Below are 57671 nucleotides of genomic sequence, written 5' to 3'. Positions count from 1 at the left end.
TGTTTATTTTATTATAGCAGAAAGAGGGTGGAATGGATACGGGGAGATACGGGGTGCGAGTCGCGAGGCTCTGCCTTTCATCCAGACAAAGAAAAGTGTCCAGGCGATGGGATAACGGCCAGGTGTCGTTCTCATTTTTCAGCACAGCCGGACATCCGTAAGAGAAGTCTTTTGCGCTAGAAAGGCTCCAGTCAACTGTAACTAGAGTCTCCGTAGGACGACTTTTTCTGCTTAGGTAAGCGGCTCCGCCTCTTTGCTTCTCCAAAACCTGAAAAGGTGCTGTGCCCAAAAGCACGCTATCTTCCCAAGAGCCGAAGCTCCACACGCCACCTCTCCCTCAAAAAGACGAAGCGCTTTTTGCACACACCACCATCCTAAGAGGCGAAGCCATTCACCTAAGCAAAGAAAAGCTGTCCTGCGGCCACTGCCCTATCCGCTTTGATCAAACAATCCTAAATCAGACGCCGGATCTCATCGGTGACCGGCTGTTCCCTCCAACGTTCGCGATTCCTGGCCGTACTCGCCAGCGCCTGGACGTTTTTTCCTGTCTGGATGAACAGCGCAGCCTCGCAGCTCGCCACTCACCAAAAAAGATGAAGCGCTTTTTGCACACACCACCACACCAAGAGGCGAAGCTGTTCACCTAAGCAGAAAAAACAGTCCTGCGGCCACTGCACGGCCAACTTTGATCAAACAATCCTAAATCAGACGCCGGATCTCATCGGTGACCGGCTGTTCCCTCCAACGTCCGCGATTCCTGGCCGTACTCGCCAGCGCCTGGACGTTTTTTCCTGTCTGGATGAACGGCGCAGCCTCGCAGCTCTCCACTCACCAAAAAAGATGAAGCGCTTTTTGCGCACACCACCACCCCAAGAGGCGAAGCTGTTCACCTAAGCAGAAAAAACAGTCCTGCGGCCACTGCACGGCCAACTTTGATCAAACAATCCTAAATCAGACGCCGGATCTCATCGGTGACCGGCTGTTCCCTCCAACACCCGCGATTCCTGGCCGTACTCGCCAGCGCCTGGACGTTTTTTCCTGTCTGGATGAACGGCGCAGCCTCGCAGCTCTCCACTCACCAAAAAAGATGAAGCGCTTTTTGCGCACACCACCACCCCAAGAGGCGAAGCTGTTCACCTAAGCAGAAAAAACAGTCCTGCGGCCACTGCACGGCCAACTTTGATCAAACAATCCTAAATCAGACGCCGGATCTCATCGGTGACCGGCTGTTCCCTCCAACGTCCACAATTCCAGATCGTACTCGCCAGCGCCAGGACGTTTTTCTCTGTCTGGATGAACAGCGCAGCCTCGCAGCTCGCCACTAACCAAAAAAGACGAAGCGCCCAAAAAGCGCTTCATCTTTTTTCTCTCTTTTTACTGCTTCCGCTTCCACTTCTCGTACAAATCCGGGCGCCGGGCCTTTGTCTTTTCGACGGCTTGTTCGTGCCGCCAGTCCGCGATGGCTTTGTGGTTGCCGGAGAGCAGCACCGGGGGCACCTCGCGGCCCTCAAACACTGGCGGCCTTGTGTACTGGGGGTACTCCAGCAGGTCGTTCTCAAAGGATTCCTCGCTCAGGCTCTCGTTGTTGCCGAGGAAGCCGGGCAGGTGCCTGGCGATGCAGTCGGCCATGGTAAGGGCCGGCAGCTCGCCGCCGGTGAGCACATAGTCGCCGATGGAGTATTCGTCGGTGACATAGGCCTGGATAAAGCGCTCGTCAATGCCCTCGTAGTGGCCGCAGATAAAGATCAGCCCCTCTGCCTCTGACAGGGCCTCGCCCTCCTGCTGGGTGAAGGTTTTGCCGCCCGGGCTCAGGTGGATGACCGGATAATGGGCGCTGCCCTCGATGCTTTTAAGGGCCGCGGCGATGGGCGGGGCGGCCATGACCATGCCCGCGCCGCCGCCGTAGGGGTAATCGTCCACCTTTTTATGCTTGTTGCCCGAGTAGTCCCGGATGTCGATGACCTCGTAGTCCACCACGCCGCTGTCCACAGCCCGCTTCATCATGCTGTCCCCGAAATACTGGTGAATGAGGCCCGGGAACAGGGTCAGGAAATAGTATTTCATAGGTTCATCAGTTCCTCTGGAATGTCGGCGGTGATGCGTTTATTCTCAAAATCCACCTTCAGGAAATAGATTTTGCGCGCCGGCACATAGACCAGCTTTTCCGGGGTTTTGATCTCGATATTGTCCACACTGCCAGCGGTCTGGACCACGTCCTTTACGACGCCGACGGGCGCGCCGTCTGTGTCTGTAACGTCCAGGCCGATGAGGTCCTCAATGAAGTATTCGTCCTCCTCCAGGGCCACTGCGTCCTCACGGTCTACCGCAACGGTACGGCCGATGAGCTTTTCGCTCTGGTTGCGGTCGCTCACGCCTTTCAGGGTCAGGAGCACGTTGCCCTTGTGCAGGCGCACCAGCTCCACCTCGCAGCACTCCTGCTTCTGCCCGTCCTGCACATAGACGGTGTCCAGCCCGTAGAACCGGCCGGGATCATCGGTCAGAGGGTAAACCTTGAGCTCGCCGCGGATGCCGTGGGCGCCCAGGATTTTACCGATCACCATGGTTTCTTTTTTCATCATTTCCTCCAAATTAAAATACGCTATCGGGGGGCAAAAGTCCTTGCCTCCTGTGATACCTTCGGATTTCTCCGTGTTTCCACACTCCCGAAATCCGAAAAACATTCGAAAACCGCTCATTTTTCTACAAAAAATGGCTACTTTCTCATGTTTTGCGGGTCCCAAAGAACTGTTTTTTCATGCGAGCGTGAAACACAGGCCCTTTTGACCCTTGGTGATACCTTCGGATTTCTCCGTGTTTCACACTCCCGAAATCCGAAAAACATTCGAAATCCGCTCATTTTTCTACAAAAATGGCTACTTTCTCATGTTTTGCGGGTCCCAAAGACCTGTTTTTTCACGCGAGCGTGAAACACAGGCCCTTTTGGACCCTTGGTATCAAAAAAGGGATCGTTCGCTTTTGAACAATCCCGTTTTTTCCATGTCTATTGAACAATTTCCAGTACAACGCGTTTATCGTCTTTTGTAGCCGCTGCTTTGAGAACCGTACGGATTGCCTTGGCAATGCGGCCCTGCTTGCCAATCACCTTACCCATGTCCTCGTCGGCGACCTTGAGTTCCAGAACAATGCTCTGTTCCTTGTCAATTTCGTTGACGACGACTGCGTCCGGATGATCGACCAGCGCTTTAGCAATGATTTCTACAAGCTTTTTCATTACCACTCTCCTGGACTATCCAATAATATTTTCTTTTTTCAGTAATGCCTGAACAGTGTCGGTCGGTTTTGCGCCGTTGGCTAACCAGCCTTTGATGGCTTCAGCGTTCAGCTTTAATTCTGCGGGTTCTACGCATGGATTGTAGAAACCTACTTCTTCGATGAATTTACCATCTCTTGGTGCGCGGATGTCCGCAACAACGACTCTATAGAAAGGTTTTTTCTTTTTACCCATTCTTTTTAATCTGATTTTAACTGCCATTTTATTTCCCCCTTTCTGTGAAATTGCTAAATTAATTTATAATAAAAGCTTACATAAACGGTAGCTTGAACCGTCCTTTTTTGGCCTTGCCCTGCATGGCGCCCATCTGCTTCATCATCTTTTTGGTCTGCTCAAAGCCTTTGAGCATCCGGTTGACGTCGGAGACGGTGGTGCCGCTGCCGAGCGCGATGCGCTTCCTGCGGCTGCCGTTAATGATTCCGGGCTTCAGCCTTTCCTCGGGCGTCATGGAACGAATAATGGCCTCGGTCTGTTTGGTCTGTCCCTCGGCGGCGTCCATGTTCATGCCCTTCAGCATTTTTTTGTTGACCCCGGGCATCATTTCCATCAGATCACCGATGGAGCCCAGCTCCTGGAGCTGCTGCATCTGGTCCAGAAAATCGTTGAGGTCAAATTCCTGACTTCTCAGCTTTTCCTCGAGCGCTTTAGCCTTTTCCTCGTCGAACACATTCTGTGCCTTGTCAATGAGTGACAGGACATCGCCCATGCCCAGAATCCGGTTGGCCATGCGGTCGGGGTAGAAAAGCTCAATATCGGTCAGCTTTTCGCCGGTCCCGATGTATTTGATGGTTTTCCCGGTGGTGTAGGTGACGGACAGTGCCGCCCCGCCACGGGTATCCCCGTCCAGCTTGGTTAAAACAACGCCGGTAATTTCCAGCTGCCTGTTAAATTCGTCGGCCACATTCACGGATTCCTGACCGGTCATGCCGTCGACCACCAGCAGGATCTCGGTTGGTTCGAGCAGCTCCTTGAGGTCTACCAGCTCGTTCATCAGGGTTTCGTCGATCTGGAGGCGCCCGGCGGTATCAATGATCACCAGGTTGTAACCCTCAGCCTCGGCAAATTCCAGGGCCTTTTTGGCAATGACTCTGGGGTCCTTCTCGTCCTTGTTCAGGTAAACGGGAATGTCCAGCTCCTTGCCCAGTATTTCTAACTGGTCGATGGCCGCGGGACGGTAGACGTCACAGGCCACCAGCAGTGGTTTAAACTTCTTTTCCTTGCGCAGAAGGTTCGCGATTTTGGCCGCAGTGGTGGTTTTACCCGCCCCCTGGAGCCCCACCATCATAAAGATGTTGATGCCCTGGTCCACAAATTCCATTTTCTGGAGCTCACCGCCCAGCAGCTTGGTCATCTCGTCGTTGACGATTTTAATAAACTGCTGTCCCGGGGTCAGAGATTTTAAGACCTCCTCGCCCACGGCGCGCTCGCTCACGGCCTTTGTGAACTGCTTGACAACCTTGAAGTTGACGTCGGCTTCCAAAAGCGCCAGCTTGATTTCGCGGCTGGCAGCCTTAATGTCCTCTTCGCTCAGCTTGCCCTTGCGTTTTAAGTTTGAGAAGATGTTTTGAAATTTTTCATTCAAGCCTTCAAAAATCATGATATCACCTAATAATCTTCGCTAATTCTGTTCATTTTCTCTTTGATGGCTGTCAGCTCGCTGCCCAGTGCCGGATGCTCTGCGACCAGCTCGGTCTCGAGAAGCGCTCCCAGCTCGAGGATCACACCGTCGATGAGCTCCTGGCTTTTTAAAAACCGCTCGACCAGCTTCAGCTTGTCCTCGTAGGCCTGCATCTGCGCTTTAGAACGCTTGACCACGTCGTAGACGCCCTGCCTTGTGACATGAACCACATCGCCGATTTCGGCCAGATTATAATCATCGTTATAATAATAATCCATGATCATTTTCTGCTTGTCTGTCAGCAATTCTCCGTAAAAATCAAAGAGTAACCGCTCTAATACGTTCTTTTCCATAAGCACCTTCAACAGCGCGTAAAGTCTCTTCCCTTTACGCACTTACCTATTTTAAGGTTTTTCGATCGGCTTGTCAAGCCTTTTTCGCCTTTGTCAAGAAAAAAACTTGACAGGGTAAACAACTGGAAGGTTTTTGGACCTTAGCTTTCCACTTTCCAGTTTTAATCTTCCATTTCTTCATTCTGTCCGCCGCCCTCATACAGCATGCGCACAAATTCGCCGGCGTCAAAATCAATGAGGTCTTCGGGCTTTTCCCCGATGCCCACATACTCGATGGGCACCTGGAGCTCGTCGATGATGGCAATGGCCACGCCGCCCTTGGCGGTGCCGTCCATTTTGGTCATGACAATGCCATCCAGGTGTACGGCGTCGTTAAAGGTTTTGGCCTGGTTCAGGGCGTTCTGGCCTGTGGTCGCGTCGAGCACCAGCAGGTTATGCACGCTAAAGCCCTGGCCCTCCCGTTCGACCACCCGGGTGATTTTTTCAAGCTCCTTCATCAGGTTAACCTTGTTGTGCAGGCGCCCGGCGGTGTCGCAGAGCAGGATATCGGCGCCCCGGGCCCGGGCGGCGCCGATGGCGTCAAAGACGACGGAGGAGGGGTCTGCCCCCTGCACACTCTTGATAATGTCCACGCCCACGCGGCCGGCCCACACGTCCAGCTGTTCGGCCGCGGCGGCTCTGAAGGTATCGGCCGCGGCCACCATGACCTTTTTGCCCTGGTCCTTGTACTTCTGGGCCAGCTTGGCGATGGTGGTGGTTTTGCCCACACCGTTGACGCCCACCACCAGCATGATCACTGGTAATTCGGTCTGGTGTTTTTCCACCTCGACCATCTCGGTCATGATCTGCCTGAGCAGATCCATGACGTCCTGCTTGGCCTTGGTCTTGGTCTCCTTGATCTGCTCACGCAGGGTTTCGGTGATCTTGGTGGCGGTTTCGATGCCCAGGTCGGAAAGGATAAAGGTTTCCTCCAGCTCATCGAAAAAATCATCGTCGAGGTCGCCGTAGTACACGACGTTCTCGACCTTCTGTATAAAGCTATCTTTTGTCTTTTTGAGCTTTTGGCACATCCGCTCATAAAGGGTCAGTTCTGACATTTCACACCTCGTTTTCTAAATTAAAAATGAAAAATGGAAAATTCGGGTGCGAATTGGCTTTGCCAATTCGATTGGTATTCAAAAATTTTCCATTTTGTTAAGCTCCCGGCTCAATATAATCCGACAGCCTTACCGCCACCAGCTTGGAGATCCCGTTTTTGGCCATGGAAACGCCGTATATGGCGTCGCAGGCCTCCAGGGTGCTCTTACGGTGGGTGATGATAATAAACTGGTTGTCGGTGGCAATATGCTCTAAATAGCTGGTGAACCGGTAGATGTTATGGTCGTCCAGAGCGGCGTCGATCTCGTCGATGACGCAGAAGGGCGACGGGTTCAGCTCCAGGAAGGAGAACAGCAGCGCGATGGCGATCATGGATTTCTCGCCCCCTGACAGCAGGGAAATGTGGCGCAGGTTCTTGCCTGGCGGCTGGGCCACCAGCTCGATGCCGCTTTCCAGCACGTTTTCGGGGTCGGTATACTCGATGTGGGCCTTGCCGCCCTCAAAGAGGATGCCGAAGATCCGGGTGAATTTCTTCTGGAGCTCGGCGAACTGCTTTGCAAACTGCCGCTCCATGGATTCGTACAGGCTGTCAATAATGCGCTCCAGCTCGCCCTTGGCCTTGGTCAGGTCCTTGTACTGGGCGCTCATAAAGCCGTAGCGCTCGTTCAGCTCTAAATATTCCTCGATGGCCCCCACGTTCACATTGCCCATGGCGGCCATGCGGCCCTTTAAGCTGCGCTGGTTTTCGGGGCTCAGGTCCAGGTCCTCCTGGCTCAGGGCCTCGTAGATGTCCCCCACCATGACAAAGTTCATGTCATAGCTCTCGAAGATATTTTCTTCCCAGTGGGTCATCTGCATCTCCAGCTTATTCTTTGCCATCTCGGCGTTGTTCTTTGTCTCATTCTGCAGGATGAGCTGATGGTTCAGGTCCTTGATCTCCTGCTCCAGGGCCTCGCTGATGGCGGTCTGCTCTCGCGTCTCGGTGGAGAAGCTCTCTAAGGCCGCGCGCTTTTCATCCACGGCTGCCTGCAGCTCCTCGGTCTCGACCTTCAGGACCTCACAGCGGGTGCGGTGCAGGGCGCTGCTCTCGCGGCAGGCCCGGATCTCACTCTCGACCTTTTTCTCACGGCTGATGCAGGTCTCGATCTGGCTGTGGATCATGGCCATCTGCTGCTCCAGGGAGCGGATGCCCTCATTGTCCCGGGCCAGCTTGATCCGTCCCTCGGAGATTTTGCGGTTCAGGCCCTCGATGGCCCCGCGGACCACCTCGATGTACTCGGCGCTGCCGGTATCGTCCTGCTCCATTTCCGCCTCCAGAGCGGCCAGCTCGGCCTCCTTCTGAGCCACGGTTTCCCGCAGGCGTTTTTCATTTTCGAGCGAGCTTCCCGCATCGTCCTGCAGGCTTTTAAAAATGCGGTCGCTCTCGGCCATGCGCTTTTTGGTGGTCTCCAGGTTCTGGCTGATTTTCCAGTGCTCCTGCTCCACGCTGTTCAGGCGCAGCTCGGCCTTTTTGGCGGCCTCTTTCAGGGCCTCATAGGCCTTAAAGGCCTCGCGGTAGGCGGCCTTGATCTTGAGTTTTTCGCTGTCCTGCCGTTTCATCTCGGCTTCCAGCTTTTCGATCTCGGCCTTTTTAAACAGGGGCGACTGCTTGCCGCTCTTGGTGTACCCCCCCACGATGGCGCCGCCGGGGTAAAAGATTTCGCCCTCCAGGGTCACCACCGTATATTTGCCGAACAGGGCTTTCTGGATGGCCCGCCCGGCGTTAAAATCGGCGGCCACCACAATGCGGCCCAGCAGGCTCTCGATGACCCGCTTAAACCGGGGTCCGTACTCTACCAGCTCGGAGGCGATGCCCTCAAAACCCGGCGAGCGGGACAGGATCTCCAGGTCCCGGGCCTCTACCCGGCCGTAGCGCAGGTTGTCCAGGGGCAGAAAGGTCGCCCGGCCTGCCCGCTGTTTCTTCAAAATATTGATGCACTGGTTGGCAGTGGTCACATCCTCCACCACAATGTTCTGGCTTTTGCCCCCCAGGGCCACGTCCACAGCCATGGTAAAGCGGTCAGGGATGGACAGGAGCTCCCCGACCGGGCCGTAGACCTTGTCGATCATATCGCCCAGGTGCTCCCGGGAGTTCATGATGGTCCGGATGCTCGGGAAGTAGTCGCTGTAATTTTTCTGGACGCTCTTGAGATAATCGCGCTGGGAAAGGTTAACCTTGTAGTTATTTTCCAGCACGCTGTAGTCATTTTTCAGGCCCTGGGCTTTTTTCTCAGCCTCCTCGGTCTGGTTTCTGAGGCTCTCAGTCTCTGCCGCCAGACGGGCGCGGGTGCGCTCGTTCTGTTCGGCCTCCAGCAGGGTATCGGAGAGCAGCTGGCTGCTGCGCTCCTGCTCTGCGCTCACGCGCTTCAGCTGGTCCTCGTGAAAGCTTTTCTTGGTGGTAAAGCCGGCCAGTCGGGTTTTCAGGTCCAGCAGGGTATCGTTCAGCACAGCCCGCTGCTGCTCCCGTTCTTCCCTCAGGCTCACGCCCTCGGCCTGCTTCAGCTTTTCGGCTTCCAGCTCGGCCTGGTGCCGGCTTTTCTCGTCCACCAGCTTCTGCAGGTCGGCGTTCTCGGCCTCGTAGGCCTGGGCCGCCGCGTCGCGGGAGGCAGTCAGCTCGTCATACTCGGCCTGGAAACGGCCGTGCTCGTCCAGGTGGGCGTTCAGGTCCTGGGTAAGCCGCTCGGCGTTGGCGGACTCGTTCTCGCTTTTGCCCTGGGTTATGAGGAGCTCACGCTCGCACTCGCCAATGCGCTTTTTCAGCTGCTCCAGGGCCTCTGCCATGGCGTCGGCCTGCTCGGTAATGCCCCGGATATTGCCCCGGGCGTTCTGGAAGGCGCGGTCCTTTTCCTCGGTCTTTTTCTCGATCTCAAAAATCTGGAACCGGACCTCGGCCAGCTGCTTCTCGTAGGCGGCCAGCTGCTCTGAGGCGTCCTTCATGTTGTGGTAAAACACCATGAGGTCGACCTTTTTAAGGGCCTCCCGCAGCTCCAGGTACTCCTTGGCCTTTTCGGACTGGACCTTTAAGGGCTTCAGCTGTTTTTCAATTTCTTCCAGGATGTCCTTCAGGCGCTCCAGGTTATTCTGGGTGTTCTCAAGCTTTTTCTCGGCCTCCTGCTTCTTGGTCTTGTAGTTGACAATGCCGACAGCCTCCTCCACAATGCCGCGAAGCTCCTGGGGGCTGGCGCCGATAATATTCTCAATCCCGCCCTGGCTGATAAGGGAATACCCGTTTTTGCCAAGGCCGGTGTCCATAAACAGCTCATGGATATCCTTGAGCTTACAGTTTTTCTGGTTCATGCGGTATTCGCTCTCGCCGGAGCGGAAAAGCCGCCTGGTGATGACAATCTCGTCCAGATTGTCCAGGGTAAAGCCGCTGGTATTGTCTAAGGTCAGGGTGACTTCTGCGTAGTTGAGAGGTTTCTTTTTCTCGGTTCCGGAGAAGATAACATCCTCCATCTTCTTGCCCCTCAGGGACTTGGTGCTCTGTTCACCCAGCACCCAGCGGATCGCGTCGGTTATATTGCTCTTCCCGCTGCCGTTGGGGCCGACAATGGCCGACACCCCCTTGGAAAATTCCAGCTCTACGGGCTCCGCAAATGATTTAAACCCGGCCAGGGCCAGTTTTTTCAGGTACAACCGCACACCTCCTCTTTTTATTCACTCTTTTTGTCTTTAAACAGATAGTTTTTCGCCGCGTTCTGCTCGGCTTCTTTCTTACTCTTGCCGGTCCCCTTGCTCACGACCACACCGTTAAAGGTCAGGTCGATGAAAAAGGTCTTGTTGTGCTCCGGCCCCTCGGATTTTTCCAGCACATACTCGATGGCATTGTCACTGTGCTTCTGGATCTGCTCCTGAAGCTCGGTTTTGTAATCCTTGATGAGCCCGCCGCTCAGGGCCAGCTCGATGTTTTTTTCAAGGGTTCCCAGCACGACCTTTTTGGTGGTGTCATAGTCGCTGTCTAAAAATACCGCGCCCATCACTGCCTCAAAGGCGTTGGCCAGATTGGATTTGCGTTTTCTGCCCCCGGTTACAATTTCCCCCTTGCCAAGGAGCATATATTCCCCCAGATTCAGGTCAGAGGCGGCCTGGGACAAGGATTCGGCACATACAATATTGGAGCGGATTTTCGTCATCTTTCCCTCGGAAAGCTTGTTGTATTTAAACAAATACTCGCTGATAATCAGCTCCAATACTGCATCCCCCAAAAACTCCAGGCGTTCATTGTTCGTGGTCGTTCCTGAATGTGAGCTGTGGGTCAGCGCCACCTTCAGAAGTTCCTTGTCCTTAAATGTGTAAGCAATGCGATCTTCAATTCTCTTCATTCTTTTCCACCTCGCTTTTTAGTGCGGCGGCCGCCTTCCCCCGGGCGGCCAGCCTTTTCATATAAGTAAAACCTGTTAAATTCAGGCCAAAACGAAAGAAAAGTCCGCAAAGGGACTTTTGTTTAGTTTAGTGCGTTTACGATATCACCAACGGTTTTAATATTTTCAAGCTCTTCGTCCGGCATTTTAACGCCGAATTCTTCCTCAAAGGCCATGACCAGCTCAATGACGTCCAGAGAGTCTGCTTCCAGATCCTCCATCAAAGAGGATTCCATGGTGATCTTTGCCGGATCAAGCTCCAGCTGTTCCGCGATAATTTCCTGAACTTTTGCAAATTTTTCTTCCATTATTCTTTCTCCTGTTCCTTAACTGCCTTTTCTTCCTGTAGTTTGGCAGTGATTTTGCCCAGAACATCATTGTCAATAAACTTAATGCTCTGGTTAATGGCGTTTTTGATGGCATAGGCGCCACTGCTGCCGTGGGCCTTGATGATGCCGCCCTTCACGCCCAAAAACGGTGCTCCGCCGGCTTCGTCTGAGTCAAACTGCTTCTTGAACTGTTTCAGGTCGTTTTTGATGAGCGCCCCGCCGATCTTGCCCTTGGCAGAGCCCATGATGGATTTTTTGATCCCTTTCATCAGGTAGCTGGACAGGCCCTCGAGCAGCTTGAGCACAATGTTGCCTGTAAAGCCGTCGCACACCAGTATATCCACATCGGTCGTGGGAATATCCCGGGCTTCGACATTGCCCACAAAATTCAGGTCACTGTTTTTAAGCAGCTGGTAAGCTTCCTTGACCATGATGCTGCCCTTTTCCTCCTCAGAGCCAATGTTGACCAGGCCCACCTTAGGATTCTTTTTACCCAAAACGCTCTCAAAATAGACATGTCCCAGCATGGCGAACTGTTCCAGATACTCGGACTTGCAGTCTGCATTGGCCCCGGTATCAATGAGCAGCACCACGCCGCCGTCCTTTGGCAGCGCAGCCGCCAGCGCCGGACGCTTGATCCCCTTGATCCTTCCCAGTTTAAGAAGCCCGCCGGAAAGCAGCGCGCCTGTGCTGCCCGCTGAAATGAGCACACTGTCAGGATCGCCCTTCATTGCGTTTAAGGCCACCACCAGCGAGGAATCCTCTTTTCTGCGGATCGCCATTGCCGGCTCCTCGTCAAAACCGATGACGGTCTGCGCGTGGAGCACCTTTATCTTATCCTGTGGATAGGTATATTTTGCCAGCTCCTGCTTTACGATGTCCTCCTTACCCACAAGGGTGAGGGCCACACCGTATTCCTTGACTGCGTCCACTGCGCCTTTGACAATCTCGACCGGCGCGTTGTCGCCGCCCATTGCATCGACGAATATATTCACGTTAACACCTTCCTAAAAATAACTCCGTATAGAGAAAAAACAGAGTCGGAACTCTGTTTAGTCTTCAATCATTACATTTACATCTTTATAGGTTCCGCAGGATTTGCATACGCGGTGTGGTAATTTGATTTCACCACATTTTGGGCATACGCTCATACCAGGGATATTCAGTTTGTAATGTGTTCTTCTCTTGTCTCTTCTAGATTTAGAAATTTTACTCTTTGGTACTGCCATCTTTTACACCTCCTATGTTTAAGTCACATCTTACAGTAGCTTTTTAAGGGCTTCCATCCTCGGATCAATATCCGAGTCATCCCCGCAACTGCATTGTTCTTGATTTAAGTTTGCTCCACAACTTGGACATAACCCCTTACAGTCTTCGTCACACAAAACCTTAAACGGCTCGTTGATAAAGAGACACTCCTCAACATAGGGCACCATATCAATGGTCTCCGTACCCGGGTCCGTTTCGATTGTGTCCTCGAATTCAAAGACACTGCTAACGGGGGTGGGTGTAAGACAGCGGGCGCAGGGATAAACAATCACTCCGGTCAAAGTAAACTTCATCAAAAACTCAGTAGCCCCGAGCTTTTTATTGCTGCCCTTTACCAAAGCGCCGTTTTCATCCAGCTTTCCCTCATAATCGTCCCCATATCCTTTGAGATCATCCTGAAACAGACGAAATTCATAATTCAGGGTTTCATCATTTAATAATTTTAAAACATTAATAATCATTTCATAACTCCAAATGGGCAATCCTCATTATATATAGGATTGCCCATTTTGTCAAGTAAAAATCTTTACAAACGGGCCACAAATTTCAAAGGCTGACGAAAGCTTAAAAATACGGGATTTTTATGCCTCCGGACACTAAGATGGCGTGCCCATATGACACGCCATCTCTGTGTGATTGTTTTACTGATGCTTAACCAACTAATTCAACGGTATCGCGGGCGATCATTAATTCTTCGTTGGTCGGGATCACCATTACCTTGGTTCTGGAGTCTGGAGTCGAGATCACAAGCGCTTCGCCGCGTTTGCTGTTCTTTTCTTCGTCCAACTGGATGCCCAGGTATTTTAAGCCGCTGCAGACCGCTGCGCGGTCCTTGGCAGAGTTTTCACCCAGGCCGGCTGTAAAGATAATGCCGTCAACGCCGTCCATGGCCGCTACATAAGCGCCGATGGTGGTTTTTACACGGTAGATAAAGATATCCAGCGCCAGCTTAGCGCGTTCATTGCCCGCTTCAGCCGCCGCTTCAACATCACGGAAGTCCGAGCTTACGCCGGAAACGCCCAGCACGCCGGATTCCTTGTTCATCATGGTGTTAACCTGATCCACAGTGTATCCCTTGTCACATAAGAAAGGAATGATGGCCGGGTCAATATCGCCGCAGCGGGTACCCATTTCAAGGCCAGCCAGCGGGGTTAAGCCCATGGAAGTGTCAATACATTTGCCATAGCGGATCGCAGCCACACTCGCGCCGTTTCCTAAGTGACAGGAAATTAATTTTAAGTTGCCGATGTTTTCACCCAGCAGCTCAGCAGCCGTCAGGCTGACAAAACGGTGGGAGGTGCCGTGGAAACCGTATTTACGGATTCTGTATTTTTCGTACATTTCATACGGCAGCGGGTAGATATAAGCTTCTGCCGGCATGGTCTGGTGGAAAGCCGTGTCAAACACGCCGACCATCGGTACGCCCGGCAGCAGTTCTTCACAGGCACGAATCCCGATTAAGTTGGCAGGATTGTGAAGCGGCGCCAGCTCAGAGCAGTCTTCCATTTTCTTAATCACTTCATCATTGATAACAACAGAGCTCGCAAAAGTTTCAGCGCCGTGAACGGTTCTGTGACCGACAGCGTCAATTTCCTTAAGATCCTTGATCACGCCGTGGTCCGCGTCAACCAGGGCCGCCATAATAATATCCAGAGCTTCCTTGTGTGTTTCCATTGGCTGTTCAAACTTAACCTTATCTTTACCAGCCGGCTGGTGAACCACAACAGCGCCGTCAATACCGATTCTCTCAGCTAAACCTTTTGCCAACACTGTTTCAGTGTCCATATCCAGCAACTGATATTTCAGTGATGAGCTACCGCAATTAATAACAAGTACATTCATTTTTAAATTTTTTCTCCTTTTATTGTCTTTTTCAGATAAACAATTTATAATTGAACTACACTAGTATATAATAACAGTAACAAACCAATAATGCCATTATTTTTTTGTTTTTTTGGGCTAAATTATTGCTCAGTTGGAGGAAAGCATGCAAACCCAGGCCATCATCTGCGAATACAATCCCTTTCACAACGGCCACGCCTACCAGATACAGGCGGGAAAAGAGGCCGCCGGCAGCACCCACACCCTGGCGCTCATGAGCGGAAGCGTGGTCCAGCGGGGCACCTTTGCCGTAGCCGATAAATGGCTGCGCGCCCGCACCGCCCTGCTGTCCGGGGCCGATCTGGTCTGCGAGCTCCCCTTCTGCTACGCCGCCCAGAGCGCCGAGTACTTTGCCGCCGGCGCTGTCAAAATCTTAAACGCCACCGGCGTGTGCGACACCCTCTGCTTTGGCTCCGAGGCCGGCGACCTCGAGGCACTGAGCGCAGTGGCCCAGAGCCTCGCCTTTGAGACGCCCGCCTTCAGGGAGGCCCTCAAGGCCTTTCTCGGCCAGGGCCTGGCCTTTCCAAAGGCCCGGGAGCTTGCTTTTAAAGCCACCTATGGCGAAAAATCCGCATCTTATCTGCGGGAGCCCAACAATATTCTGGGTATAGAATATCTCAAAGCCCTGCGCCGCACCCACAGCGCCATCCGGCCCGTCACCATAAAGCGGCAGGGAAACGCCTACCACGACACCCAGGCCCAGAGCCGCTACGCCAGCGCCACCGCCATCCGGCAGCTGCTGGCCGCCCCCGGCGCTGGCGCCCAGGCGCTAAAACCCCTGCTCCCATACGACCCCGCCCTGCTCTTAAGCTATCTTAAAGAAGCGCGCGTCCCCTGGGAGGAAAGCTACGCCAAGGCCCTGCTCAGCCAGATCCACTCCCAGGATCTGGCCCGCTTCAGAACCCTGCCCTATATGGAGAAAGGCCTCGAATTTAAGCTTAAAAAGGCCTTGGGCGCAAGCGGAAGCTACGACAGCATTGTGGATACCCTTACCTCAAAACGCGCGCCCAAAAGCCGGATACGGCGAATTTTAATGAACCTGTCCATGGGCTTTGAGGCCCGCGATCTCAGCCGCTTCGCAGCCCCCGGCTTTGTGCCCTGCCTCCGGGTTCTGGGCTTTAACGAAAAGGGCCGGGCGCTGCTAAAGGCCATCCGCGAACAGGACGGCCTGCCCGTCATCACCAACACCCGCGCCAATATCACAAGGCTGAGCCCCGACCAGCGCGCCTGCTTCGATTTCGACGCCCGCGCCACCGACCTGTTCAGCCTGTTCTGCGAAAAGCAGTACCGCTACCACCGCGATTACACCCAAAACCCTGTCATCATAGCCGAAAAGGAGGCCTTATGAATCTGAATTTTAGCATTATCCCCAACGCAGAAGCCCCCCTGCCCCCCAATCCCACCATCTATCCGCCCTGCGGCCCCGTCACCGGCGTTTTCCGAAAAAACGTCACCAGCTACAAGGGCATTCCCTTTGCCAAACCGCCGGTGGGCCCCCTGCGGTTCCGGCCGCCAGAGCCCGCCCCGGCCTGGATCAGCCCGCGCGAATGCTTTGAATTCAGCGATAAATGCCTCCAGTTCGGCGGCATTCTGGCCGATCTCCCGCCCATGTACAGTGCCATCGGAAAAAGCGAGGACTGCCTGTACCTCAACGTCTGGACCCCGGCCACCGCGCCCGGGGAAAAACGCCCCGTTTACGTCTACGTCCACGGCGGCGGCTTTGCCACCGGCTCCGGCTCCGAGCTCATGTTCGACGGCACCAATATGGCCGAGCGGGGCGTGGTGGTCGTTACCTTTAACTACCGCCTCGGCGCCTTCGGCTTTTTAACCCTCGGGGCCATGGAAGAGGAATCCGGCAGCGCGGGCAACTTCGGCCTCCTCGACCAGATCCAGGCGCTGAAGTGGGTGCGGGAAAACATCGAAGCCTTCGGCGGCGATCCCGAAAACATCACCCTGGGCGGCGAATCCGCCGGCGCTTTCAGTGTGACCGGCCTGCTGCTCAGCCCGCTGGCCAAGGGCCTGTTCCACCGGGCCATCGTCGAGAGCGGCTCCATCCTGTCCATCGGAGCCTTCTGCACCCGGGCCAAGGGCAACCTTGCAAAATCCATTGCCATGGGGAAAGACTTTGCCCAGATCTTCGGCGCAGACGACAGCCCAGAGGGGCTTGAAAAACTCCGGGAAGCCCCGGCAGAGGCCATGGCCTACCTGTCCATGATCAAGGCCGACCGCGCCCTGCCCCTGCGCTTTTCCTTCTGGCCCGTATTCGACGGCGTCATCCTGCCAAAAGACCCCATGCAGGCCCTGAAAAACGGCGACTACAACGCCGTCGATCTGCTCATCGGCTACAACACCAACGAGGCCACCCTGTTCTTCAAGAGCAACAACAACTTCGGCTCCTACCAGATGATGATCTATGATCTCTTCGGCGCCGACAACGCCCCAGCTGTGTTTGAACGCTTCCCCATCGAGGACGAGCGCAAAGCCGAACGCCAGCTCGAAGCCATCTTTACCCATACCGGCTTTATTCTGGGCATGCGCATCATCGCCGACTACTTTGCCGACGCCGGGCGCAATGTGTTTTTTTACAACTTTAACTACGATCCCGCAATCCTTAAAATCGTCGGGCTCGACACCGCCCACTCCCTGGAGCTGCCCTTTGTTTTCGGCAACGCCATCGGAAAAATGCGGATCAGCAAAATCAGCATCCTGTCCGACCAGATGCAGACCCACTGGACCAATTTTATGAAAACCGGCAATCCCAATACCGGCGGCGAATACAAAAATATGATGTTCTGGCCCTTCTACAACACCAGAACCCGGCAGCTCATGGTTTTTGACAAGGAGCTTTCCAACAAAACCATGCCCGATGCCGATACCCTCGATTTTTTACAGAATTTACTCTATGGTGAAAAACCCTACTATCTATAAAGGAGATAATCATGCAGAAAGAAAATTTACAAAAGCTGGCTAAACTGGCTGTCCGCATCGGCGTCAACATTCAAAAGGACCAGAACCTGGTCGTCAATTCCCCCATCGAGTGCAGCGAGTTCGCCAGAGCCCTGGCCGAAGAGGCCTACAAAGCCGGCGCCAGAGACGTCAGCATCAATTACAGCGACGAAAAATTCAGCAAAATCCGCTATACCCACGCCGATCTCGACGTGTTTAAGGAAGTGCCCGACTGGTTCGTGGCCAAGCAGAACGACGCCGTCGAAAAAGGCTCAGCCCTCATCTCCGTCTACGCCGACGATCCCGACCTCCTGAAAGACGTTGACCCCGAAAAGATCAAAACCGCCTCAGCCGCTATCCAGAGCGCCACCGAAGCCTACCACATGGCCATGATGAATAATGAGTGCCGCTGGTGCGTAGTCTCCGTGCCCACAGTCGGCTGGGCCGCCAAGGTATTCCCCGGCGTCGAACCCGAAACCGCTGTCGATATGCTCTGGGAGTCTATCTTCAAAGCCACCCGGGCCGACCAGGATGACCCCATTGCTGCCTGGCACCAGTTCAATAAAAGCTTTGAGGATAAAACCCGCTTCCTCAACCACAGCCAGTTTGTCAAATTCATCTATAAAAACAGCCTGGGTACCGACATTGAAGTCGGCATGCCCGAAAACCATATCTGGGCCGGCGGCAGCGAAAAAGCCGCAGACGGCGTCGAGTTCTTCCCCAATATCCCAACCGAGGAAGTGTTCTCCGCCCCGCATAAGGACAAGGTCAACGGCACCCTGGTCAGCTCCCATCCACTCGTCTATAACGGCCAGCTCATCGACAACTTCTCGCTGACCTTTAAAGACGGCAAGGTCGTAAGCTACCAGGCCGAAACCGGCGAAGAAGCCCTCAAAAACCTCGTCGAAGCCAGCGAAGGCTCCAACTACCTGGGTGAGATCTCCTTCGTTCCCTACCACTCTCCCATTTCCGATATGGATATCCTGTTCGACAATACCCTGTTCGACGAAAACGCCTCCTGCCACTTCGCTCTGGGCGCCGCCTACCCCACCTGCGTCAAGGACGGCTCCAGCATGAGCGTGGACGAGCTCAAAGAAGCAGGGCTCAACTACTCCACCACCCACGTCGATTTCATGGTCGGCACCGAAGACCTCAGCATCACCGGCATCCAGGCCGACGGCACACAGGTCCCGATCTTTGTAAACGGCGACTGGGCCATCTAGCCCATACTATCAAAAAGAACCTTTGGCAGATCCAGCCAAAGGTTCTTTTTAAATGGAATAAGGCGACATGCCAAAACGACACACCATCCTGCGCACTCAGCCCCAACGCAATTTTTCACCAAATCCTTGTGAGATGACACGCCAAAACAGCGCGCCATGTCCCCTTCTCAGCATTCAAGCCGCCTGGGTTGTTCTTTAAATAAAAAAAAGCAACTGCTTTCACAGCTGCTTAGAGTATCAAAAAGCTTTAGAAGACGGAGCCCTTTACCTAAGGAGGAAAAAAGTGTCCTGCGGGTGCCGCCTTCACACGCGTTTCTTCTTCACTAAAGTAGAAGATTTATCTCTCCAGTGGCCGGCTCCTTCAGCAATACGAGTCGATTCCCGGCCGTCTGCCGCAACGCCTGGACCTTTATTCTTATCTGGATAAAGGGTGCAGTCTCCCTCTCTTAGCGTTCAAGCCGCCTAAGTTATTCTTTAAATAAAAAAAGCAACTGTTTTCACAGCTGCCATATCTTCTAAAATGGTGACCCATGGGCGACTTGAACGCCCGACACCCTGATTAAAAGTCAGATGCTCTACCAACTGAGCTAATGGGTCATAAAAAGTGGTGGGGAGAGATGGATTCGAACCATCGTAGACTCAGTCAACGGATTTACAGTCCGCCCCCTTTAGCCACTCGGGCATCTCCCCAAAATAAAAATGGAGCTGATGATAGGACTTGAACCTACAACCTGCTGATTACAAATCAGCTGCTCTGCCAATTGAGCCACATCAGCTTAATGATAAACCTATTAAATTCCAATTCGAACAGCTGCTGCTCCCGGCCATCTGCCTGACTAAGCGATTCACGCCAAATCACAGATTTGGGTTCTCTGCTTATGCCAATTGAGCCACATCAGCTTAATGATAAACCTATTAAATTCCAATTCGAACAGTTGCTACTCCCGGCCATCTGCCTGACTAAACGATTCACGCCAAATCACAGATTTGGGTTCTCTGCTTATGCCAATTGAGCCACATCAGCTTAAATAATATCAGATATTAAGATAAAAATGGCGACCTGGAAGAGACTCGAACTCTCGACCTCCAGCGTGACAGGCTGGCATTCTAACCAACTGAACTACCAGGCCGCATGGTGTTATTAAAAATGGTGACCCCTGGGGGATTCGAACCCCCGTAACCGCCGTGAAAGGGCGGTGTCTTAACCGCTTGACCAAGGGGCCAAATGTCTTTGGCTTAAAAAGACGGATATGGAAAAGTTCCTGCTTATCCATATCCGTTTGTCTTCAAATGGCTCCCCAGGTAGGATTCGAACCTACAGCCTATCGGTTAACAGCCGAGTGCTCCACCGTTGAGCTACTGAGGATTATTTAAGACCCCGCGATGTCCTATCCTCCCAGGCAGTTGCCCACCAAGTACTTTCAGCGCTGAAGGACTTTACTTCTGTGTTCGGTATGTAAACAGGTGTTTCCCCTTCGCCATCATCACGAGATCAATCTTGCGTTTTTATTCGGTTGTTTTGGTCACTCAAAACAACATAAAGGAAAAGAGTTTTCAAAATGTCTTGATGGGATCAAGACCTCGGCCGATTAGTACTGGTCAGCTCCATACATTGCTGCACTTCCACCTCCAGCCTATCTACCTGGTCGTCTTCCAGAGGCCTTACTTCTTTCGAATGAGATATCTTATCTTAAGGGGGGCTTCGTGCTTAGATGCCTTCAGCACTTATCCCTTCCAAACTTAGCTACCCAGCGATGCTCCTGGCGGAACAACTGGTGCACCAGCGGTTTGTCCATTCCGGTCCTCTCGTACTAGGAACAGCTCCTTTCAAATATCTTACGCCCACGACGGATAGGGACCGAACTGTCTCACGACGTTCTGAACCCAGCTCGCGTGCCTCTTTAATGGGCGAACAGCCCAACCCTTGGGACCTGCTTCAGCCCCAGGATGAGACGAGCCGACATCGAGGTGCCAAACCTCCCCGTCGATGTGGACTCTTGGGGGAGATAAGCCTGTTATCCCCGAGGTAGCTTTTATCCGTTGAGCGATGGCCCTTCCACTCGGAACCACCGGATCACTAAGCCCGACTTTCGTCTCTGCTCGAGATGTCTCTCTCGCAGTCAATCACCCTTCTGCCTTTGCACTCTTACAGATGGTTTCCAACCATCCTGAGGGTAACTTTGGGCGCCTCCGATACTTTTTAGGAGGCGACCGCCCCAGTCAAACTGCCCATCTGACACTGTCCGCTTGCCGGATTACGGCAACGCGTTAGAATTCCAATATAACAAGAGTGGTATCCCAACAATGGCTCGGCACACACTGGCGTGCATGCTTCTCTGCCTCCCACCTATCCTGTACATGTTATATCAAAACTCAATGCCAGACTACAGTAAAGCTCTACGGGGTCTTTCCGTCCTGTCGCGGGTAACTCGCATCTTCACGAGTACTACAATTTCACCGGGTGTGTTGTCGAGACAGCGCTCAAATCGTTACGCCTTTCGTGCGGGTCAGAACTTACCTGACAAGGAATTTCGCTACCTTAGGACCGTTATAGTTACGGCCGCCGTTTACTGGGGCTTAAGTTCGCACCTTCGCTTACGCTAAGCACTCCCCTTAACCTTCCAGCACCGGGCAGGCGTCAGCCCCTATACGTCATCTTTCGATTTAGCAGAGACCTGTGTTTTTGCTAAACAGTCGCTTGAGCCTCTTCTCTGCGGCCCCCGAAGGGGCACTCCTTCTCCCGAAGTTACGGAGTCATTTTGCCGAGTTCCTTAACAACACTTCTCCCGCTCATCTTAGGATTCTCTCCTCGCCTACCTGTGTCGGTTTACGGTACGGGTACCTCTTTGCTCGATAGAAGCTTTTCTTGACAGCGTGAAATCGGCGACTTCCCTACTTATTTTTCGTTCCGCATCACAGCTTGACCTTATGCAATGGGGGATTTGCCTCCCGCTGCAGTCTCACTGCTTGCCCCGGCTCTTCCAACGGCCGGGTTCGCTTATCCTTCTGTGTCACTCCATTTCTCAAACGCATTGAGGTAGTACTGGAATTTCAACCAGTTGTCCATCGCCTACGTCTTTTGACCTCGGCTTAGGCCCCGACTAACCCTGAGCGGACGAGCCTTCCTCAGGAAACCTTGGGCTTTCGATGGTGAAGATTCTCACTTCACTTTCGCTACTCATGCCAACATTCTCTCTTCTCTTAAGTCCACCATCCCTTACGAAATGGCTTCGCCCCTAAGAGATTGCTCCCCTACCACTGTACCTTATGGTACAATCCATCGCTTCGGTGCCTGATTTTAGCCCCGTTCATTTTCGGCGCACCACCACTCGACCAGTGAGCTATTACGCACTCTTTAAATGTATGGCTGCTTCTAAGCCAACATCCTGGTTGTTTGTGCAGTGACACATCCTTTCCCACTTAATCAGTACTTGGGGACCTTAGCGGATGGTCTGGGCTGTTTCCCTTTTGACAATGAAACTTATCTCCCACTGTCTGACTGCCCTGTTAAAATGCACGGCATTCGGAGTTTGATATGGTTCGGTAAGCTTGACGCCCCCTACCCAATTCAGTGCTCTACCTCCGTCATTCATCACAGAACGCTAGCCCTAAAGCTATTTCGGGGAGAACCAGCTATCTCCGTGTTCGATTGGAATTTCACCCCTATCCACAACTCATCCAAGCCTTTTTCAACAGACACTGGTTCGGGCCTCCACTTGGTTTTACCCAAGCTTCACCCTGGTCATGGATAGATCACACGGTTTCGGGTCTACAGCATGCAACTAAGGCGCCCTATTCAGACTCGCTTTCGCTTCGGCTCCGCACCTGAAGTGCTTAACCTCGCTACATACCGTAACTCGTTGGCCCGTTCTACAAAAAGCACACTGTCACTTGCGCTCCAGCTGCTTGTAAGCACAGGGTTTCAGTTTCTATTTCACTCCCCTCCCGGGGTTCTTTTCACCTTTCCCTCACGGTACTTTCCGCTATCGGTCACTGGGTAGTATTTAGCCTTGGGGGGTGGGCCCCCCATCTTCCCACAGGGTTTCACGTGTCCCGTGGTACTCCTCGAATCTCCTCATCTCGGCTTTTCGCATACGCGCGTCTTACGCTCTTTGCGGGGCCTTCCCATGCCCTTCTGCTAAACGGAAATGATTGATGGATTCTGGGCTCTTCCTCGTTCGCTCGCCGCTACTTAAGGAATCGATGTTTCTTTCTTTTCCTCCGGGTACTAAGATGTTTCAGTTCCCCGGGTTCCCTCCGTTAAGCTATGGATTCACTTAACGGTGACGGCCCTTCTGACCGCCGGGTTTCCCCATTCGGACACCCACGTCTCAACGGATATGTGCTCCTAAACGTGGCTTTTCGCAGCTTGTCGCGTCCTTCTTCGGCTCCCAGTGCCAAGGCATTCACCCTGTGCTCTTTGTTTCTTGATCTCCACGAATGCTTTCGCATTTCGTTTTGTTTTTCTTTTGTTCTCTTTCTGAGCTCAAAAGAATGTTGTTTTTGAAATTGCATTTATTAAGAAGTTTTTTACTTTGTTTAATATTTGCTCTTTACTCTTTTTTCTTTATGTTGTTTTCAATGACCAATGTATGATGTTTAATCATGGTGGGCTTGGGAGGACTTGAACCTCCGACCTCACGCTTATCAGGCGTGCGCTCTAACCACCTGAGCTACAAGCCCATATTTTATTATCAATATGGTGGAGACGAGGAGACTCGAACTCCTGACCTTCTGCATGCGAAGCAGACGCTCTCCCAACTGAGCCACGCCCCCGCAATTGCTTTTTATGATAAGATGGTGGAGATGAGGAGATTCGAACTCCTGACCCCCTGCTTGCAAGGCAGGTGCTCTCCCAACTGAGCTACACCCCCAGATTATCATTTTTGTGTATGACTTTGGGTCATACAAAAGAAAATAGTACCATGACTTCCTGTTCCCTAGAAAGGAGGTGATCCAGCCGCACCTTCCGATACGGCTACCTTGTTACGACTTCACCCCAATTACTAGCCCCACCTTCGACTGCTGAGTCCTTGCGGTTCTCTCACAGGCTTCGGGTGTTGCCAACTCTCGTGGTGTGACGGGCGGTGTGTACAAGACCCGGGAACGCATTCACCGCGGCATTCTGATCCGCGATTACTAGCAACTCCAACTTCATGCAGGCGAGTTGCAGCCTGCAATCCGAACTGGGATCTGTTTTAAGGGATTTGCTTCACCTCGCGGCTTCGCGGCCCTCTGTTCAGACCATTGTAGCACGTGTGTAGCCCAGGTCATAAGGGGCATGATGATTTGACGTCGTCCCCACCTTCCTCCGTATTGTCTACGGCAGTCCCTCTAGAGTGCCCAACTTAATGCTGGCAACTAAAGGCAGGGGTTGCGCTCGTTGCGGGACTTAACCCAACATCTCACGACACGAGCTGACGACAACCATGCACCACCTGTCTCTCTGTTCCCGAAGGAAACTTCCTATCTCTAGGCTCGTCAGAGGATGTCAAGACCTGGTAAGGTTCTTCGCGTTGCTTCGAATTAAACCACATGCTCCGCTGCTTGTGCGGGTCCCCGTCAATTCCTTTGAGTTTCAACCTTGCGGTCGTACTCCCCAGGCGGAATGCTTATTGTGTTAACTGCGGCACTGAGTTTCCCCAACACCTAGCATTCATCGTTTACGGCGTGGACTACCAGGGTATCTAATCCTGTTCGCTCCCCACGCTTTCGCACCTCAGCGTCAGTATTTGTCCAGCAAGCCGCCTTCGCCGCTGGTGTTCCTCCTAATATCTACGCATTTCACCGCTACACTAGGAATTCCACTTGCCTCTCCAATACTCAAGTCTACCAGTTTCCAATGCACTTCACCGGTTGAGCCGGTACCTTTCACATCAGACTTAATAGACCGCCTACGCGCCCTTTACGCCCAGTCATTCCGGACAACGCTTGTCCCCTACGTATTACCGCGGCTGCTGGCACGTAGTTAGCCGGGACTTCCTCATTGGGTACCGTCATTCTTCTTCCCCAATAACAGAGCTTTACGATCCGAAAACCTTCTTCACTCACGCGGTATTGCTGCGTCAGGGTTGCCCCCATTGCGCAATATTCCCCACTGCTGCCTCCCGTAGGAGTCTGGACCGTGTCTCAGTTCCAGTGTGACCGTTCGCCCTCTCAGACCGGTTACCCATCGTCGCCTTGGTGGGCTGTTATCTCACCAACTAGCTAATGGGACGCGGGTCCATCCTATGGCACCGGAGTTTTCATGATCTTGCCATGCGACAAAACCATAATATAAGGCTTTACTCCCAGTTTCCCGAGGCTATTCCTTTCCATAGGGCAGGTTACCCACGCGTTACTCACCCGTTCGCCACTTTCCAGTTCTAATGTCACCCGAAGGATCCATCAAAACCTTCTCGTTCGACTTGCATGTGTTAAGCATACCGCCAGCGTTCGTCCTGAGCCAGGATCAAACTCTCAATAAATAGTTTTATCGTTTAGCCTTTCGGCTTCTTGATCTGGTTCATTTGATGATTTTTTGAAGTGTTCATCGCACTTGCGTTTTTATCCTTTGCTGATTCTCATCAGCTGGAATTTCAGGTTTTATGGTACTATTCTCTTTTCTATGACCCTTACAGCTCTGCGCTGTAATCGTTGTTTCCTCTTGCGAGAGAACTTCTATATTTTAGCATCTTGTTTTTTCTCTGTCAAGTTCTTTTTGAACTTTTTTAAAAAAACTTTTTGCTAAGTGGTGATTTCTCACTCACTTGCCACCTCACTTGCGACAGCTTCATTATTATACGACGATGCTTTAGGAATGTCAATACCTTTTCTGAAATTTTTTACATTTTTTTATCATTGTTTTTAAAAGGCTTCTCTGCTATATTGTTCTTTAAGGAATACCTACATTATATAAGGGAGAAGGAGTATTGTTATGAAGGTTTTATCGGTTGTTGGTTCTCCTCGCAAGGACGGGAACACCGCCCAGGTCGTTGAGTACCTCTCAAATAATCTGGAGGGTGTCGATCAGGAACTTATTTATCTGAGCGACTACGAACTGCACCCTTGCCTTGGCTGTATGCGCTGTGTCCATACAAACCGCTGTGTACAGCAGGACGGCTGGGATCATATCCAGTCCTGTCTTATGGAGGCAGATGTCCTGATTCTTGGCTTTCCCACCTATTACGCGTTTTCTCTGGGCTTTAACGCCATGACTCATGTTTTTCTGGAGCGCTGGTTTGCTCTGCGCCACCTGGGCGTCAAGCTTAAGCTTAAGAAAATTATTTGTGTGGTTTCCTCCGGTACCAGTCCAGAGGTTGCCCAAAAGGGCCTGACCGACTTTTTCGTCAACTACCACCGTCTGCCGGCGCCGGAGTTTTTAAATGTTCAAACCCCCATCGCCTGTATGACCTGTGGTGTGGGTGATGTCTGCGAAATGAGCGGACTTGCGCTGATGGCGCAGGACGGCATAATCTACACGCCGGATATGAAGCCCGATTTATCCAAGCAGCCCGAGGTTTTTGAAAAAGCCGCCCAGATCGCTGCATCCATCTCTGCGTTAAAGGATTGATCCTCTAACCGCTGTTTTCTTCTGAGAGCAGCGGTTAATTTTATGTAATTGATTGAGTTTAAGACTTTACTCTGTTAGAATGAACCTATAAAGGTTATATATTATACAGAAAATGAGGCATTATGAAAACAAAAGACTTAAAAAAGATGGTGAAGTCCGTAATCGAAAGCTCCAGATACAGGCCGATGCGCTTTAAGGATCTGGCATACCTTTTGGATCTTCACAATAAAAAAGATAAACAGATGCTGAACAACCTGCTGACCGAGATGGTGCGGAAGGGCAAAATCGCCTGCGACCATCAGGAACGCTATGTCAACATCAAGGACGAAAAAAGAATTACCGGAATCCTCCAGGGGCACTCTAGAGGCTTTGGCTTTGTGACCCCGGACGATGAGAGCATGGATCAGGACATTTTTATTGCCCCCAGCTCCTTAAACGGCGCTCTGGACATGGACCGCGTGGAGGTGCGCCTCCTCACAGCCGCAAAGGACCGCCGGGCGGAAGGCGAAATTGTCAAAGTGCTGGAGCGCGGCCGTAGCAAGCTGGTCGGCCGTTTCGAGCAGCACAAAAACTTTGGCTTTGTCATCCCGGATAACGACAAGCTCAACAAAGATATCTTTATTCCCGAACGCTATATGTACGGCGCCCACACCAATGACAAGGTTGTCGTAAGCGTAACGGTCTGGCCCGAAGGCGGCCAAAATCCCGAGGGCCGTATCGTGGAGGTACTCGGAAACGCCGACGACCCGAGGATTGACGTTCTGTCCATCTTCAGAGAATTTGACGTGCCCATGGAATTTTCCGAGGAGACTCTCCGGGACGCCAATATGCTGAGTGACACAGTCACACCCGAAATGTTAAAAGACCGCGTTGACCTGAGAGGCGAGACGATCTTTACCATTGACGGCGACGACGCCAAGGATTTTGACGATGCCGTCTCTCTGAATATGAACGAAAAGGGCCATTATGTGCTGGGCGTTCATATCGCAGATGTCAGCAACTATATCACCGAGCGGGGCGCCATTGACCTGGAGGCCTACGAGCGCGGCACCAGCATTTATGCCATCGACCAGGTAATCCCGATGCTCCCCTTCAATCTTTCTAACAATGTGTGCAGCCTCAAGCCAGACGTGGACCGTCTGACCATGAGCTGTATCATGGAGATTGACAGCAAGGGCAACATCCTGAGCTACGATATTTTTAAATCCGTAATTCACTCGGCTGCCCGCATGACCTACCGCCAGGTAAACCGGCTGCTGGACGGCGCCCACGATGAAGATACCGCGGCCCTTGAGCCCTTTGAGCGCACGCTCTTTCAAATGGAGGCGCTGATGTCCGTACTCTACAATGAACGCCGGATCCGCCGGGGCGCAGTCGATTTTGATTTTCCAGAGCCCAAAATCACGCTGGACAAAAAGGGTTACCCCTGTGAGATTGTCGCCCTGGAACGCGGAATCTCCGAACGGATCATCGAGGAGTTTATGCTGGCTGCCAACGAAACAGTCGCTGCCCATATCGAAAAGACCGGCCTGCCCTTTATCTTCCGCAACCACCCCGAGCCCGATCCCGAAAAGCTCACAGCTTTCCGCACCTTTATCGGACGCTTTGGCTTCAGCCTCGGTGAAGAGGACACGCCAGTGACGGGGAAGGATTTCCAGAGGCTTCAAAAGGATATTGAAGATTCCTCCGAGGAAAACGTCATTACCCGTCTGATGCTGCGGACCATGCAGCAGGCCGTTTACGAAGGCAGCTGTAAGGGGCACTACGCCCTGGGCGCCGGCTATTATACCCATTTCACCTCGCCGATCCGCCGTTATCCCGACCTGGCTGTCCACCGGACCCTTTCCAAGGTCATGGCGCACACAGTCAACCCCAAGGAGGTAAAATTCCTGAAGGGCCATATTGACGAGATGGCAAAGCATTGCTCTGAACGGGAACGCCGGGCAGACGATATTGAGCGTGAGGTGGACAAGATCAAAATGGTTGAGTATATGTCAAGGCATATCGGCGAAACCTTCTCAGGCCAGATCAGCGGTGTGACCTCCTTTGGCTTTTTTGTAGAGCTTCCCAATACCATCGAAGGCTTGGTTCGTCTCCAGAGTCTGAAGGACGACTACTATTATTACGACGAGGAAATGCACCAGCAAATAGGCGAACGCTTTGGAAAAATTTACAAGCTGGGGCAGGATGTCACCGTCAAACTCATTCACGCCGACATCAACAACCGGCAGATCGATTTTGAAATTGCCCAGACACCAAAGCAGGGACGGCCATAAGCCGCCCCTGTCCCACAAATTTACCCCTTGATTAATCGCTTTGGTTCTGGTATAATAAAATACTATCTGAAAGAAAGGAAATGGGTGCTATGGCCGATTCAGTCAAAGTCATTGCCAAGAACAAAAAAGCCCGGCACGATTACTTCATCGAAGAAACCTATGAATGCGGAATCGTCCTTGCCGGAACCGAGGTTAAATCCCTCCGCCAGGGCAAGGCCAGCCTGAAGGAAAGCCATGCCGACATCAAAGACGGCGAAGTTTATGTTTATCAAATGAACATTACCCCTTACGAGCACGGGAACATTTATAACAAAGACCCCATGCGTCCGAGAAAGCTGCTCTTACATAAACAGCAGATCCGCAAGCTTATTGGGCTTAAGCAGCGCGAGGGTTATACCCTGGTGCCTTTGTCCCTGTATTTTAAAAACGGGCGGGTTAAGCTTGAGCTGGCACTGGCTAAGGGGAAAAAACTCTATGACAAACGGCACACCATCGCAGAGCGGGACGCTAACCGGCGTATCCAGAAAAATCTGCGGCATAGCGTTTAGCTTTCAGAGATACCTAAATGGGGACGTAAAGGTTTCGACGGGGATGTTGAAGCTTGAGTAGCGAGCCGATGCGCTGATCATCGTTAAAAGTGGCACTTAAATATAAACGCAAAAGAAAACAGAAGTTACGGTATGGCTTTAGCTGCTTAATTGCAGTCTAAACCCGTATTAAGACTTACCGCAGCATAATAATTGCTGCACGCTCCTCCATTTAACCTGCGATTTGGAGATCAGCGTTCATAACAGCAGGGAACCGTTTGAGGAAGGGCCTCGGTCCGCAAACGCATAAGAGGCTAGTTCTACAGGACCTTTGTCATTGGAGATCCCGCAGGGCGAACGTTAATCAATGACTGCGCTCGGAGAAGCTCCTGTGAATGCATTTTCGGACGTGGGTTCGACTCCCACCGTCTCCACCATTCATAGAACCGCCAGTTTAAGCCATTTTAGGATGGTTTAAACTGTTTTTTTTTAACTTTTCTAACTTGATTTTATTGGTATTTATAACTTGTCCATCGCCATTAATGAGTGCTGCGGTCTTATCTGGAATTTCTTTTGGCGAAAAGGCAGGCCCTCCCTCTCTGTTTCTTGCATTGATCATCAGTGAACAGTACGTATGCCTTGAATCATATAAACGGATCTTTCTAAATCCATTCTTGACCAGCTTACGCTGTAATTTTGCCATTCTATCTAAAAAAAGACGATATCTATATTTCGCACAAAAATTGCATATCACTCTGACGAAGTCATTACGATAAATCCTCATAGAATACTTCTGCGGTGGGGCAGAAAACTTTTTACACCCATATAGCTAAAAAAGGGGCAATGGTTCCTTGCCCCTAAATTTATTATAAACTGAACGAATGGTACTTATCGTAAAAATTCTCTATCAGTAACTTAAAAAACCATTCTTACTCAAATACCGCTGTAAAGCTTACTTCCTTAGTAACCGTAAACTCATAACGTGCGTCTGTAGATATAGGCTCATCACCTTGATACCATCCGATAAAGCGTTTCCCTTCAAAAGGCAGCGCTACCATTTGAACTGTTGCTCCTTCACAGTACGTTCCAGTTCCAAAGGCAAGCCCCTTGTCCTCCATATTACTTGTGACGGTAACATTATAGAGAGCTTCACGAGCGGCGTCTCCTGTTACTTCCAATGATGGTGTCAGTATACTCTCAGCCTTTTCTAACGCATACGGGACACTTGAGCCATCCTTTGTATTTGCCACGTCTTCGCTGGAAAATTCAGGAACGATACCTTCTAAGCGATCGCCCGAGGCAACAGGGATATCATAATAGTTGACCATCTTTGCATAGGAAGCGGTATCGCCGTTATATTCTCTGACAGCATAGTTTACTGTCTCTTCTCCCTTTGCATCTACCTTTACGTCATAAGTCGCGTCTGCCGGCAGATAGATACTTTTTTCTGTCCCCGCATCAACTGAAGCCACAATCGTACTGTCCGCAATTTCCGCAGGTTCATTGTCCGTAATCTGAGCCACCAAAGCGCCGCCTGCATCGTAGACACTGACATCCGCATCGCCGCTGATACTCGCAATTCTATAAGTATTGATATAGGTTTCCGGTGTGCCGTCATAATTTGGATCATGTAATTGCAGCCATGCAAAGTACAACTCTGGATAATGGGGTTTTGCCAATAGATTCATATTCGCGAAGAATGTCATTATGTCACTTCCCCCGGATGTAAGCAGGCTATCGAATCCTGCTCTTAAGATAAGACCAAAAGTATCCGAGAGCACTTCTCGACTAATATTAATTCCTTCTTTCTCAAGAGCATCCAGACTGGAATCAAGGAGCAAATCAACTGCTTGATTTATTTTATCTGTCGTAGAAGTACCTGGCGTATTCAGAATGATATTTATAACTTCTTGAATGTTTTCTTCAAGGACTGTATTAAGGCACGCAGGAATCGTTGTTTGCCACAATTCACGCTCTTCCGGATCTCCCAAGGCTCTTCCCCCGAGGTCGCTTACCGTTGCCTGATATTTTTGAACATAGATTCCCCGGTTTCCGATGCTGTCAGCAACCAGATCCATCAATTGATCTAAAAATTTTGACATCGCAATATCCGAATTCTTGATCAAATAATTCTCGCCTGTATCCGGGTTTTCAGCCGTACCAATCGATAGCTTTTTACCCTGGAAATCATTCAGTGCATAGCCACCCGTTGTTGTTTTTAATAATTCTTTTGCCCAATCGGTATGCAACTTATCGAGCTTTCCGTACATCTCTGTGAAAATCGCGCCATTACTTGTTGTCAGTCGATCCGGGATTACCTTTTCGTCAACACCGTATCGGGTAAAGTCCCATGCGGATGGGGCAACCTTTGGCACAAAATCATTGGGGTTAACAACGTTATGAATATTGGCATAAGATCGGTTTTCGGATTCGCTCTCATTCGCGAGCGCGCCCATTGGCGGTGTTAAACAGTAGGCATATAGATCCTCATTACTATAATTGATCCCTGCAATGGATAAATCTGTGGTCAATTTACCGGCCAGCAAATTGGTAACCGCTGCGGCCCGGCTGTATCCGGTGAGCCAGAACATAACGTCCTCTTCATGGAAGCTTTGGTCACTGCGGTGCGCATTAATGTAATTAGTGAGCCAGCCGTAAGCTTTATCCCTGGCGTCTGCAAATCCCTGATGCTCGCCGGCTGCCCCGACCATGAAATTTCCACTCCACTCGACACCATAATTACCCCCTCTGCCGATCTGGGCGATTAGTGTCTTTTTCTTACCATTGATGGTGATCTCCTTATGGCCAGTGATGACACCAAAGGAATTCTCGGTCGGTTTTATCTTGTAATCGGTATTGGCTTCAATGTCAGTAAAGCCGATATCGGTTAACAACTTTTCAGCGTTTTTATATTTTTCTGAATACTTTGAATTATCATCGGTAATAGATCTTGACGCGTCGGCATTGCTGTTGAATCCGGACATCACCATACACATTGACATGGTTGCCAGACTTGGATTATAAAGACTCGCCTTTTGTTCAAAATAGACATCACTGTAGTGGTATGTCTGTGGGTAATCCTTCTTTATGTCTGGAGAACCTTCTTCCCTTGCTCCCGCATAATTAAAGGTTCCTGTCTGAAAGTCCCCTGGGCCTTGTGGCGCGGTGATGAAGTACTCTACGCCCTCAATGACGGGATAACCATTATTTCTCTGATAATCATCGTATATAAACGGGCTGCCGATGATTCCTATAAAATCAGGATCTTGCATATAATCCTTATTCACCATGACTGGTGTGCCACCATAGGGATACGCCGCATCTGCACGAATGGCGACCGAACAAGAATCGTACCGGCAGTAAGTTGAATTTCTTCCCACTGTCCCATGGTCTCGAGCAGGCAGGTTATGCCAGCGTTTCTTCCTCCACTGATTTGGCCTGCGTTATAGTTCTTCAGTGAACCTCCGGTTATCACTCCCCCTAAACCACTGGCCCAATAGCCTGAGACATCACCGGTATTATAGGAATTCGTTATAATGTATATATCTCTAGCCAATCCGCTGATAAAGCTATCCTGATCGTTTGAGTTTAAAGTGACACTCCCATGATTCGCACATCTGGTAAGCGTGCCGTTCGGCGCCCGGCCAACAATCCCACCTGCGTTACTTCCTACTGTATCCGTGGAACCAATTTTGCCGATGTTAAAGCTGTCCTTTATCAATTTATCGCCTTCAAGCTTCCCGGCAATACCGCCAATAAAGGCACTGTCAGGGGTTGCATTGCCAATGGTTCCAATATTGGTACAATTGGAAACACGCCCTTCTGCATAGCCGACAATACCGCCGATATAACCGACTGTACTATTATTAACAACGCCGTCAAAATAGCACTGTTCAATGACTGCATTCACACCACTATATCCGACAATGCCTCCGGTGTATCTTCGACCGGTGACCTCGGATTCTTTTACGGTTACCTTTTCGATCATTCCTGAATCAAAATATCCAAATAATCCGGCATCACCTTCATATCCCGGATCTTGTGTTGAAAAAAGCGAAAAATTTTCTGGCGCTTCATTTTGTTTTGCCACTTTAGATTCCACTGAAATAACCGATTCTTCCATCGCTGCTCTGATCGCGCCACTGTCTTCAGTGCTGACACTATCGGCACTCGTATCTTCCTCAGGCGCCTCCGCTGCTTCTGCGGGATCCGTTTCCTCCACCGCCTGTGTTTCCTCTGAGGCGGCTGTTTCTTCCTGAGCTGCGGCCTCTTTAGCGATTACGCTCTCTACTTCTGCCTTTATGGCCGCAGCCTCTTGCTCCAACGCTTCTGTCACTGGATCATACAGGACTTCAACGCCCTGAGAACGTCTTGTATCATCCAATGAATTGGTCTCGCTACGGGCACTTCTGCTCACATTTTGAATATATCCAACCTTCATATTGGAGATACTGTGTCCATTCCCATTAAAATTACCTGTAAATGGAAAATCCGCATTACCGATCGGCACCCAGCTTTGTACAGCTAAATCAATATTTTCTGTGAGTTGATAACTACGGTTAACTTCGTTACCATTGTTCACCTCTTGAGCCATCCGCGCCAGCTGCGCTCCGTTGGCAATTAAATAAGGATCTTCCGGGGAACCGCTTCCCCCATTATAAGCACTTGCGATGGATTCGTCCCATGCGATGCTGCTGCTTTCCGCATTGACCGGCGTCGCCGGAAACTGCATCGCTACCAAAACAAAAACCATCAATAAAGAAACTAACTTTTTCATTACTTACTCCTCCTAATACTTTGAGGCAGTGTTAAATTTATGACGTTCCTTCGCTGATACACTCCCTTACGCGCCAATAACCGTCACAATTACTTTGATTTTTCACCCCCTTTTCATTGACGCCTTTAATCCTTCTTACTTTAGGATTTATTCTAATGCATTAAATATCTCAAGCGTGAGATCGGGCTTGTTGTATATGCCGTCATTTGCGATGAATAGCATATCTAAACTAATACTTTCGAATTTCATTGCCGCCTCTTCCATTTGCTGATTCAACTCCTTCAAAGAGCAATCAACATACACATTCAAACAGGGATAAGCATCGAACCAAAAATATTTTCTACTGATATCCATGATGTCCGACGAAAAGGGATCCTTTGTGTTCAAGAACAATCGATTATAGACACTTCTCGCATCAGCGCCGGATTTACTGTCAATCGGCTTGAGTTCTTTTTCGTTATAGAGTGGTCTATTTTCCCTTACATAAAGGTGGACACTGGTTCCTTTATAACGATCTCCAAAAACATTGCTTGCATATGTCTTTGCTTCCTCAAATTTTCCAATGACTTCTATCTCTTTTTCTAAGGTTGTGCTATAAGTACTGGAGGCCTTGCTGTCGCTACTGTGAAATACAAAAAAGTTCAGGTCAAATTTGGGCGAATAGCCCAGATAACAGGTTTCGGTCCTGGCCGGGGCATTCATATAGAAATAGGATCCATCAATACCTCCAATCTTTTCTTTATACGGTTCGACGTGGTTCTCTTTTAAAAATTCTATTTCATAATAATCCTTACCATAGTTTCTCTCCAGATAGGCTAAGGCGCCCTCGACGCTGGCCGGCTCTACCTGCTTTTGTTTTTTGCATCCGGGTAAAAACACCGTTGCCAGGCTGATTAGAATACAGATTAAAAGCCAACTTCCTTTTTTTATTTGTTTTTTCATGGCTCATTTCCTTCATCCTTTCTACTTCAAGACTTACTTTAACGCATTAAACATCTCAAGTGTGAGATAAGGTCTATTGTAGATGCCGTCATTTGCGATGAAGAGTATGTGTGTACTAATATTTTCAAAATTAGTCCTTTCCTCTTTCATCAGCGCATTCAACTCCTTCAAAGAGCAATCAACGGAAATATTTAAATAAGGAAAAGTAGCAAATCTAAAAGACTTTCTACTGATATACATAATGTTGGATGAAAAAGGATCTTCTATATCCAAAAACAACCGATTGTAGGCACTTCTGGCATCAATATCGGGGTTACTATAAACAGGTATAAGTTCTTTTACACCATAAAGTGGTAAATTTTCTCCTAAATAAAGATGGACACTGGTTCCCTTATAGCGCTCTCCAAAAACCTCTTTTGCGTATGACTTGGCTTTTTCAAATTTTTCAATTTCTTCTACTTCTTCTCCTAAGGTTATGTTATAGGTGCTGGGGGCCTCACTGTCGCTACTGTGAAACACGAAAAAGTTCAGGTCAAATTTGGGCGAATAGCCCAGATAGCAGGTCTCAGTTCGTGCCGGAGCGTCCCCGTAGATGCAGGACCCATCAATGCAGAACAGCGCCTCTCTATAAGGTTCAACATGATTCTCTTTTAAAAATTCTATTTCATAATAATCTTTACCGTAGTTGCTCTCAAGATAGGCTAAGGCGCCTTCGACGCTGGCAGGCTCTACTTGCTTTTGTTTTTTGCATCCGGATGAAAGCACCATTGCCAGGCTGACTAGAATACAGATTAAAAGCCAGCTTCTTTTTTTTATTTGTTTTTTCATGGCCCATTCCCCCTGTTTTTACCTTGCTCTTAATCGTTTGCTAAATAATATCTTCATCTGAATTTTATAAAGCAAAATGCGATAATTCCAAAAAATAATAAATTAAATCGGACGGCTACGGTAGGATGACAAAGAAAAACCTCATCATTCAAACTGAGTGCTGAAGGCGGTAAATTTTGAAAGGAGTTTCCTGATCTAACTAGCCCAGATCCGGTCCACGCATATGGGCTATTCGTATGATAATACCTGTATCCAATCCCTTTCATTCACTGATTAGAAAACGAATCGCTTAACCGTACTTTAATATTCAAAATGATCGGCAGGTTTATCAGCTTTGTTCAGAGTATAATAAAGATTTTATGATACTGTCAGAATTTATAGTCATTGTCACCAGACATCTCCTGACACGTTCGAAAAACTGTATGAGAGAGAAGTATTTGCCCTGCTGCTTAGATAGCTGAATCAATCATTTTAGTTTATGCACAATATTTTATATGATTTATATTGTGTAACACTTCTAATATTATTAGAACACGTTTTCAATATCTTTTCAAGGGTAAAAATTATCACCAAAAAGATATTTCGTGATAAAAAAAGAAAATATACTTTATTATTACTGATTACGACAGGTTTTTACTATTAGCGTATAAAATTATTACCAAAAATCTATCTATATTAAAAATGTTTACAGCAATAAAAAGCAGCTTGGAAAATTTTTTCTTCAAGCTGTTTCTTCGGTTTGCGTTTGAGCCGTTTTTAATATCTCATTACGATTTTTCTTGTCTAGTTCAGAAAATCATTTATTTTTTTAGGCCGTTCTTTTTTGCCAGGTCTTTACTGTTTCAAATCTGAAAAATTGGTATAGCTCGTCCAGTTCTTTCAACTCATCATACTACCCCACTACGCTATCTCGCCTGCTGGTATCCTGATTTGCTCGGACATGCCATGACGGCCATAATCCAAAAGCTGCAACATGGCTTTTTTCCAGCTAATATTTTAGAGCCAGGCGACAAACTGGACAATCCCGCCGCCGATATTCGTATAATGATAATGCCATTTTCTGCCATCGAGGGTAATTTCAAGGCTTTCGATTCCCTTAACTAAAACATGCTTCGGGCGGTAATCCAGCTCAAGCCCTACCGCTTGCGCATAGTCGTGGATGCTGATTTGATTAACAAAGGCGATTTGATCATCACTATACATTGGAGCTCCTTTCCAATAAAAAAATATCTTATAAACACAATTTGACACCATTCTACAACAATCATAATAATAACCTATAACTTTTACTGATTTAAAAATCGATAAAAATAATTTGACGATTTATCCTATCTCCGTTATCATTAAACTACAAAGAAAAAAACACAGTCCGGTTGGTAGTCCGGGCGCGGCGACGCCGTCAGTAACCTGCCTCCTTGGTTGTCCGTTCTTTGGTGATTTTACTTAAAGGAGGACATCAGTATGGTCACTATTTCAAGCAGCTTAACGGTATTTTTTGAGGAACCCTTTTGGGTGGGTGTTTATGAGCGCCAGTCCGGAAGCCGGCTGGAGGTCTGCAAGATCACCTTTGGCGCAGAGCCTAAGGACTATGAAGTCTATGACTTTTTGCTCAGGAATGACCACCGGCTGCGGTTCAGCCCTTCTGTCGTTCAGACGGCGGAGAGCCGGAAGCTGAACCCGAAGCGGATGCAGCGTGCCATTAAAAAGCAGCTCCAGAGCCAGGGGGTGGGCACCAAGGCCCAGCAGGCCCTGAAAGCCCAGCATGAACAGCAAAAGGTACTGCACAAAAGACGAAGCCGCGAAGAAAAAGAACGCCAGAAGCTTGAGCATTTTGAGCAAAAGCAGCTGAAGAAAAAAGAAAAACACCGGGGGCACTAGCCTCCGGTGTTTGGCCCCGGCCGGAAAACAACAGAAAAAAGGTGACGGATGATTTCCGTCACCTTTTTTAATACAAGTATATGCTCTTAAAAGTTCAAAATCTCTGCAAAATTGTCTTTTAACTGCGGGTAAAGCTTGTCAAAGGCCGTGTAGACTGTATCATATTTATCACGCAGAGCCGGGTTTGGCGCATAGTTTTCTGCGCGCATGGCGATGATTTTGTCACAGGCATCCTGAACGGTTGGGTACATACCTGTTCCAACAGCGGCCAGAATGGCGGCGCCGAGAGCGGCGGCGTTTTCGGAGTTCATATCCGGCAGGCAGACAGGCATGCCATAAATATCGGCCATGAGCTGACGCCAGAACGGGCTCTTGGAGCCGCCGCCGCACATACGCATGATGGCTGGTTCAATGCCAGATTCCCGGATGGCGGTAAGAACATCACGCAGGGCATAGGTGATGCCTTCCATGACCGCGCGGGTAATGTCCGCTTTGGTGTGGGTTGCTGACAGGCCCACAAAGCCAGCACGGCACTGCAGGTCAAAATGCGGTGACTGTTCGCCTGTGAGGTAAGGCATATAGATGAGATTGTTGGCTCCTGGCTTGGAGGACATGGCGTCGCGGTTGATTTTATCATATTCCAGATCGTCAGAATAGAACAGGTTGCGGTACCATTTTAAGGAGTTACCGGCAGAGTTGACTGAGCCCATGAAATGCCAGGCGTCCGGTACCGCCATACAGAAAGTGTAAACACGGGCTTTTTTATCCATCATGGGTTCATCGGCGTAGGCAAAAACCGTTCCGGATGTCCCAATGGTGGTCATGGCGCGGCCGGTAGCCACAACGCCTGTCCCGACAGCGCCGGCTGCGTTATCCCCTGCGCCGCCGACCACAACAGTTTTTTCAGAAAGCCCCAGAAGTCCAGCGACTTCTTTGGTCAGGGTGCCGGTAACATCCGGTGATTCGTAGACCTTGCCCAGAACAGATTCCTTAATTTCGAGGGCATCCAGAATATACTGTGACCAGCAGCGGTTGCGCACATCCAGAAGCTGCATGGCGGAAGCGTCTGAAACCTCGGTGGCATACTCGCCAGTCAGGCGGTAGCGCAGGTAATCCTTCGGCAAAAGAATATGGGCGGTTTTTTTGTAGATTTCCGGCTCGTTTTCCTTGACCCACTGGATCTTGGCGGCTGTCAGGCCTGGACGAACAGGGTTGCAGTTGATTTCCATCATCTTTTCATCGGTAACAATTCTGCGGACAGACTCGCAGGATTCTGTGGTACGGGCGTCATTCCAAAGGATCGCGCGGCGCAGCGGCTTTCCTGCCGCGTCCAGCATGACCGCGCCCATCATCTGGCCGGACATCCCGATCCCCTTGATGGCGTCTCTCGGGACACCGGATTCGTCAATGACATAACGCATGGTGGCAATGGCTGCTGTGTACCAGTCCTCCGGGTCCTGTTCGGACCAGCCGTTATTTGGCTGGTATACCGGGTATTCCTGCGCCATCTGCGCGATTTCCTTCCCGTTCTGATCAAACAATACGGTTTTGACGCTGCCGGTCCCCAAATCCAATCCAATTAAATATTCCATAGTATTACCTCCCTCAGTGTAATGATATACATGGTATTTTGAATACGATCGTCAAAAGATTAACGATTACAAGGCCTCTATAATAAATGGAGAATTCTAAATTCTCCATTATTTAAAATCTTATTTTGTCTGTCCCCCAGATGTCCTGAATCGCTTTTTATTTTAATCAATGCCGCTATGCTTCGATTGTCTCAAATTCCTTCCACGGAATATTGACTTTTTCCCCTTCGTTGAGCAACTTGTCCACATGCATTAGCAGCGGGAACTGTGCGATGTCAACCTTGCCGGCCTTTGCCAGGGCTTTGACCGCCTTTGCCGTACGTGTGGCGATGACAACCGCTTCCAGCGTCTGGCCTGCCAGCTTTTCATTGATTTCTTCCATGGACAGGCCTTCACCCAGGTACTGGCCCACGCTGCGGCTTCTGCCGCCGGCTACGGTAACGTCCAGGTCTCCGGCCGCAAACATGATCATGCGGTGGCTGCCGCCGACCAGCTCGAGTAAATCGTCCATTTCCTTTACACTCTGCTGGAACAGGGCGGCCTTGGAGTTTACATGCGCAACACCGTCATCCCCACAGATATTTTTAAGGCCGATGGCCAGTGCTGTACCGAGTGCATAGCCATTTTTCAACGCAACGGCCGCTTCCAGGCCGACCACATCGGTGGTGAGGCTGATGTGATAGTAGCTGGTTGAGAAGATATCCCGCAGCATTTCCTGGGTTTCGATGTCGCGTCCGCAGAAGCCTACAAAGGAATGGTCGTGGTCAGCCAGGTCGCGGGCTGTACATGGGCCGCCGATGGCGTAAATTTTAAGCTTAGAGCCTTCCGGCAAATGTTCTTCCCAGTATTCGGGATAAACCTGAAGGCGGCCATCCTCAAAATTCAGCATCCCCTTGGTGACTGAGAGCATCGGCACACCTTCGGGAATCATTGGGATAATTTCGTTCAGGAACCAGTCAACGCCAAAGCTGGACACACCGCAGACAACAACGTCCGCGCCTTCCAGAGCTTCCTTGACCTGGTCTACTTTATAATAATGAATACCATCATGCAGGGTGCGCAATAAATTAAAATGGTAGTTGTCTTCTCTCAGACGGTCGATAATTTCGTTATCGAGGGGAGAACCGACTAAACGGACCTCGTGACCGTTTTCGTAAAGGGGAAAGGTTAGGGCTGAAGCCATCTGGCCAGAGCCAATCAAAGTTACAGTGCTCATTGATTTCACTCCTTGTAAATGTTTTATAGGTGTATTCTATACCCTGTGGTGCAAATTTGTCAATAGAAAAATGGGTATAATTCCAAATTTAAGAAAATAATTTTTTCTTCTTTGGGAAAAATTTCAACATCTTTTTTCATTATATTTTCATATATTTGAATAATTCACGCTTTTTTCCTTGACATTCCTTTTCATTCTTTTTATAATGAAATCATAAAAAGCATTCAACTTTTTGTTTTTATGGGAAAAATTTCACATCATCGGAGGCGCTATGGATCTCAAAAAAATAAATCAGATTCTTCGTATATCAAAAATGTATTACGAAATGGATATGGGACAAATTGAAATTGCTGAAAGGGAAGGGATCAGTAAATCCAGTGTCAGCCGGCTGTTAAAAAGCGGCAAAGAAATGGGCCTGATTGAGGTGCGCATCAAAGAGCCGGTGCTTTCCTTCGGCGAGCTGGAAACGCAGCTCATCGCCCATTTCCCACTGAAACGGGCAGTCATTGTTCCCGACCTGGTGGGCGACAAACGGATTCTGGTCCACGACGTCTGTCTGGCGCTGGCCCAGGAGCTCCCGCGCTATGTGGATGACGACTCCATCCTGGGCATTGCCTGGGGCAGCACCCTGGAGGTTTTGTCAAACCTGCTGCAGCCCATCAAGCGGCGCGGCGTGTCGGTAATCCAGCTTAACGGCGGCTACTCCCGCGCGGTCTATGAATCCAGCGCCCTGAATATCCTCAAAAATTTCGTGACCTGTGTGGACGGCGCAGGCTACCAGATTCCGGCGCCAGCCGTGGTGGACGCGCCCTTTATCGCCGACGCCATCAAACAGGACTCCCAGGTAGCGCAGATTCTCTCCATGGCAGAGCGGTGCCAGACCGCAGTCTTTTCTGTGGGCAACCTGGCGCGGCCGTCCATCATCTATGAGATGGGCCTGCTGTCCGACGCCCAATACTGGGAAATGGAATCCAAGGGCTGTATCGGCGATATGTGCTCTCATTTTATAAACGCCAGGGGTGAAATCTTCGACGAAACCCTTGACCGCCGGGTCATCGCCGCTTCGCTGCCGGTGATCAAGGCTATCCGGAACAAGCTTCTGGTGGCCAGCGGCATTGAAAAGGCAGACATCATCTGCGCTACCCTGATGGGCGGCCTGGCCGACGTGCTGTATATCGACGCCCCCACCGCGGCGGAGGTTTTGAAAAAAAGCTATGAAAATACTGAAATTGACTGAAGGAGGTTTTGATGAATTTTATTTTACGACCCTGGCGGAAAACCGACATCGACAGTGTGGCAAAGTACGCCAACAATAAAAAAATTGCGGATAATCTGCGCAACGCTTTTCCCTGGCCCTACACCTATGAGGACGCCCGCGGCTATGTGACGAGCTGCATCGAGGCTGGTGAAACGCGCCAGTGTACCCGGGCCATTGACGTGGACGGCGAGGCTGTTGGCAGCATCGGCATCTTTCTGGAAGAGGATGTCTACTGTAAAAACGCTGAGATCGGCTACTGGCTGGCAGAACCCTTCTGGGGCCGCGGCATCATGTCTGCCGCCATCCGCCAGCTCACAGAGGCTGCCTTTGAGCACTATGACCTGGCGCGTATCCACGCCGAGCCTTTTGCCCACAACCAGGGGTCCCGCAGAGCGCTGGAGAAGGCTGGTTACACCTTAGAGGGGACCCTTAAAAACCGCGTCTTTAAAAATACTGAAATTTTTGACAGCTGCCTCTACGCTTTTACACGCTGATCTTGCCATATGCCTTTTAACAGGCGTATAATAGAAGTATAAAATCAAAGGAGTGATGATTGTGAAAATTGTAGGAATCCACGGCAGTCCCCGCCCGCAGGGCAACAGTACCGTGCTGGTGGACGCGGTGCTTGAAGGCGCAAAGGAAAAGGGCGCAGCGGTTCAGTCCTTTAACTTGAACGCGCTTAACATCAAAGGCTGTCAGGCCTGCGGCGCCTGCCATAAAAACAAGGATATCTTCTGTGTTCAAAAGGATGACATGGAGCGCATCTATGAAGCCATTGCCGACGCCGACGCGGTGGTCATCGGATCACCCATCTACATGGCACAGATGAGCGCCCAGACCATGCTGTTCTTAAACCGCCTCTACGCTTTTATGTATACCACCCAGGATGGAAAATCCCATTTTAAAATCGGGCCCAAGCGCGTGGTCACGGTTTATTCCCAGGGAGCGCCAATGGCCGGCCACTACGTTCCCTATTTTGACATGTCCGACGCTTCCTTTGGCATGATGCTCCAGGGCAAGGTGGAAAGCCGCATTGTCTGCGCCAACGCCTACACCGATGAACTCATCGCTGATGCCCGGGAGGCCGGTAAAAAACTCGCTGAATAACACACATAAAAAAAGCTTATTCACCGTATGGTGGATAAGCTTTTTTGTCAGGATTCATCAATCCGGAACACTGTATATCCGCTGTCCTTTACGCTGAGCTTGAGTATCTCATCGTCAAAGGGCTTTTTCATCAAAACCTCTGCCTTCTTTTCTGTCAGATTCACCTTTGCCCAAACGCCATCCAGGCTGTTCAGGGCATTCTCTACATTGGCTGCGCAGTTGCCGCAGACCATTCCGTCGATCCATAAAACCTTACGATAGGGGTAATGGCTCTTGTCCTTGTCCGGCACGCGGATCTTTTTGACAGTTCCGCCGCCTGAGCCGCAGCAGCCAGATGAAACTCGTTTCATATAGCTGCGCACACCCAGGATTACAATAACGGCAATGGCGATGCAGATCAGGATGGTAGCTGTCATGGTTTTGCCTTGGCAGCCGGCATGTTAATGTTCAGTGTATCGGATTCTTTATAGGGACGTGCCATCAGGTAAATGATACCCGCCAGGAGCGCGATGGCAATAACGGTCCAGACGGAGAAGCCGCCGCCTGTAAAGAGCAGGCCCAGACGGTAGATAATCAGTGAGATCACATAGGCAAAGCCTGTCTGGTAGCCAACAGCAAACCAGAACCATTTCGCGTTGTTCATTTCACGCTTGATGGCACCCATGGCTGCGAAACACGGTGCACACAGCAGGTTGAATACCATGAAGGAGAAAGCGGAAAGCGCGGTATAATGGGCGGCCACTGCTGTCCACAGGGTTGCGTCGGTTTCTGCAACCTCGCTGCCCACCTTGAACAGAATACCAAAAGTACCCACCACATTTTCCTTGGCCACGAGGCCGGTAACCGTCGCAACAGTTGACTGCCAGTCACCAAAGCCATTGGGGATAAAGATCCAGGCCAGGGCGGAGCCGATGGCGGCCAGAATACTGTCGCTCATATCCTCTACCATGCCAAAGCTGCCGTCTGCCATGCCAAAGCTGGAGGTAAACCAGATAAAGACTGTGGACAGCAGAATAATGGTACCGGCTTTTTTAATGAAGGACCAGCCGCGTTCCCACATGCTGCGCAGTACATTGACGACGGTGGGTATATGATATGCTGGAAGTTCAATGACAAAGGGTGCCGGGTCACCGGCAAACATCTTGGTCTTTTTAAGCATAATACCGGAGATGACAATGGCTGCGATTCCGATAAAGTAAGCGCTTGGCGCTACCCACCACGCGCCGCCGAAAATCGCGCCGGCGAACATGGCGATGATTGGCATCTTCGCGCTGCAGGGCACAAAGGTGGTCGTCATAATCGTCATACGGCGGTCGCGCTCATTTTCAATGGTACGCGATGCCATGATCCCCGGTACACCGCAGCCACTGCCGATAAGCATCGGGATAAAAGATTTACCGGATAAACCAAAGCGGCGGAAGATACGGTCCATAATAAAGGCAACACGCGCCATATAACCGCAGCCTTCCAAAATCGCCAGGAAGATAAACAGCACTAAAATCTGGGGGACAAAGCCAAGAACCGCGCCAACACCAGCGACAATCCCGTCTAAGATCAGGCTCTGGAGCCAGTCGGCACAGCCCACCGCTTCCAGACCGTCTCCGATAATCACCGGAATGCCTGGTACCCAGACTCCGTAGTTTGCCGGGTCCGGCTCTTCCGCAGCTGCCGCTTCCTTAAAGTCATTGACCGTTACAGGAACGGTTTCTACCACTTCGCCTTCCTCATTGGTGATTTCAGCGTCGGTGGTCACACCTGCTGCGGCCTGTTCAAAGGCGGCAACAGCGCTTTCATCTGCTTCGCCTTCCCCTGCTTCCAGGGCTTCTGTCACTGCGTCAGTGCTGATTCCCTCGGCCTGGGCGGCTTCTAAAAAGGCGTCCATCTTCTGCGCCTGAACGTCATACTCACCGGCGGCTTCTTCATACTGGGAAGTGCCGATGCCGAACAGATGCCAGCCATCGCCAAAGACGCCGTCATTGGCCCAGTCTGTGGCCCAGGAGCCCACGGTGGTGACGGAAACATAGTAAACCAGAATCATGACCAACGCAAAAATCGGAAGTGCCAGGAAACGGTTGGTGACAACTTTATCAATTTTATCTGAGATGGAAAGCTGTCCCTTGTTTTTCTTCTTATAGCAGTCACCGATAATATTAGAAATATAATTATAGCGTTCGTTGGTGATAATGCTTTCAGAATCGTCGTCCATGGAGTCCTCAACCGCTGTGATAATAGCTTCCACATTCGGCACACGCTTCATCAGTCCGGAAATCTTATCATCCCGTTCAAAGAGCTTGATGGCAAAGAACCGCTTCTGTTCCTGCGGAATATCATCCCCCAGCCTGGCTTCTATCTTATCAAGCGCTTCCTCTACTTCTGGATCAAACCGGTGTACTGGCGCGCTGATGGTATTTTTGCCCGCAATTTTAACGGCTTTTTCAACGGCTTCCTTCAGGCCCTTGCCTTTAAGCGCTGAAATTTCCACAACCTCACAGCCAAGATCCTTTGACAGACGCTTGACATCAATCTTATCCCCGTTCTTTTCCACGAGGTCCATCATATTCACAGCGATGACTACCGGAATGCCCAGCTCTGTGATCTGTGTGGTCAAGTAAAGGTTACGCTCAATATTGGTCCCGTCGATAATATTAATGATGGCGTCGGGCCGTTCATTAATCAGGTAATTTCTGGCAACCACCTCTTCAAGCGTGTAAGGTGAAAGCGAGTAAATACCCGGTAAGTCCATGATAATGACGTCTTTGTTTCCTTTCAGCTTACCTTCTTTTTTCTCAACCGTAACACCAGGCCAGTTGCCGACATACTGGTTAGAGCCTGTGAGCGCGTTAAAAAGTGTCGTCTTGCCGCAATTGGGATTTCCTGCAAGTGCTATCTTTGTTGACATGATATCTCCTCCTTAATTTTATATTCTTAGCTAAGCCTTACTTTAACCGTCAACACCCCAAGGGCTGTTAATCCGGTAATTCCTTGGTTCTGTTTCATAATAAGCTTCAAGTAACTTATTTCACACAACCTAAAAAAGTTAGATTACGCTAATCACAATAATAGATTAGCATTCCCTAACTTTATTGTCAATAGTTTTTTTAAAAATACCCGTAAGATAATCTTTACCGCTCATCAATTTATATTCATTCTAATTTAAACCCATTTCATCTTTCAGCTCAGAGGTAATTCTACATGAATATAACCCGAGCTGTAATAGGGTAAAATGTTTAACCCGGTTTCCTGTGCCCGTTCCGCCAGATCGCCTACCCCCATGCCCGGGCAGTACAGATCGGCGGCCAGTCCCTTTTTGTGGAAGGACCAGGCTACTCCGCCCACTTCGGCGTTGCGCGCTGCGCAGCGCACTCCAGAAGTAATGATCACCGGCCGCCCACAAGCCATGCGCAGGGCCTCAATGCGTTCGAGAAGCTCGGGGTTCATTTCTGTGGGCCAGCCGTCACAGTAGCCCGCGCAGTCACAGGCGTACTCGTCCATGAGAAAGTGGGCCGACGCCCAGGGCCTGGAGTCGATGACCGGTTCCTCCGGGACCGGCTCCTCACTGACCGCTCCGTCAGCCGGCGTTACCAAAGGCTGTTCCTGCGTCTCTGACTCCAATACCAACGGCTCCTCCGGCGCGTCCGGTACCCTAGAGCTCAGGCTTGTCAGAAAGACGCAGGAAGTTAGGATGAGGATTGTAATGATGGTACTTCGACTGATACGTTTATAAAGATTTTTCATTGGTACTCCCTTCTTTATTTGGTTGAAAGTGGAGGGTGTTGGTTCACCTTTCATTTAAAAAAGGGGCTTTCGCCCCTTTTTTCTAAACCGCGTCCTCAATGACGACATCGGTCTTGGTGGTGTCTACTTTTACGGCACCGGTGACTTTTACCAGGCCGAAACCGTCGGGCTGGAAGGCTCCCTGGTCCACGATGGCCTTGGCGCCGGTTTTGATCTCGGCGTCGGTGATGTCTTCCTTGTAATCCGGGATCGTGATCTTGAATTCCTTTCCGTCCTCACGCTGAAAATATACGGTTAAATCTTTGCTGGTTGTTGGCATTTTAAAAATTCCTCCTGATTTTTAATTTTGTGCTTCTGGTTGATTGATATTCTTTTTAGTGGATCGTTTATGAACAAATCAGCTTTGCTGATTTACACCACGACGATCTACTATTCACTATCATCGGTCAACTGTTGAAATCGCTATGCGATTTCAACCAACTCCTCGGCTGTTACCTTCACCTGCTTTTCCCGGATGGGCTCCTGCATGCCGGTAATGGCTTTGGCGGTGGCCACAAAGGCATCGTCGGTCACGTCTTCCTTGATGTCGCCGTAGGTTTTTGAAGTCTTGACGATTTTCCCCTCCCGCTCTCCATGGTTGACGGTGATTTTCATTCCTACTGATTCCGTTGTTTTTTCAACTGCCATGTTCATTTCTCCTTTTTGGTTTGTATTTTTGTGTGGCATTTTGCCCTACACTATATACATACCGGATTTTTGAAAAACGGCAGGGTCTTATTCAAAAAACTTTTTTAATTTTTTTAGTGCGGCCGTATGCGTTTCACATACCGACTGATGTGCTTTTCCCTGTTTATCAGCGATCTCCCGAAGACTCAATCCCGATGTGTAATGGTCGTTGATCACCTCCCTTTGCTTGGTTGTCAGCAGCGAAAGGCCCTTTGCCAGTTTCCTTTGCTGGCGCTCGTTTTCTTTCTTCCAGATAAAACCTTTCTCTGGACCGGGTGCTTCATCCGGCAGCGTGTCGGCAAAAGTGAGTCCTTGCGTTCCTGGCGCTTTGTCCTCAAGCCGCTTCTGGGCCGTCACCGACAGATTAAAGCGCCCACTTTTCCATTTTCTGTAATACTGACACAGATGTGTTCGTATAAAAGCATTAAAAGCAGCGCCACGCTCAGGATCAAAGCGATCCAATCCCTTCATGAAGGCCAGAAGACCGTCCTGAAATCCATCCTCAAACTGCTCATCCGGCACCTGAAACTTGCTCATCACAGACAACACCAGGGGCTTAAAGGTTATGATGAGCATTTCTCCCGCCACCTTTGCGTTTTCCCGCTCTGGGCTGTTTCTCGGATGTTTCTGCCCATTTTTATAGGTTTCTACCAACGCGTCAATCTCTTTGTATTGATTCATTCACCCCTCCTATTCATCCTCATAAAGGTCCGTCATACTCAAAACAATCTCCGGGTGCCTGTCCTCCACAGCCTGGCAGTACTCGCCAAATAAATCTTCCGCTTCTTCCACAGTCCGGGCATAAAAGCCCACCTGCACCCGGCATTCCGCTTCCACCAGATAGGGCCTGCGCTTGTGCAGGATACCGGGACCTGTGCCATATCGATTCATCCCATCACCTCCTTAAATTTTTAATCTCTACCTGTTTCTTCTCCCGGGCCTCCCAAATCGCGTAAAAGGCTGCCACATCGTTGTCTGGGAACCTTGCCCGGATCGCTGCCTTTTCCTCTTCAGAGATCTCAGGAAGCAGATTAAAGCCGTTGGGGGATAGCGTGTCCTCAGGAATACTACCTGATAGAAAAGCTTGTTTATTGTTTAAAGGATTTATGTACGGTTCCGCCCCGGGTCCAGCGGCGCTGCTGACGCTGTTCCATACCTGGGTGCGGGCGCACCCCTTTTCCGCAACAATCCAGACCGCCTCAAGCCCCTGGTTAAAAGGGTTCAGACGATAGGTGCCTGCCCTCTGGGCAGGGTGCTTTTCATACTGCACCCTGCCGGTGCGGATCAGCTGGTCTCTGAGGTGCACGACCTGATAATGCTTTTTAAGGCCCAGAAACCGCATGACCACTGTGTTGGGAAGATTAAAATCCACCGGCCAGTACCAGTCCCCCAGCTCGTCCCGGACAGCGGCCCTGTTGTTGGCCCACATGAGCAGATGCCAGTAGGCCTGCTGGATCGGGCTGATGAGCGTGGTTTCCAGCCATCTGTAAAAGGCCAGGAGCTCAGTCAGGTAGTTCATGGTTCACTCCAAAGGGTCCGGGGACACAGCCAGCGCACACCGTCCCCGCACAGGGCCAGGGGAACCACGGTTTTAATCCCCGGATCGAGGGCAGCATCACCCCAGTGATGTACCCCTTGAAAAATGGGGCAGCGTGCAGCCGGCCGCCGAGGATCAGCGCGTCCAGTCCCCTTTCATTGACCACCAGCATTTTCTGGCGGTGATTGTTGGCGTCGCGGATTTCCCGCTTTGTCACATCCTCACTGCGCACATGGGTGCGCAGCGCCCCGCAGTGGCTTTTATACCCCAGGGCCCTGCAGACATCCTTTACCACAAACCACTCTTGCCGCCCTTCCCCGGTCCTCAGCATCTGCTTTTTGAGTGTGATGAGCCGGTTCATGGCTTTGCTGACAAGCTCGCAGTCCACATCATACATGATGCGTTTCTGAATCTCACGGATCTCCCTCTCGATGGCTTTGTTGTGAGCCTGTACATCCACTGTTTCCACCAGGGTGCGGATAATTCCAAACAGGGGGCTTTCAAAACGGTTTATCTTTAAGGTTATATGCTTATTCATGGGCTTCTCCTTTTTCAATCAATACAAAATATGTGTCTGACCATGGGTCGCGCAGGCGGTACACCCAGCGCTTCATGTCTATGGAATCGGTGAGGAGGGCCTGATCTGTGACTGCCCTCAGCAATGGGCTTTGAAAGGTTTCAATATCCATATCCGAAAGCGGCGTCTCCCCTTCGGACTCAATCTCGCCCTGAGCGCACAGATGGGTGCTGCCATCCGGAAAGATGCATTCCTTTAGCGGCCGTCCGTCACACAGCGCTTCAAAAAGGTGCAGCGGATGAGCGCTGTTGCCCAGCTTTACCCTGCAGATCTCCCCGAGCTCTGCCGCCAGGGCTTTGGCGCTTAAATTCTCTGGCGTCTCACAGGGCTGATAACCGCCCTCCATGGGGAAAAAGGGACTGTCGCAGTGGTAAACCAAGGGCATCTCATCGGTTAAATCCGCCATGCTCGAGACGCCCAGATCCTTTAAATAATCCGGCACCGGATAATAGCGTAAATCCTTCCGCGCTTTCACGCGCTCCATTCCCTTCATGTCCGCAGGCTTCTTAAGGTTTTTGGTCTGATTCATTTCAGTCCTCCTGATTTGTGATTCACCGCCGTTTACCGGGGTGTTAATGCCATTCTAAAGCATTTGAAGGGCACAAATCAAAAACGCTCCAGCCTGAAAATCCGTTCAAAAAACAAAAAAGCCCCAAAAATTGAGACTTTTTTGTATCCGAATGATATAAAACAGCTAATTCCGCTTTGTTAGAGGCTAAAAGCTTGCGCCAAAGAGTTTTTGAAAAAACTTTTAAACCTTAAAAACCAAAGGCCCTGTGAAACAGATCATGGCATACTCCAAACAACGCGCAGCTGCGGCAAGCGGGGTGATTTGCCAGGCTGAAGCAGTGCCCGTTTTTAAGCAACTCTTTTATGAACAGCGCCTGGCAAAGCCGCATCAGCTCCAGAATTTTATCCTTGATCAGCCTTGACGGGCAGCAGTAAGCAACAGCCAATCCACTTAATGATACCAGCATTTTTTCCTCGCTCAAATGGATAAAAAAATGGCGGCAGAGAAAGCTGATTCCTCTGCCGCCATCAGGAAGTTTTGTCACAACTGGTAAAAGCTGAAGCTCCTCACCCAAAATAATTGGAAAGTGCCGCCTGTAACCAAATCGTTTTCGATTATTTTTTCGACACTGCTTCATGTCCTTGTCAAAATACAGGCCAACAGCATTTACCACAAAATGCGGCGACCGTGGCCACAAAAGCACTGTCTCATCCGCGAATACAATGGCTGTCATGGGCTGGGCCGGTGTTCCCCGGTTGATAAAGGCCACCGGCGCCCCGCGCTTTAAGTCCGAAAAAAGCTCCGCCACCTTGTCCCGCGTCAGCCGCGGATATTCTCCCTCATAGGCCTTGACAGCGTCATCGTAGTTGATGAAATGGTACTGCGTGTTTGCTTCCATTTGCATTTCCTTTCTGCGATTACCTTCGTAATCGTTTTACATTTATTCTAAAATGATGGGAGAAGTGGTCCCATATTTTAAGCGGGTGGTATAGGGATTTAAAAACCGATATGCCGGGAGTTCGTGCGGCGGCATATCGGTTCTTTTTGGAGCTAGGGATAGCAGCTTATAAGCTCTCCCTGAATATTTATTTTAATCTCTTCTCATTTCCCATACGCGTCCATCGCCTCATTCACCAGCGCGTCGGCGCGGTTATTGAGTTCATTGTTGGCATGGCCCTTGACCTTGGCGAAGCGGGCGTCATGGTAGTTGACCAGCTCGTCCAGCTCCATCCAGAGCTCCTTGTTTTTCAGGGGGCCGGCCTTGCCGCGGCTCCAGTTTTTGGCCTTCCAGCCCGTAACCCAGTTCTGGTTGTAGGCATTGACCACATAGGCGGAATCGCTGTGGATCACGACCTCGCAGGGCTCTTTGAGCATCTTGAGGCCTGTGATGACTGCCTGCAGCTCCATCTGGTTGTTGGTGGTATTGGGATAGGCTTTCTTGTATTCCTTGCGGATATCTTTTTCCGGGTAGATGAGGATACCGCCAATGGCGCCGATGTTATCACCAGCCTGGCCATTGCCGCGGCATCCGCCGTCTGTATACAGCTCGACATACTTCATGTTTATTTCACAACCAGGTTAAAAATTTTGCCTGGCACAAAGATTTCCTTCACGATATTTTTGCCATCCACATAGCTGCGAATATTTTCATGCTCAAGGGCAATGGCCTTAGCAGCTTCCTTGTCCGCGTCGGCAGGCAGGCTGATCTTACCGCGCACCTTACCGTTGATCTGGACGGCCATTTCGATGACATCGTCCACGGTTTTGGCTTCGTCATAAACAGGCCATGGGCTGTCGTGCAGGCAGCCCTCCAGTCCGGCGATTTCCCAGAGTTCCTCGGTGATATGCGGCGCTACCGGGTACAGCAGCTGCAGATAGGTTTTAAACTCATCCTTTGTCACCTTGCCCACGCTGTTAAACTCATTGATCAGCGTCATCAGGGCCGCGATGGCGGTGTTGAATTTCATTTCTTCGTAGTCGCTGTTGACTTTTTTGATGGTTTTATGCATCATGCTTTCCAGCTCTGGGCTATAGCCTGTTTCGTCTGTCACAATTTCCTGAAGCTTCCAGACACGATCCAGGTAACGCTTGGCGCCCTTGGTGCCATTTTCAGACCACGGCGCGGGTTTTTCATAGTCGCCGATGAACATGACATAGGTTCTCAGGGTATCTGCGCCGTATTCGTCGATGATATCGTTGGGATTAACCACGTTGCCCTTGGACTTGGACATTTTTTCGCCGTCTGAGCCAAGAATGAGGCCCTGCATGGTCCGTTTTTTATAGGGCTCTGCGGTTGGCACCACGCCGATGTCATACAGGAATTTATGCCAGAAGCGGGAGTAGAGCAGATGTCGTGTGACGTGTTCCATACCGCCGTTATACCAGTCGACAGGCATCCAGTATTTCATTTTGTCATAGTCGGCCAGTGCCTGGTCATTTTTGTTGTCAAAATAGCGCAGGAAATACCAGCTGGAACCCGCCCACTGCGGCATGGTGTCCGTTTCGCGCTTGGCCGGACCGCCGCAGTGCGGACAGGTGGTGTTAACCCATTCAGGGATGCCAGCCAGCGGAGACTCGCCGGTGTCGGTTGGTTCATAGCTCTTGACCTTTGGCAGCTCTAATGGCAGCTGATCTTCCGGTACAGGCACCATGCCGCATTTCGGGCAGTGAACGATCGGAATCGGCTCACCCCAGTAGCGCTGGCGGTTGAAGGCCCAATCCTTCATTTTATAGTTGATGGTCTTTTTGCCAAGACCTTTTTCTTCCAGATATTCGATGGTTTTTGCGATGGCTTCCTTGACTTCCATTCCGTTTAAGAAGCCGGAGTTCACCATCTCGCCGCTGGCTGTATCGGTATAGGCCTCTACACTCACATCGCCGCCCTTGATGACTTCGATGATGGGCAGATCAAATTTCTTGGCGAATTCCCAGTCACGGGTATCATGTCCCGGAACCGCCATAATGGCGCCGGTGCCGTAGCCCATCATAACATAGTCCGCGATAAAAATGGGGACTTCTTCCCCGCTTAACGGGTTGATGCCGCGGATGCCCTCGATCATGACGCCGGTCTTTTCCTTTGCCAGCTGGACACGTTCAAATTCTGTCTTGCGCTTGGCGGCTTCCTGGTAATCCACAATGGCATCCATGTTGGTAATACGGTCTTTCATTTCCTCGATCAGCGGGTGTTCGGGCGCGATGACCATAAAGGTCACGCCGAAAAGGGTGTCGGGACGGGTGGTAAAAACGCGGAGCTTCTGATCTGCGCCCGCGATATCAAAATCGACCTCGGCGCCGATGGATTTACCGATCCAGTTTTCCTGTTCCAGGCGGATACGCGGCAGGTAATCCACGTCGTCCAGGCCTGCCAGAAGCTTTTCGGCATACTCACGGATTTTCAGGAACCAGACGTCCTTTTCAAGCTGCACGACCTCGCTGCCGCAGATGGAGCATTTGCCCTCGCGGAAGTCTTCGTTGGCCAGAACAACCTTGCAGCCGCTGCAGAAATTGACATAGGTGCGGTCTCTGTAAACCAGACCATGTTTAAAAAGCTGTAAGAAGATCCACTGGGTCCACTTAAAATAGTTTGGATCGGTGGTGTCAATCTCGCAGTCCCAGTCAAAGGAGTACCCAATGGATTTCAGCTGCTGGGTAAATACCTTGATGTTTTCATCGGTGACTTCTCTCGGATGGCGGCCGGTCTTGATGGCGTAGTTCTCGGTCGGCAGGCCAAAGGCGTCCCAGCCAATGGGGAATAAGACGTTAAAGCCTTCCATCCGGCGTTTTCTTGAAATAATTTCAAGGGATGTGTAGGCTCTGACGTGGCCGACGTGCAGTCCGGCGCCTGACGGATACGGGAATTCTACCAGACCATAGAACTTTTCTTTGTCCGAGTTCTGCTCGATTTTAAAGGTATCGTGGTCTTCCCAGTACTTCTGCCATTTTTTCTCAATTTTATGATGGTCGTATATCTTCATGGGTTCCTCCAAATTAATAATCAAAATACGTTTATAAGTGTACCCTTAATTATAAACAAGGCAGAAAATACTGTCAACCTAAAGCCGCCGGAAAGGGTGCAATTATTTTAAAAATCTTCATACACTCTTTATAAAAACATGGTATACTAAGACGTATAAAATTTTTGAGGTGAACCATGTATCCATTATTGCGATTTAACAAACAGCAAATTCTTGAAAATACACAGACCGTTGTAAAGGCCGCTGCCGAAAAAAACATCGGCGTCACTGGCATTACCAAGTGCACCGGCGGCAATTATGAGATTGCCGAAACCCTGCTGGCGGGGGGCGTTACTGCCCTTGGCGATTCCCGCGTCCAGAATCTCATCACCCTTGCAGACCTCGACTGCCCCAAATGGCTGATCCGCATGCCCATGCTCTCCGAGATCGAGGAAACCGTTCTGTACGCCACCCTTTCCCTGAACTCTGAGCTGAAAACCGTCCAGGCTCTGGATGCCGCGGCGGCCAGGCACCACAAAAAGCATGAGGTGCTGGTCATGGTGGATCTGGGTGATCTGCGCGAGGGCTATTTCTCAGAGGAATCACTCTGCGCGGATATGGCAGAGATGCTGAAGCTTAAAAACATTGACATCCGGGGCATCGGCGCGAACCTGTCCTGTACCGGCGCCATCGTCCCCACTGTGGAGACCTACGAGCGTTTTGACGATTTCCAGACTCTTCTTAAAAAACGCTTTGGCCTGGACTGCGCCATCACATCCGGCGGCGCCTCCAGCACCTATTTTATGGTGGAAGCGGGCACCATCCCCTCCTGTATCAATAACCTGCGCATTGGCGAGCTGATCCTTATCGGAAATGACACCTCCAACAACATGCGCTATGAAAATCTCCACGATGATAATTTTATTCTGGATGTGGAGATTATCGAGATCAAAGATAAGCCTTCCATGCCCATCGGCAAAATCGGCTGTGACGCCTATGGCTGCACACCGGTCTTTGAAGACCGCGGCATCCGCAAGCGTGCCATCTGCGCTCTGGGCAAGCAGGATACCACCATGGAGGATCTGACCCCTCTGGATGCAGACCTTGAAATCATTGCGTCCAGCTCAGACCACCTGATTGTGGATATTACGGAATGCCGCCGTGATTACCAGATCGGGGATATTGTGTCCTTCCGCTGTAACTACGTCAGCGCCCTTCACGCCTCGACCTCGGAATACATCTATAAATCCGCTTTTTAACAAGATTCATTTAAAAATGGCCTGCCCGGCGCGCAGGTCATTTTTACTTTTTTGACCCCTTGTTTTTCCCCTGATTATGGTGTATGCTTGTGCTGTTGGGAAGCATTTATATTGTTGGAGGAAAAATGAAAAGCTTAAAAGGAAATTTGTTTATCATACTCTCGGCCTGTATCTTTGGTTTTACACCGATCATGGGAAAAATCACCTATCTTAACGGCAGCAATTCCATTATGCTGACCTTTCTGAGAACCTTTTTCTGTGTACCGGTTTTATGGATTATTTTAAAACAGCAGAAGGTGTCTTTTAAGCTTTCAAAACCGCAGCTTAAACAGCTTCTGATCATCAGCTTTATCGGCTCTGCCGTCACCACGCTGATGCTGTACCAGTCCTACAATTATATTCCCGTGGGCACTGCCACCACCCTGCACTTTGTCTACCCGGTATTCGTGGCCCTGGGCGCCATTCTGATCTTTAAGGAACACCTCACCAAGCCCAAGATCCTGGCCCTGGTCATCGCCACAACCGGTATCAGCTTTTTTATGGGCGGTAAAATTGAGGGTGGACTGCTTGGCATCCTCTTAGCGCTGGTTTCCGGCCTGACCTACGCTTTCTACATCCTGTATCTGGATAAAAGCAACCTCCTTGCGCTGCACCCGCTCAAGCTGTCTTTTTACATCAATTTGTTTGTGGCCGGCTTTGTTTTTATCTACGGCCTGTTCACAGGAACCCTGACCCTTGACATCACCCCCATGGGGTGGCTGCTTTCCTTTCTGGTGGCCATGCTCTGCGGCTTTCTGGGCATTACCCTGTTCCAGCTTGGCGTCAAGCTGTCCGGCGGCACCACAGCCGCCATTCTCAGCATGTTTGAGCCCATCACCAGCGTGGTCTGCGGCATCGCCTTTCTGGGTGAGCCCATCACTGTCAAAAGTGTCTTGGGCTGCGTACTGATCCTGACCGGCGTCACCGTCCTCACCGTGTTTAAAGGGAAGGAGCCGGCTGAGACGCCTGATCTAAATTTAGAGTTTGCTGCCAGTGAGGAAATGGAAAATTGAAAATTTAAAATTTAAAATGGAAAATTCCAGAACCCCTTTGCCATTGGCAAAAGCGATTTAAACAGCGGCCAGAGGCCGCAAACAAACCAAATACATCATTAAATCGACAAATGATAAAAAAACCTCTGACAATTTGATTAAAATGCGGCGCAAGCCGCATCTCAATCAAAAAGCCAGGGGCTTTTTGTACCTGAATTTTCCATTTTCAATCTTCAATTTGTTAAAGAATCATGTTCGGGTAGATCTTGCGCATAAAATCATCGGGATAGGTCTTATCCAGAAATTCTTCAAACGAATTGTCCGCCTTGACGCCGTGGTCACGCTGATCCCAGCGCTGGACAGTCAGGGCCGAAATGGCCATGTTAAAAATCATAAACACCACCAGCACCCAGGTCAGCACAATCCCCACCTTGTTGGGGATTTTTTCGATCCATTTGGAGAAATACGGATAAACGTCCTTTACCCACAAAAGCCCCAGAAGCCCCCAGAACAGCCCATACAGGAGACAGGTACGCCCGCCGATGTTGAGGGGCAGGTTGCTGTAATCCCAGGATACTGTCCCCATAAAATACTGTTGGAAGGCTGAACAGAGATACTCGAAGCCTGAGCCAATGACCATACTGAAAAGAAAGATAAACAAATCTCTTTTATGGGCAAGGGGCCTTAAAACAATGGTCAGAACCACAGCTCCAAAGCCGTAGACCGGGTTAAGCGGGCCATAAATCAAACCCGACCGGCTTTCGATAAGGCCGTGCTGGGTTACAAAACAAAAAATCATTTCAAGAATCGTCCCTAAAAAACAACCGATCATAAAAATCCAGAAGAGCTTATAAAAATTCAGTCCCGCCGCAAAGGAACGGCCGTCCGAACCATTTTGGGCAGATATCTGTGTCTTTTTCATGGTTTCCTCCAATTTGCTTTCATTTGTACAGGATTATATCTACCCAAAGATGCTAAAGTGGTAACAAAAAAAGCGGCCTCAGGCCGCAGATAAATCAAATAAACAGGCTTCCAATCTGGTAGACCAGCATGGAGATCAGATAGGCAGTACCCGTTTGGTACAAAATGGCAAAGCCAAAAGTTTTCCAGCTTCCCAGCTCCTTTTTCATGGTCGCCAACGCTGCCGTACAGGGCGATGCCAAGAGCACAAACAGGATGAAGCTGTAAGCCGAAAGCGGGGTGAAAATCTGTCCGAGCGCCATGTTAAAGCCGCCGTCAAAGGTACTGGTCAAGACACTCATGGTGCTGATGATCATTTCCTTGGCCGCGATACCCGACAATACCGAAACGCTGGCCACCCAGTTGCCAAAGCCCAGCGGGGCAAAAACCGGGGCGATGAATTTCCCGAAGGCCGCCAGAATGCTCTCATCGGCATTGGCCGTCATCTGGAAGTTCGTACCAAAGTTTTGGAGAAACCAAAGCACAACCGAGGCCGCAAAAATAATGGTGCCGGCACGTACAATAAACTCCTTCACGCGCTGCCATACCTGGGTAACCGTGTTTTTAAGCACTGGCAACCGGTAGGGCGGCAGCTCCAGCAGATAGCCGGAATCCTGTCCTTTAAATACCGTCTTGGACAAAATCACGCCTGACACAAAAACCACCAGCAGGCTTACGATATATAAGGAAAAGACCATGACGGACTGGGCCTTTGAGAAAAAGGCTGACGCCATGAGCACATAGATCGGCATCTTGGCGCCACAGGAGATAAAGGGAGTCAGGATAATGGTCAGTTTCCGCTCCCGTTCGTTCTCCAGGGTGCGGGTTGCCATAATTCCAGGCACCGAGCACCCAAGCCCAACGACCATCGGGATAAAGGATTTTCCCGAAAGGCCGAATTTCCGAAACACGCGGTCCATCATAAATGCCACCCGCGCCATGTAGCCGCTGTCCTCCAGCACAGAGATAAAGATGAACAGCACGGTAATCTGTGGGATAAAGGTCAGAACTGCCCCCACA

At 50.3% G+C, this 57671-nt stretch carries 50 protein-coding genes, 9 tRNA genes, 3 rRNA genes and 1 other RNA gene (1 of these 63 running past the window's edge); 14 read left to right on the top strand and 49 right to left on the bottom strand.

Annotated elements, in window-relative coordinates:
- Window positions 1–281 precede the first annotated feature (281 nt).
- Window positions 282–647: a hypothetical protein gene (locus tag B2M23_RS20965; RefSeq protein WP_146209119.1), complete on the top strand. Its 366-nt coding sequence runs from the start codon at window positions 282–284 to the stop codon at window positions 645–647.
- A gap of 727 nt (window positions 648–1374) precedes the next feature.
- On the opposite strand, the gene trmD is transcribed toward B2M23_RS20965, so the two are convergent.
- From trmD to B2M23_RS14445, 14 genes are all read right to left on the bottom strand, one after another.
- Window positions 1375–2064 carry a tRNA (guanosine(37)-N1)-methyltransferase TrmD gene (gene trmD / locus B2M23_RS14510; RefSeq protein ID WP_038354222.1) on the bottom strand — a complete coding sequence of 230 codons (690 nt, stop codon included), beginning with the start codon at window positions 2062–2064 and terminating at the stop codon, window positions 1375–1377.
- Window positions 2061–2579: a ribosome maturation factor RimM gene (rimM, locus tag B2M23_RS14505; RefSeq protein ID WP_167617923.1), complete on the bottom strand. Its 519-nt coding sequence runs from the start codon at window positions 2577–2579 to the stop codon at window positions 2061–2063. Before rimM ends, trmD begins: the two co-directional genes overlap by 4 nt.
- A 422-nt stretch (window positions 2580–3001) precedes the next feature.
- Window positions 3002–3232: a KH domain-containing protein gene (locus B2M23_RS14500; RefSeq protein ID WP_013381181.1), complete on the bottom strand. Its 231-nt coding sequence runs from the start codon at window positions 3230–3232 to the stop codon at window positions 3002–3004.
- 15 nt (window positions 3233–3247) lie between these two features.
- On the bottom strand, window positions 3248–3493 hold the full coding sequence (gene rpsP / locus B2M23_RS14495) for a 30S ribosomal protein S16 (protein ID WP_013381182.1): 246 nt from the start codon (window positions 3491–3493) through the stop codon (window positions 3248–3250).
- Window positions 3494–3542: 49 nt separating this feature from the next.
- A complete protein-coding gene (ffh, locus tag B2M23_RS14490; RefSeq protein WP_038354224.1) occupies window positions 3543–4889 on the bottom strand; it encodes a signal recognition particle protein in 1347 nt (448 codons plus the stop codon).
- Between the two features lie 8 nt (window positions 4890–4897).
- Window positions 4898–5263 (bottom strand): YlxM family DNA-binding protein, encoded by a 366-nt coding sequence (gene ylxM, locus B2M23_RS14485; RefSeq protein WP_038354225.1) that lies wholly within the window; start codon window positions 5261–5263, stop codon window positions 4898–4900.
- Between the two features lie 161 nt (window positions 5264–5424).
- Window positions 5425–6360 (bottom strand): signal recognition particle-docking protein FtsY, encoded by a 936-nt coding sequence (gene ftsY / locus B2M23_RS14480; protein ID WP_038354226.1) that lies wholly within the window; start codon window positions 6358–6360, stop codon window positions 5425–5427.
- A 97-nt stretch (window positions 6361–6457) separates the two neighbouring features.
- Window positions 6458–10036, bottom strand: coding sequence for a chromosome segregation protein SMC (gene smc, locus B2M23_RS14475; protein ID WP_038354227.1), 3579 nt, complete (start codon window positions 10034–10036; stop codon window positions 6458–6460).
- A 17-nt stretch (window positions 10037–10053) separates the two neighbouring features.
- Complete coding sequence (gene rnc, locus B2M23_RS14470) at window positions 10054–10722, bottom strand: ribonuclease III (protein WP_038354228.1); 669 nt, start codon at window positions 10720–10722, stop codon at window positions 10054–10056.
- Between the two features lie 122 nt (window positions 10723–10844).
- Window positions 10845–11069 (bottom strand): acyl carrier protein, encoded by a 225-nt coding sequence (gene acpP, locus B2M23_RS14465; protein ID WP_013381190.1) that lies wholly within the window; start codon window positions 11067–11069, stop codon window positions 10845–10847.
- Entirely contained in the window at window positions 11069–12085 is a 1017-nt protein-coding gene (plsX, locus tag B2M23_RS14460) for a phosphate acyltransferase PlsX (RefSeq protein WP_038354229.1), read from the bottom strand. Before plsX ends, acpP begins: the two co-directional genes overlap by 1 nt.
- Window positions 12086–12142: 57 nt before the next feature.
- Window positions 12143–12319: a 50S ribosomal protein L32 gene (gene rpmF / locus B2M23_RS14455; RefSeq protein WP_013381192.1), complete on the bottom strand. Its 177-nt coding sequence runs from the start codon at window positions 12317–12319 to the stop codon at window positions 12143–12145.
- Window positions 12320–12349: 30 nt separating this feature from the next.
- Window positions 12350–12820: a YceD family protein gene (locus B2M23_RS14450; protein WP_038354230.1), complete on the bottom strand. Its 471-nt coding sequence runs from the start codon at window positions 12818–12820 to the stop codon at window positions 12350–12352.
- 190 nt (window positions 12821–13010) lie between these two features.
- A complete protein-coding gene (locus tag B2M23_RS14445; RefSeq protein WP_038354231.1) occupies window positions 13011–14201 on the bottom strand; it encodes an acetate/propionate family kinase in 1191 nt (396 codons plus the stop codon).
- Window positions 14202–14346: 145 nt separating this feature from the next.
- Between B2M23_RS14445 and B2M23_RS14440 the strand changes: the two genes are divergently transcribed.
- The 3 genes from B2M23_RS14440 to B2M23_RS14430 are packed head-to-tail and all read left to right on the top strand — an operon-like array spanning window position 14347 to window position 18409.
- Complete coding sequence (locus B2M23_RS14440) at window positions 14347–15588, top strand: tRNA(Met) cytidine acetate ligase (protein WP_052237506.1); 1242 nt, start codon at window positions 14347–14349, stop codon at window positions 15586–15588.
- Window positions 15585–17168, top strand: coding sequence for a carboxylesterase/lipase family protein (locus B2M23_RS14435; RefSeq protein ID WP_013381196.1), 1584 nt, complete (start codon window positions 15585–15587; stop codon window positions 17166–17168). The genes B2M23_RS14440 and B2M23_RS14435 overlap by 4 nt, the downstream gene beginning before the upstream one ends.
- Before the next feature lie 11 nt (window positions 17169–17179).
- Window positions 17180–18409 (top strand): aminopeptidase, encoded by a 1230-nt coding sequence (locus tag B2M23_RS14430; protein ID WP_038354232.1) that lies wholly within the window; start codon window positions 17180–17182, stop codon window positions 18407–18409.
- Window positions 18410–18930: 521 nt separating this feature from the next.
- Here the strand turns inward: B2M23_RS14430 and B2M23_RS14425 are convergent.
- The 12 genes from B2M23_RS14425 to B2M23_RS14370 all read right to left on the bottom strand — a co-directional run bounded on the left by B2M23_RS14425 (window position 18931) and on the right by B2M23_RS14370 (window position 24876).
- A tRNA-Lys gene (locus B2M23_RS14425) sits at window positions 18931–19006 on the bottom strand.
- An 8-nt stretch (window positions 19007–19014) separates the two neighbouring features.
- Window positions 19015–19099: transfer RNA gene (locus tag B2M23_RS14420), tRNA-Tyr, on the bottom strand.
- 10 nt (window positions 19100–19109) lie between these two features.
- Window positions 19110–19185: transfer RNA gene (locus tag B2M23_RS14415), tRNA-Thr, on the bottom strand.
- 277 nt (window positions 19186–19462) lie between these two features.
- Window positions 19463–19539 (bottom strand) — tRNA-Asp (locus tag B2M23_RS14410).
- An 18-nt stretch (window positions 19540–19557) separates the two neighbouring features.
- Window positions 19558–19632 (bottom strand) — tRNA-Glu (locus tag B2M23_RS14405).
- 68 nt (window positions 19633–19700) lie between these two features.
- Window positions 19701–19775: transfer RNA gene (locus B2M23_RS14400), tRNA-Asn, on the bottom strand.
- 9 nt (window positions 19776–19784) lie between these two features.
- Window positions 19785–19901 (bottom strand): 5S ribosomal RNA (gene rrf, locus B2M23_RS14395).
- Between the two features lie 77 nt (window positions 19902–19978).
- Window positions 19979–22842, bottom strand: a 23S ribosomal RNA gene (locus B2M23_RS14390).
- Between the two features lie 173 nt (window positions 22843–23015).
- A tRNA-Ile gene (locus B2M23_RS14385) sits at window positions 23016–23092 on the bottom strand.
- 17 nt (window positions 23093–23109) lie between these two features.
- Window positions 23110–23185: transfer RNA gene (locus tag B2M23_RS14380), tRNA-Ala, on the bottom strand.
- Window positions 23186–23207: 22 nt separating this feature from the next.
- Window positions 23208–23283, bottom strand: a tRNA-Ala gene (locus B2M23_RS14375).
- A gap of 70 nt (window positions 23284–23353) precedes the next feature.
- Window positions 23354–24876, bottom strand: a 16S ribosomal RNA gene (locus B2M23_RS14370).
- Together the 16S, 23S and 5S rRNA genes with 9 tRNA genes alongside form the textbook arrangement of a ribosomal RNA operon.
- Window positions 24877–25325: 449 nt before the next feature.
- Here B2M23_RS14370 and B2M23_RS14365 point away from each other — a divergent pair.
- The 4 genes from B2M23_RS14365 (at window position 25326) to ssrA (ending at window position 29201) form a co-directional block, all read left to right on the top strand.
- Window positions 25326–25961, top strand: coding sequence for a flavodoxin family protein (locus B2M23_RS14365; protein WP_038350620.1), 636 nt, complete (start codon window positions 25326–25328; stop codon window positions 25959–25961).
- 122 nt (window positions 25962–26083) lie between these two features.
- Window positions 26084–28237, top strand: a complete 2154-nt coding sequence (rnr, locus tag B2M23_RS14360; protein WP_038350621.1) for a ribonuclease R — start codon at window positions 26084–26086, stop codon at window positions 28235–28237.
- An 89-nt stretch (window positions 28238–28326) separates the two neighbouring features.
- Window positions 28327–28785, top strand: coding sequence for an SsrA-binding protein SmpB (gene smpB, locus B2M23_RS14355; protein ID WP_038350622.1), 459 nt, complete (start codon window positions 28327–28329; stop codon window positions 28783–28785).
- A gap of 19 nt (window positions 28786–28804) precedes the next feature.
- Window positions 28805–29201: a transfer-messenger RNA gene (gene ssrA / locus B2M23_RS14350) on the top strand.
- 17 nt (window positions 29202–29218) lie between these two features.
- Here ssrA and B2M23_RS14345 read toward each other — a convergent pair.
- The 6 genes from B2M23_RS14345 to B2M23_RS14320 all read right to left on the bottom strand — a co-directional run bounded on the left by B2M23_RS14345 (window position 29219) and on the right by B2M23_RS14320 (window position 36514).
- The gene (locus B2M23_RS14345; protein ID WP_152025453.1) at window positions 29219–29467 is read right to left on the bottom strand and encodes a hypothetical protein; all 249 of its coding nucleotides are present in this window, start codon (window positions 29465–29467) and stop codon (window positions 29219–29221) included.
- A 226-nt stretch (window positions 29468–29693) separates the two neighbouring features.
- Window positions 29694–32054, bottom strand: coding sequence for an InlB B-repeat-containing protein (locus B2M23_RS14340; protein WP_038350624.1), 2361 nt, complete (start codon window positions 32052–32054; stop codon window positions 29694–29696).
- A complete protein-coding gene (locus B2M23_RS14335; RefSeq protein ID WP_038350625.1) occupies window positions 32048–33541 on the bottom strand; it encodes a GLUG motif-containing protein in 1494 nt (497 codons plus the stop codon). Before B2M23_RS14335 ends, B2M23_RS14340 begins: the two co-directional genes overlap by 7 nt.
- Before the next feature lie 147 nt (window positions 33542–33688).
- Window positions 33689–34483 carry a hypothetical protein gene (locus B2M23_RS14330; protein WP_038350626.1) on the bottom strand — a complete coding sequence of 265 codons (795 nt, stop codon included), beginning with the start codon at window positions 34481–34483 and terminating at the stop codon, window positions 33689–33691.
- A gap of 33 nt (window positions 34484–34516) precedes the next feature.
- Window positions 34517–35311: a hypothetical protein gene (locus tag B2M23_RS14325; protein WP_038350627.1), complete on the bottom strand. Its 795-nt coding sequence runs from the start codon at window positions 35309–35311 to the stop codon at window positions 34517–34519.
- Between the two features lie 996 nt (window positions 35312–36307).
- Entirely contained in the window at window positions 36308–36514 is a 207-nt protein-coding gene (locus B2M23_RS14320; RefSeq protein WP_038350628.1) for a hypothetical protein, read from the bottom strand.
- A gap of 258 nt (window positions 36515–36772) precedes the next feature.
- On the opposite strand from B2M23_RS14320, the gene B2M23_RS14315 reads away from it, so the two are divergent.
- Complete coding sequence (locus B2M23_RS14315; RefSeq protein ID WP_038350629.1) at window positions 36773–37189, top strand: YjdF family protein; 417 nt, start codon at window positions 36773–36775, stop codon at window positions 37187–37189.
- 86 nt (window positions 37190–37275) lie between these two features.
- Here B2M23_RS14315 and xylB read toward each other — a convergent pair whose 3' ends face one another.
- Window positions 37276–38781: a xylulokinase gene (gene xylB, locus B2M23_RS14310; RefSeq protein WP_038350630.1), complete on the bottom strand. Its 1506-nt coding sequence runs from the start codon at window positions 38779–38781 to the stop codon at window positions 37276–37278.
- A 175-nt stretch (window positions 38782–38956) separates the two neighbouring features.
- The gene (locus B2M23_RS14305) at window positions 38957–39997 is read right to left on the bottom strand and encodes an NAD(P)-binding domain-containing protein (RefSeq protein ID WP_038350631.1); all 1041 of its coding nucleotides are present in this window, start codon (window positions 39995–39997) and stop codon (window positions 38957–38959) included.
- Between the two features lie 271 nt (window positions 39998–40268).
- Here B2M23_RS14305 and B2M23_RS14300 point away from each other — a divergent pair, with 271 nt between their 5' ends.
- The 3 genes from B2M23_RS14300 (at window position 40269) to B2M23_RS14290 (ending at window position 42362) form a co-directional block, all read left to right on the top strand.
- Window positions 40269–41234 carry a sugar-binding transcriptional regulator gene (locus tag B2M23_RS14300; protein ID WP_038350632.1) on the top strand — a complete coding sequence of 322 codons (966 nt, stop codon included), beginning with the start codon at window positions 40269–40271 and terminating at the stop codon, window positions 41232–41234.
- Window positions 41235–41245: 11 nt separating this feature from the next.
- A complete protein-coding gene (locus B2M23_RS14295) occupies window positions 41246–41749 on the top strand; it encodes a GNAT family N-acetyltransferase (protein WP_038350633.1) in 504 nt (167 codons plus the stop codon).
- Between the two features lie 61 nt (window positions 41750–41810).
- Window positions 41811–42362, top strand: a complete 552-nt coding sequence (locus B2M23_RS14290) for a flavodoxin family protein (protein WP_038350771.1) — start codon at window positions 41811–41813, stop codon at window positions 42360–42362.
- 47 nt (window positions 42363–42409) lie between these two features.
- Here the strand turns inward: B2M23_RS14290 and B2M23_RS14285 are convergent, their stop codons facing one another.
- The 13 genes from B2M23_RS14285 to leuS form a co-directional block, all read right to left on the bottom strand.
- Window positions 42410–42778: a heavy-metal-associated domain-containing protein gene (locus B2M23_RS14285; protein WP_038350634.1), complete on the bottom strand. Its 369-nt coding sequence runs from the start codon at window positions 42776–42778 to the stop codon at window positions 42410–42412.
- A complete protein-coding gene (gene feoB / locus B2M23_RS14280) occupies window positions 42775–45261 on the bottom strand; it encodes a ferrous iron transporter B (protein WP_038350635.1) in 2487 nt (828 codons plus the stop codon). The genes B2M23_RS14285 and feoB (B2M23_RS14280) overlap by 4 nt, the downstream gene beginning before the upstream one ends.
- Before the next feature lie 272 nt (window positions 45262–45533).
- Window positions 45534–46097 carry a YcbK family protein gene (locus tag B2M23_RS14275; protein ID WP_052237014.1) on the bottom strand — a complete coding sequence of 188 codons (564 nt, stop codon included), beginning with the start codon at window positions 46095–46097 and terminating at the stop codon, window positions 45534–45536.
- 82 nt (window positions 46098–46179) lie between these two features.
- Window positions 46180–46416: a DUF2922 domain-containing protein gene (locus B2M23_RS14270; RefSeq protein WP_038350636.1), complete on the bottom strand. Its 237-nt coding sequence runs from the start codon at window positions 46414–46416 to the stop codon at window positions 46180–46182.
- A gap of 143 nt (window positions 46417–46559) precedes the next feature.
- Window positions 46560–46784 carry a DUF1659 domain-containing protein gene (locus tag B2M23_RS14265; RefSeq protein ID WP_038350637.1) on the bottom strand — a complete coding sequence of 75 codons (225 nt, stop codon included), beginning with the start codon at window positions 46782–46784 and terminating at the stop codon, window positions 46560–46562.
- 87 nt (window positions 46785–46871) lie between these two features.
- Window positions 46872–47504: a sigma-70 family RNA polymerase sigma factor gene (locus B2M23_RS14260; protein WP_038350638.1), complete on the bottom strand. Its 633-nt coding sequence runs from the start codon at window positions 47502–47504 to the stop codon at window positions 46872–46874.
- 9 nt (window positions 47505–47513) lie between these two features.
- Window positions 47514–47714, bottom strand: a complete 201-nt coding sequence (locus B2M23_RS14255; protein ID WP_038350639.1) for a hypothetical protein — start codon at window positions 47712–47714, stop codon at window positions 47514–47516.
- Window positions 47715–47718: 4 nt separating this feature from the next.
- Window positions 47719–48342, bottom strand: a complete 624-nt coding sequence (locus B2M23_RS14250; protein WP_038350640.1) for a hypothetical protein — start codon at window positions 48340–48342, stop codon at window positions 47719–47721.
- On the bottom strand, window positions 48326–48898 hold the full coding sequence (locus B2M23_RS14245) for a BRO-N domain-containing protein (protein ID WP_052237015.1): 573 nt from the start codon (window positions 48896–48898) through the stop codon (window positions 48326–48328). Before B2M23_RS14245 ends, B2M23_RS14250 begins: the two co-directional genes overlap by 17 nt.
- Entirely contained in the window at window positions 48891–49466 is a 576-nt protein-coding gene (locus B2M23_RS14240) for a hypothetical protein (RefSeq protein ID WP_038350641.1), read from the bottom strand. The genes B2M23_RS14245 and B2M23_RS14240 overlap by 8 nt, the downstream gene beginning before the upstream one ends.
- Window positions 49467–49695: 229 nt before the next feature.
- Window positions 49696–50346, bottom strand: coding sequence for a hypothetical protein (locus tag B2M23_RS14235; protein ID WP_038350642.1), 651 nt, complete (start codon window positions 50344–50346; stop codon window positions 49696–49698).
- Window positions 50347–50549: 203 nt separating this feature from the next.
- Window positions 50550–51008: a ribonuclease H family protein gene (locus B2M23_RS14230; protein WP_038350643.1), complete on the bottom strand. Its 459-nt coding sequence runs from the start codon at window positions 51006–51008 to the stop codon at window positions 50550–50552.
- A gap of 2 nt (window positions 51009–51010) precedes the next feature.
- Window positions 51011–53422 (bottom strand): leucine--tRNA ligase, encoded by a 2412-nt coding sequence (leuS, locus tag B2M23_RS14225; RefSeq protein ID WP_038350644.1) that lies wholly within the window; start codon window positions 53420–53422, stop codon window positions 51011–51013.
- Window positions 53423–53598: 176 nt separating this feature from the next.
- On the opposite strand from leuS, the gene B2M23_RS14220 reads away from it, so the two are divergent.
- Together B2M23_RS14220 and B2M23_RS14215 are read left to right on the top strand one after the other, a co-directional pair.
- Window positions 53599–54660, top strand: a complete 1062-nt coding sequence (locus tag B2M23_RS14220) for an alanine/ornithine racemase family PLP-dependent enzyme (RefSeq protein ID WP_038350645.1) — start codon at window positions 53599–53601, stop codon at window positions 54658–54660.
- Window positions 54661–54785: 125 nt separating this feature from the next.
- Window positions 54786–55712, top strand: coding sequence for a DMT family transporter (locus tag B2M23_RS14215; protein ID WP_038350646.1), 927 nt, complete (start codon window positions 54786–54788; stop codon window positions 55710–55712).
- A 220-nt stretch (window positions 55713–55932) separates the two neighbouring features.
- Here B2M23_RS14215 and B2M23_RS14210 read toward each other — a convergent pair whose 3' ends face one another.
- Together B2M23_RS14210 and feoB (B2M23_RS14205) are read right to left on the bottom strand one after the other, a co-directional pair.
- Window positions 55933–56613: a putative ABC transporter permease gene (locus B2M23_RS14210; protein ID WP_038350647.1), complete on the bottom strand. Its 681-nt coding sequence runs from the start codon at window positions 56611–56613 to the stop codon at window positions 55933–55935.
- A gap of 94 nt (window positions 56614–56707) precedes the next feature.
- On the bottom strand, window positions 56708–57671 hold the 3' end of the coding sequence (feoB, locus tag B2M23_RS14205) for a ferrous iron transport protein B (RefSeq protein ID WP_038350648.1). The gene runs 1067 nt beyond the window's last position; 964 of the gene's 2031 nt are visible here — the last part of the coding sequence; its start codon lies beyond the right edge, outside the window — the gene reads right to left on this strand; its stop codon occupies window positions 56708–56710.

Source organism: Eubacterium limosum (assembly GCF_000807675.2).
Taxonomy (GTDB): domain Bacteria; phylum Bacillota; class Clostridia; order Eubacteriales; family Eubacteriaceae; genus Eubacterium; species Eubacterium limosum.
Note: the sequence above shows the minus strand (reverse complement) of the source record. Positions and strands in the feature narration are given on the sequence as shown.

What these genes read in the sequence shown, in the direction of transcription:
- trmD (WP_038354222.1), bottom strand. Translation starts at nt 2,064, where the DNA reads ATGAAATACTATTTCCTGACCCTGTTCCCGGGCCTCATTCACCAGTAT.
- rimM (WP_167617923.1), bottom strand. Translation starts at nt 2,579, where the DNA reads ATGATGAAAAAAGAAACCATGGTGATCGGTAAAATCCTGGGCGCCCAC.
- B2M23_RS14500 (WP_013381181.1), bottom strand. Translation starts at nt 3,232, where the DNA reads ATGAAAAAGCTTGTAGAAATCATTGCTAAAGCGCTGGTCGATCATCCG.
- rpsP (WP_013381182.1), bottom strand. Translation starts at nt 3,493, where the DNA reads ATGGCAGTTAAAATCAGATTAAAAAGAATGGGTAAAAAGAAAAAACCT.
- ffh (WP_038354224.1), bottom strand. Translation starts at nt 4,889, where the DNA reads ATGATTTTTGAAGGCTTGAATGAAAAATTTCAAAACATCTTCTCAAAC.
- ylxM (WP_038354225.1), bottom strand. Translation starts at nt 5,263, where the DNA reads ATGGAAAAGAACGTATTAGAGCGGTTACTCTTTGATTTTTACGGAGAA.
- ftsY (WP_038354226.1), bottom strand. Translation starts at nt 6,360, where the DNA reads ATGTCAGAACTGACCCTTTATGAGCGGATGTGCCAAAAGCTCAAAAAG.
- rnc (WP_038354228.1), bottom strand. Translation starts at nt 10,722, where the DNA reads ATGAAGAGAATTGAAGATCGCATTGCTTACACATTTAAGGACAAGGAA.
- acpP (WP_013381190.1), bottom strand. Translation starts at nt 11,069, where the DNA reads ATGGAAGAAAAATTTGCAAAAGTTCAGGAAATTATCGCGGAACAGCTG.
- rpmF (WP_013381192.1), bottom strand. Translation starts at nt 12,319, where the DNA reads ATGGCAGTACCAAAGAGTAAAATTTCTAAATCTAGAAGAGACAAGAGA.
- B2M23_RS14450 (WP_038354230.1), bottom strand. Translation starts at nt 12,820, where the DNA reads ATGATTATTAATGTTTTAAAATTATTAAATGATGAAACCCTGAATTAT.
- B2M23_RS14445 (WP_038354231.1), bottom strand. Translation starts at nt 14,201, where the DNA reads ATGAATGTACTTGTTATTAATTGCGGTAGCTCATCACTGAAATATCAG.
- B2M23_RS14440 (WP_052237506.1), top strand. Translation starts at nt 14,347, where the DNA reads ATGCAAACCCAGGCCATCATCTGCGAATACAATCCCTTTCACAACGGC.
- B2M23_RS14435 (WP_013381196.1), top strand. Translation starts at nt 15,585, where the DNA reads ATGAATCTGAATTTTAGCATTATCCCCAACGCAGAAGCCCCCCTGCCC.
- B2M23_RS14430 (WP_038354232.1), top strand. Translation starts at nt 17,180, where the DNA reads ATGCAGAAAGAAAATTTACAAAAGCTGGCTAAACTGGCTGTCCGCATC.
- B2M23_RS14365 (WP_038350620.1), top strand. Translation starts at nt 25,326, where the DNA reads ATGAAGGTTTTATCGGTTGTTGGTTCTCCTCGCAAGGACGGGAACACC.
- rnr (WP_038350621.1), top strand. Translation starts at nt 26,084, where the DNA reads ATGAAAACAAAAGACTTAAAAAAGATGGTGAAGTCCGTAATCGAAAGC.
- smpB (WP_038350622.1), top strand. Translation starts at nt 28,327, where the DNA reads ATGGCCGATTCAGTCAAAGTCATTGCCAAGAACAAAAAAGCCCGGCAC.
- B2M23_RS14345 (WP_152025453.1), bottom strand. Translation starts at nt 29,467, where the DNA reads ATGGCAAAATTACAGCGTAAGCTGGTCAAGAATGGATTTAGAAAGATC.
- B2M23_RS14340 (WP_038350624.1), bottom strand. Translation starts at nt 32,054, where the DNA reads ATGGTGAATAAGGATTATATGCAAGATCCTGATTTTATAGGAATCATC.
- B2M23_RS14335 (WP_038350625.1), bottom strand. Translation starts at nt 33,541, where the DNA reads ATGAAAAAGTTAGTTTCTTTATTGATGGTTTTTGTTTTGGTAGCGATG.
- B2M23_RS14330 (WP_038350626.1), bottom strand. Translation starts at nt 34,483, where the DNA reads ATGAAAAAACAAATAAAAAAAGGAAGTTGGCTTTTAATCTGTATTCTA.
- B2M23_RS14325 (WP_038350627.1), bottom strand. Translation starts at nt 35,311, where the DNA reads ATGAAAAAACAAATAAAAAAAAGAAGCTGGCTTTTAATCTGTATTCTA.
- B2M23_RS14320 (WP_038350628.1), bottom strand. Translation starts at nt 36,514, where the DNA reads ATGTATAGTGATGATCAAATCGCCTTTGTTAATCAAATCAGCATCCAC.
- B2M23_RS14315 (WP_038350629.1), top strand. Translation starts at nt 36,773, where the DNA reads ATGGTCACTATTTCAAGCAGCTTAACGGTATTTTTTGAGGAACCCTTT.
- xylB (WP_038350630.1), bottom strand. Translation starts at nt 38,781, where the DNA reads ATGGAATATTTAATTGGATTGGATTTGGGGACCGGCAGCGTCAAAACC.
- B2M23_RS14305 (WP_038350631.1), bottom strand. Translation starts at nt 39,997, where the DNA reads ATGAGCACTGTAACTTTGATTGGCTCTGGCCAGATGGCTTCAGCCCTA.
- B2M23_RS14300 (WP_038350632.1), top strand. Translation starts at nt 40,269, where the DNA reads ATGGATCTCAAAAAAATAAATCAGATTCTTCGTATATCAAAAATGTAT.
- B2M23_RS14295 (WP_038350633.1), top strand. Translation starts at nt 41,246, where the DNA reads ATGAATTTTATTTTACGACCCTGGCGGAAAACCGACATCGACAGTGTG.
- B2M23_RS14285 (WP_038350634.1), bottom strand. Translation starts at nt 42,778, where the DNA reads ATGACAGCTACCATCCTGATCTGCATCGCCATTGCCGTTATTGTAATC.
- feoB (WP_038350635.1), bottom strand. Translation starts at nt 45,261, where the DNA reads ATGTCAACAAAGATAGCACTTGCAGGAAATCCCAATTGCGGCAAGACG.
- B2M23_RS14275 (WP_052237014.1), bottom strand. Translation starts at nt 46,097, where the DNA reads ATGAAAAATCTTTATAAACGTATCAGTCGAAGTACCATCATTACAATC.
- B2M23_RS14270 (WP_038350636.1), bottom strand. Translation starts at nt 46,416, where the DNA reads ATGCCAACAACCAGCAAAGATTTAACCGTATATTTTCAGCGTGAGGAC.
- B2M23_RS14265 (WP_038350637.1), bottom strand. Translation starts at nt 46,784, where the DNA reads ATGGCAGTTGAAAAAACAACGGAATCAGTAGGAATGAAAATCACCGTC.
- B2M23_RS14260 (WP_038350638.1), bottom strand. Translation starts at nt 47,504, where the DNA reads ATGAATCAATACAAAGAGATTGACGCGTTGGTAGAAACCTATAAAAAT.
- B2M23_RS14255 (WP_038350639.1), bottom strand. Translation starts at nt 47,714, where the DNA reads ATGAATCGATATGGCACAGGTCCCGGTATCCTGCACAAGCGCAGGCCC.
- B2M23_RS14250 (WP_038350640.1), bottom strand. Translation starts at nt 48,342, where the DNA reads ATGAACTACCTGACTGAGCTCCTGGCCTTTTACAGATGGCTGGAAACC.
- B2M23_RS14245 (WP_052237015.1), bottom strand. Translation starts at nt 48,898, where the DNA reads ATGAATAAGCATATAACCTTAAAGATAAACCGTTTTGAAAGCCCCCTG.
- B2M23_RS14240 (WP_038350641.1), bottom strand. Translation starts at nt 49,466, where the DNA reads ATGAATCAGACCAAAAACCTTAAGAAGCCTGCGGACATGAAGGGAATG.
- B2M23_RS14235 (WP_038350642.1), bottom strand. Translation starts at nt 50,346, where the DNA reads ATGGAAGCAAACACGCAGTACCATTTCATCAACTACGATGACGCTGTC.
- B2M23_RS14230 (WP_038350643.1), bottom strand. Translation starts at nt 51,008, where the DNA reads ATGAAGTATGTCGAGCTGTATACAGACGGCGGATGCCGCGGCAATGGC.
- leuS (WP_038350644.1), bottom strand. Translation starts at nt 53,422, where the DNA reads ATGAAGATATACGACCATCATAAAATTGAGAAAAAATGGCAGAAGTAC.
- B2M23_RS14220 (WP_038350645.1), top strand. Translation starts at nt 53,599, where the DNA reads ATGTATCCATTATTGCGATTTAACAAACAGCAAATTCTTGAAAATACA.
- B2M23_RS14215 (WP_038350646.1), top strand. Translation starts at nt 54,786, where the DNA reads ATGAAAAGCTTAAAAGGAAATTTGTTTATCATACTCTCGGCCTGTATC.
- B2M23_RS14210 (WP_038350647.1), bottom strand. Translation starts at nt 56,613, where the DNA reads ATGAAAAAGACACAGATATCTGCCCAAAATGGTTCGGACGGCCGTTCC.